This is a genomic window from Pseudoalteromonas sp. SR45-6 (genome assembly GCF_014163545.1).
Lineage (GTDB): Bacteria > Pseudomonadota > Gammaproteobacteria > Enterobacterales > Alteromonadaceae > Pseudoalteromonas > Pseudoalteromonas rhizosphaerae.
Genome location: NZ_JACJDM010000008.1, coordinates 1 through 57,671, shown reverse-complemented (window position 1 = coordinate 57,671; position 57,671 = coordinate 1). Strand labels below are relative to the sequence as shown.

Here is a 57,671-nt window from a genome sequence, read left to right as displayed (position 1 = left end):
GGTTGAAAACACACCAAGCAATGTACCTTCAATTAGTGGAATATGCTTTTTGGCCGTTTCTTCATTCACATCACCGCGCACTAATAATTGCACTTTTATTTGCACAATACGGTCACGACTTGCACCTGGTACGTTAAAAATAAAAGGTCGAGGCATCGCAACATATAAAGCACTGCCAACCTTTGCACCACTGCCACTTACCTCTGCAGTTTCAGTTGCAGGTGCAACCGATTCGTCTGCAAGTGTTTCAGGAGCAGCGTCTGAGCCTGACATCAAGAAAAAGCCAGCGGCACCACCAATTACCAATACCGCAGCAATAATAATTATAATCAGCTTTTTTTTACTTTTACTGCCATCTTCAATTTCTAAATTTGCTTCTTCAGCCATGCCGCTTTCCTTTATGCCTTGATAATAGCGATATTACGAGTGTCACCGCGCACCATCAAGTTATTTATTTTTATAGTCTTATACCTCATATAATAGCAGGTGTTAGGCATAGTAATCTATTGATGATGAAGATTGTTGCCCAGAGCCGCGAATTGGTTGCTGAGTTAATGCAGTTTCCTCTTCATTTTGTTGCTGATTTGCCTGTTGACCACGACCATTTTGTTGTCCGTCACCACCAGTATCACTTTGACTATTCCCCTGCTGGATACTGCTTTCACCCAGTTCAATTCCCTGCTGCGCTAACATTTCCCGTAATCTCGGCATTGATTGCTCAAGGGCTTCTTTGGCTTGCTGATTTTGCACCACAAAGTTAATGTGAGCTTGTTCTGCATCGCTACGAATACGAATTTGCATACTGCCCATTTCTGGCGGATCAAGACGTATTTCAGCTTCTTTATTATTAATGCTTAACAATGCACTCACTCGTTCTTGCAGTAACTTGGCAGCATCACTTTTCATGATATTCAACGCTTGTAACGCAGTTGGATCAATATTTATTTGTCTTGTCTGTGATGTAGGACTCGCTTGCTGAGCATGCATTACTTGCATATCAGCCAAAGCTTGTTGATAACTTTGCTCACTCCCTTCTACAGCCGTGGCTGTTGTAACTGCAGTGGTTAATCCGGTGAGCTGGCCAAACAATTGATTTACACGTGCCAATGTGTTGTCGCGCACAGGGCTTTGCTCTGCTTTAATATTTTCAGCAAATTGCTCGCTTTTTAGAACATTATCTTGTACTGCCAGTTTCACTTCTTGCTCTTTGCTTGCAGCCTTTATAAGTGCATCTTGTGGCGCAGATACTTTATTTGTATCTGATTTAGCGGTGCTGCTATTGGTAGTTGTAGTGCTTGCTAAATTATCTGCCATTGACTGAACCGTCAATTGAGCTTTTGACTCAGTCCTTTTTTCAGTACTCTCTGGCTGGGCTAATTCAGTAATCGCCTTATTGATCTGAGTTAATAAAGCCCCTTTGGGCTGCTCATTGCTCACAAAATTTCGTAATTGCTGGCTTAATGCCTGTTTTTGCATAGGGCTTAACAGCGAAATATCTTTACTTAGTTGAGTTAGCTCTGCGGTGTTAATTGTCGCAACTGCAGTGGTAGGTTTTGCAGCTTCTTTACTATTAAGCGCTACAAATTCAGCCAGCATTTTTTTTAAGTCAGTTATGTTAGCCGGTGATGGATCTTGCTGACGAATGACATCAACCTGAGTTTGCAGCTGTTTTTGCTGCTCCGGTGTTAAGCTCGCCAACAGTGGATTTTCATTTTTTTGCACAGTTGTCGTTGAGTTAAGTAATACCTTGCTGATTTGCTCTAATACAGCACTATTATTACGCTTTGACTGTTCAGCTGCTTTTTCTGATACATCAGTTTGAGAGCTTGAAGCAACACCTTTAACCGCTTCAGCGTCCATTGCTACTTCAGTGGCACTTTTGATTGCTTGTTTAGCGTTAGCAGTAACGTTAGTAACTGCTGCATCTGCACTTAGTGCTGCGCTCTGTTGAGGTTTTCCTTGCTGAGCAAGCATAGCGTCGGAACCTTTAGCTAATACTTCACTGTCTTGTGGTTTACCTTGGCTTGTATTTCCAGCAGCAATTATTTGAGCTGCGTCATTGTCAACTTGCCCGCTTTTTAACGTAGTTGTAGTCGCAACTGCTTGTTGGATTGTTGGCTGCATTGCCATCGCTTTATTTTGCGATGTCTCTTTTGCGACTTGAATATCATCAATAATAGGAGTAACTGCATCATCAGGCGGAGTGTTCCCCTTTAGCTGAAGTTGTTTATCAATTGCCTCTGCCAGCACCTTTTTTTCTGTAAGTAACGATGGTTTTAGCTGTTTATCGACTAATTGTGCAATCGGATCATCAGTAGCAGGAGTCTCTGTATCAATAATAGGCGTAACATCATCAATTGGACGGGCTCCAGTGACTTTAACAAGCGTAGGGTCTATTTTTTCCTCGCTGTATTTCCCCAACTTTGAAAGTAATGAGGAATTTTCGACAGTTGGCGTATTATTTACCCGAGTGTCCATGTTATTAGCCGCCGTTATTTGCGCAAGCATTGCATCACCAGACATCGCATTTTCATCACTGTTGTCAGCAGACATTTCTTGTGCTTTTTCAGCAACAATTACGGCTTCAGCTGAACGAGGCTCAGCACCCGTTGAATTAACCTTTATAGATGTTTCCGCAGCATTATTGGCACTTTGTAATTGGCTAAAAAAGTCACTATCAGTGCTTTCTTTATCTGCTGCACCAGCAGCTTTGGCACTGTCTTTTTTATTTAACTGAACATCCTGCTCAGTTGAGATAAACACTGAAAGATCACTAATAGCCATAATTCACCTAGATTAAAAGTGGCAATTTGCCGCCGCAGTTTGCCAGAATAAATACTTATTACATTAAACTAGCAAATAATATGCCTAAGCTGATTTGAATTAATAAATAACCCTATTTTGGGCAATAGGCTATAAAACGCGACGTCTTTGGTAAAATTGATTTGCGGAAAATTCATCAAGCATTTTTTGTTCATTTTTTTGTGCGATCACATTCGCTTTAAGTTGCTGTTTTTCTATTAACTTAGCAACCGCTTTAGCCTTAATCTGCTGTTTCAGCCATAAACTTTGGCGTTGTGAGACAACTTGTTTAGCAGTACTGACTGTATTCGCTTGTTGACGAATGGCTTCTTCGATTTTGGCAATGAAAGCATGATATTGACTAAACCCGGCACTACTTAAACCGGACTTTCCTTTTACATGTAATTGCTGAGTATATTCTAAGCGGAAGTTATTCAAGCCTTGCAATTTTTGTTGATTGCCTTGCAAGTTTTGCTGCGCTTGTAAATAATTTATCCGTAAAGCTTCTTCTTTATCATTTTCTATTTTCAGCAATAAACTGAGCTTATTTGTTGCCATTATGCTTGTCCTAATAATTGCGCAAGCCCTTGTAGGCCATCGTCATAGCTGATCACATCCTTCATGCCTTGTTGTAAAAATGCATTCACTCTTGGCATCATATTAATGGCCTGATCAAGCATTTGGTCGGTGCCTTTTTGATAAGCACCTAAAGTAATCATATCTTTATTTTGCTGGAACATTGAATACACTTGTTTTAACACTCGCGCTTGTTGCATATGTGCTTCTGAGACAACTTGTGGCATCACCCGTGAAATCGATTTTTCTATATCAATAGCAGGATAATGACCACTGTCAGCGAGCTCTCTGGATAACACGATATGACCGTCTAAAATGGCTCGCGCCGCATCAGCAATCGGATCTTGCATATCATCCCCTTCACTCAGTACAGTAAAAAACGCTGTGATAGAGCCTTGCCCTTCGCCGCCATTACCAGCACGTTCCACCAGCGCGGGTAGCTTTGCAAATACTGAAGGCGGATAACCTTTAGTCGCCGGTGGTTCACCAACCGCAAGCGCTATTTCGCGCTGCGCCATGGCATAACGCGTTACAGAATCCAGTAGCAATAAAACATTTAAACCTTGATCGCGAAAGTACTCCGCGATAGTTACCGCACTTTCACAACCTTTTAATCGCATTAATGGCGATGCATCGGCGGGCGCGGCAACTACGACAGAACGTTTACGCCCTTCCACACCGAGTATTTCTTCGATAAATTCTTTTACTTCGCGGCCACGCTCCCCCACTAAACCAACAACTATTACATCAGCTTCTGAGCCTCGGGTCATCATACCCAGTAATACCGACTTACCCACCCCGGAGCCTGCAAATAGCCCCATGCGCTGGCCTTGGCCAACAGTTATCACTGAATTAATAGCGCGTACGCCAACATCCATCGGCTGCGTAATTGGTCGTCGAGATAATGGGTTAATGGAATTTTGTGCAAATTTTAAGTAATGCTCTGCTTTAATAGCTCCAAGCCCATCCAACGGACGCCCTAAGCCATCAACAACACGACCAAGTAAACACATACCAACAGGCAGTCCGGTATCATTTACTTGTGGGATCACTCGAGCACCAGGTAGTACACCAGAAATATGGTCATTTGGCATCAAGTAAAGCGTCTGGTCATTAAAACCAACAATTTCAGCATCAACAAAACCATTCATGGTTTCAATTTTACATTGGCTGCCAACTGGCGCGCGTAATCCTTTCGCCTCTAATGTTAACCCTACAACACGGGTTAAAATTCCCGCAACAGCAGGCGTTGGACTATGAATATGTTTTTGATACTGTTGTAAGCGTTCACTTAATGGGCGTGGTTGAGAACTCATTGCAAACCAAAAATGGAGTTAGATACCACTACTATGCAAAAAACTATCCAACGTTTCTTTGACGCGGGTTTTTATAGTCATATCAATAGATGACTGAGGTGTTTTTACTTGGCAACCGCCGCGATCTAAAGTCGGCTCTGCAACTAACTGCCAATGGTTTTCAGCTAGTGCAGCTTCGCCATAACTATTTTTAACCAGTTCAATGTCTTCAGGGTGTAAATGAATACGCACACTTTGCTGCTCATTGGCTAACGCATCGATACACTGCTTTAAACTTTGCAAAATAATTTCAGGGGAGGTTTTAATTTCTTGATAAACTAACGCTTCGGTTAGCATTACAGTTAACTGTACAAGTTGCTTTTCGGCGTCATCATCGACTTTAGCTAATGGCGCTGACAAACTATCCAACAATGCTTTTAGACTCGTTAGCTGTTCTTCAATCAGTGGTTTTACTTCTTCTTGACCTTGTGTTTTACCAAGCTCAATGCCTTCTTTATAACCGGCTTCTTTTCCCTCACCTACGCCTTTTTCAAAACCATCAATATAACCCTGCTCGTGGCCTTGTTTTAAGCCTTCTTCGTAGGCATCTTGACGAATTCGTTCCAGCTCAGCCATCGTTAACGAAGGCAGCTCAGGCTCTTCGGGCTCTAGTGCTTGTTCACTTTCTTCAAGCTCTTTACGATATAAATCGGCCAGCGGTGTACCAAACGCCGTTGAACGACCATCGAATTTTCGAGTGTCTTGCGTAACATCTGGAATTGGCCAGTTTTCTAATAATTCATCAACTGCTTCACTGGCACGTAAAGGACGACCTTGATATTGAGTAGGTTTGCTCATGGTTTACAAGAACTCCTCACCACCACCACCACCAAGCATAATTTCACCTGAATCAGCGAGACGACGTGCCGTAGATAAGATCTCTTTTTGCGCGGCTTCAACTTCGCTGATCCGCACAGGTGCCATTGCTTCTAAATCATCAGCAAGCATCTCTGCAGCCCGTTTTGACATATTGCCGAGGATTTTCTCTTTCAATGCATCATCAGTACCTTTGATGGCTTTCATCAGTACATCTTGTTGGACTTCTCGCAAGATAGCTTGAATACCACGATCATCAACATCCATTAAGTTTTCAAATACGAACATTAAATCTTGGATTTGTTGCGACATCTCTTCGTCATGCTCACGGATAGAATCCATCAACTGACCTTCAATATTGGTATCGAGGTAGTTCATAATATCAGCCGCCGCTTTCAAACCGCCCATTTTCGCAGCTTGCGCACCAGCTTGTCCGGCAAATTGTTTTTCCATGATCTCGTTCAATTCTTGTAAAGCCGCAGGTTGTACTTCTTCAAGGTTGGCGATGCGCATGGTTAAATCTAAGCGCACTTTTTCAGGAAACTGCGCTAAAATTTCGGCCGATTGCTCAGGCTCCAAATAAGATAAAACAATCGTTTGAATTTGCGGATGCTCATTGCGAATAATATTGGCAACTTGCTTTGAGTCCATCCATTTCAATGAATCAAGGCCTTTGGCACCGGATCCCATAACAATTTGATCTATCAGGCTTGCCGCTTTATCTTCACCAAGTGCCGCAGTAAGCGCTTTTTTAATAAAATCTTCTGATTGAAAACCAATCGTACTAAAGCTTTGTATTTGTTCTATAAATAAATTGTGCACGGCACTGATTTTGGCTTGCGATAGATCATCTATCGCCGCCATTGCCATACCCACTTTTTGCACCTGTTTAGGTTCAAGGTGCTTTAATATTTGCGCTGCATCTTCTTCGGATAAGCTTAGCAATAAAATTGCGGCTTTATCTACACCGTCTAATTTATCAACATCAAACGCTGCTGGCAGTTGTTTTTGTTCTTGATCAGTCATCTTCAGTTAACCACGCTTTCACAACTTGTGAGGAGAGTTCTGGCTCATTTGCTACTAAGGCACGAACAGCTTTTAATAAGTCTTCATCGCCATGTAGGTCTGGTAACTGTAGTGTACCATCACTTGAGAAGCCAACCGAAGCAGAATCAAAATCTTTATTTAGCATATCTAGGGTGTTATCACCAATATCTACACCAGAACTAAGCGCATCATCATCATACTCTTCAAGGGTATCATCTGGGTAAATCAAGCGTTTCAACATAGGTTTAACCACCGCCATGATTAGCACTATAATAACCAATGCGCCAAGCACTAAACGCACAACTTTCATAAACCAGTTTTGTTCCCACAGTGGCACTTCAATAGCTAAGTCCATCGGTTCACGTACAAACGGTACTGTCACTACTTCTAATGCATCACCACGCTGTAAGTCAAAACCCACACCACCTTGCAGTAAGCGACGAATATTTGACAGTGCTTCAACTGAGCGAGGCTCCATAGTCGTTTCACCATTTTCACCCACTTTTGCCACATAATCGACTGCCACAGACACACTAATTCGACGAATAACACCACTTTGCTGACGTGTATGGGAAATAGTAGTATCAAGTTCATAGTTACGTGTCGCCTCTTTATGAGTGCGACTGGGTGATGAACCAGAGCCTGCACCACCTTGACCGGCAACTTCAGGAATATTCGAATCCACTGGGGGCTGATTTGTCAGCGCGCCAGGAATACCGATAGCTAACCCGCCGATGTTGTTTTCTTCAAAAGTGGTTTCGCTGCGTACCGCTGGTAAATCAGGGTTGTAGCGTTTTTGAGTTTCTTCAATCGCGCTAAAGTCCATACTTAAATCGACTTGTGCAGTGTAGTTACCCATGCCAATAACTGGCATTAAGATACCATCTATTTTATCTAGATATTCTTGTTCACGTTTACGTTCAATATCGTATTCTTTACGTGAGCGAGCAGCTAACGCACTTTGCGATCCTGAATTAAGTAATCGGCCATTTTGGTCTGTTACAGTTACTCGTGACGGCTCTAAACCTTGCACTGCTGAACCAATAATATCAACAATGGCGTCCACTTCTTCACTACCGAGCATACGACCACGTTTTAAAGTTAATACAACTGTTGCGGATGGTTTTTTCTCACGACGAGCAAAAACATTTTCTTTCGGGATTGCCAATAATACTTTAGCACGCGTGACATTTTGTAGTTCCTCGATCGTGCGCGCAAGTTGTTGTTCACGACCGTGCTTTAAACGTTCACGCTCTAAACGCTGACTAACACCAAAACCCATATCTTGCATGATAATATCAGTACCCGAGTTCGGCGCTTGCTCAATACCTTCGCGGGTCATTAACAATTTAATATTTTGATATTCATTTTCAGGAACAGAAACCACATTGCCATCAAGTTGATAGTCAATTTTTTGTGCATCTAAAAAATCGAGCGTTTGAATTAGCTCTTCCGTTGGCATTTTTCCAAGTGGACGCATATCTGGTTGACGTGCCCAAATAATCACAAAAATAGCGATCGCTAAACAAATCGCTAATGCAATAATTAAAGTGACCTGACGTAATACATCAACGCCGTTTAATGCACTTAAATAGCCTGACTTTTGTTCTTGTTGATCGTCATTATCAGTTTGGTCGATACCGCCGCCGGCCAAAGCAAGATCTGTTGATTGATTAGATTGCGCCACAATAATTCTCCACTACCTAGTTAAACAGGCATGTTCATGATTTCTTTATAGGCTTCTACAAGTTTGTTACGAACTTGTACAGTGGCTTCAAAGGCAACCGATGATTTTTGTGATGCGATCATCGCATCCGCTAATGACACATTTCGGTCGCCCATTTCAACCGCTACGACTTTTTGTTTTGCATCAGCTTGAAGGCCATTCACGGTATTGAGTGCATCACTTAACAAATCGCCAAATTGGGCGCTCGAAGTAGGCTGCGCCTGCGTCGGTAATTTGTTTACTTGATTACTACGACCAGCTTCGAGAGCCATAGATTGCATTTCTTGAAATAATGCGCTGTTTTGAATTTTCATAATTGTCTCTGACGATGCAGTTTACTAATAACTTAATAAAGCACAAAGCATGCCAACTAATAAATTAATTAATATCAATAGCTTGAGATGTGTTTTTGTTGTCAGAGTTTTGACAAGTTTACGCCCAGCAAGGCTGAGCGTAAATTAAATAGTGAAGGAAAACAAAAATTATAGAGGCTTAAGCAGGTAAGGTGATCCCCAAATCACGCATTTGTGCCAATTTATAACGTAATGTTCGTGGGCTGATCCCTAATGTTTCAGCTACATCTTTACGCTTGCCTTGACAACGATTTAGGGTCTCTAAAATAATTCTATGCTCTTTATCTTTAAGTTCATCTTTGTAACTTCCCGAATCCAAGCTTGGTAATTCTTCACGCAGCTGATTGCGTTCTGCTGTCGCTTTTATTGCTGGCGCTTGCAGATCATAATAAGCATCATTAGTTGGTGAACTTGTAACCGCCGAAGTAGTGTTTTCTGGTGCTGAATTAACCGGCACTAAACTTGCTGATAAAGCCGCAGTTAGAGGAGTCTGGGTTAAATTTTCAATAAAAATAGCACTTTCGTCAATCATATCACCGTGGCGTAATATCAACGCACGCTGGATCACATTATCCAGTTCACGCACATTACCTGGCCAAGTATGAGCTAATAATTTTTTCTCTGCCGGTTCGCTAAGTACAGCGATAGGCTCTTTGCTTTTATTGAGATGACGTTCAATTAAATGCTTTGCCAACACGACAATATCGCCTGGACGTTGACAAAGTGGACGCCACATCAACGGAAATACATTTAACCGATAATATAAATCTTCTCTAAACTGGTGCTTAGCCACAGCCTCTTTTAAATCACGGTTACTGGTAGCCAAAATACGCACATCTAGCTTAATAGTTTTGCGACCACCTAAACGTTCAACTTCGCGTTCTTGTAATACACGTAGTAACTTAGCCTGTAGGCCTAAATCCATCTCAGTGATTTCATCAAGTAAAATTGTGCCACCTTGTGCTTGCTCAAATTTACCCGGACAAGCTTGAATCGCACCAGTAAACGCGCCTTTCTCGTAGCCAAATAATGTAGCTTCGAGCATATTTTCAGGGATCGCAGCACAGTTTATTGCGACGAATGGCTGCTCTGCGCGATCTGATTTATCATGGATAAAGCGTGCGAGTACTTCTTTACCTGAGCCACTAGGACCAAGCACCATCACACTGGCATCCGATTTAGCAACCCGACTTGCAAGTTCTAATAGCTGAATGCTACTCGGATCAGCGACAATCGGCCCGTCAGTTTCTTTTTCCGGCTCAGGTAGATAGCGGCTTACCATATTAAGTAGCACTTCGGGCGCAAACGGTTTGGCCATATAGTCAATTGCCCCTAACCGCATAGCCTCAACAGCATCATCAATAGTCGCATACGCTGTCATCATTAAAACCGGTAGATCAGGGTAATTAAGATTAATGCTGCGCAGTAAATCAAGACCACTCATCGCGCCCATTTGCACATCGCTCACGACCAGCGAAAAGCTGTCTTTTTTAAGTAGCACCATAGCTTGCTCAGCACTGTCAGCCGCAACGCAATCTATTCCAGACATTTCAAGCGTATCAATCAAGGCTTCACGAAGCCCTGCATCATCTTCAACCACTAAAATCGTGTTGTTCATATTGCCTCCGCCGATGTTGACTTTGTACAAATAGGTAACAGTAAACTAAAGCAGGCTCCGCCTTGAGCATTGTTCGTTACTGCAACTCGTCCTTGGTGTGCATTTGCGACTGAACTAACTACCGCTAAGCCTAAACCTGTGCCTTGGCTTCGGGTAGTAAAAAATGGTTCAAATAATTTATCAAGTAAGCTTAAATCGACCCCAGGGCCATTATCACTTACAGTAATACACACTAGCTCGGGGTCACTCGCATCCCGCTGCGCACTTAATTGAACGAGTGCATTACTGCCAATGACTTGAATACTATTGTGAATAAGGTTTTGAATGGCACTGGCAAGCGCAGTTTTATTGCCCATTATCTCGATATCAGGCTCAGGTAAACTGACCTGAAGTTCACTATTATTAAGTGCGACCATAGCATCAGCGCCAGTTTTCACTTCAGTTAATAATTGCTGCATGGAAACATGTTCAACAACTTGCTGATCGCCACTTTTTGCGAACAACAACATATCGTTTACTTGGGTTTCGAGATCTTTTAAACGCGACATTAACTTAGTATGAAAATTGCCTCGCGAGCTTTCGGGTAACCGCTTTGAACCTAAATTAGCGGCATACAAAATCGCAGCAGACAGTGGTGTTCGCACTTGATGTGCCAAAGATGCCACCATTTTACCCAATGCACTTAAACGCTGCATATGTGCAACGCGTGTTTGTAGACGACGCGTTTCGGTTAAGTCAGTCATTAAGATTAATTGCCCTGGCTCTGGCGCTAATGCCGTTATTTCTAACTTAATTAAGCGTCCATCTTTTAGCGATACTTCATGGCCATCATCTTGTTGGGGCCGAAACGAGCGCTGGATCACACTGAACCACTTTTCACCTTCGAGTGGCTCCCCTAGCATGTCTGTTGCAATTTGATTAGCTTTAGCGATCAAACCGCGACCATCAAGCACCACAACACCCGCAGGCATTGTATCTACTAAATGACTTAACCAACTGGCTTGCTGGCGTAATTCACTTAACTCACCAATGTACTCTTCTTGCAGTAAACATGGGTTATACTGGGTCGCTGTGATAAATTGTGGTTTTAAGACATTAGCTAAGGCCATAATGCATTCTCGTTTACAGGATCTAACTAGCTAAATGCACAAATTGTACCAACAATTATATTGATTAATTTCATTTGCTTAGCGTATAAATAACGCGACAAAAAAATGACAAACTAAAATAAGCAAAGCAAGGAGACACTATGAATTCAACAAATTTATGTCGCTGCCCTTGGCTCGATACCAGTAAAGATGACTATGTTGCCTATCACGATGATGAATGGGGGATCCCAGTATATGATGACCAAACACTTTTTGAATTTATTACTCTGGAATCAGCACAAGCAGGATTAAGTTGGTATACGATTTTAAAGAAACGTGATGGCTATCGTCGTGCATTTTTGGATTTTGATGTAGAAAAAGTCGCACAAATGAACGAGCACGATGTTGAACGATTAATGCTTGATGAAACAATTATACGTAATCGTTTAAAAATTGTAGCAACTATAAATAACGCCAAACGTTTTATTGAAATTCAGCAAGAATTTGGCAGCTTCAGTAACTATCAATGGCAGTTTGTAGGTGGTAAGCCGTTAGTGAATGAGTTAGATAAACTTAGTGACTACCCTGCAATCACAGAGGCCTCAACTGCATTTGCAAAAGATTTAAAAAAACGGGGATTTAAGTTTTTAGGTCCAACCACAGTGTACGCCCATATGCAGGCCTGTGGTATGGTGAATGATCACAGTAATGATTGTTTTCGTAAAGCTGAGATTATTGAAAAATACTAGGTGAAAGGTGCTAGGTGCTAGAAAATCTTCTCTTTGCGCAATTAATCTTGTAGGCGCGGGTTTATCCCGCGCAATTAAAATGTATTCACAAAGAGGTTAAGAGTGCGCTGCGCTTATGAGGTAAAAAAAAGTATCAGATTTTAGGGTATTCGAAGCTCATTGCTCGAAGCCCGTGGCATTTTTTCTTCTCATTTACCCTCATTGTTTTCTCTTTGTGCAAAAAGTTTTTAGTGATTTATTCACTACAGCCCCCCCCGAATTAAAGATGGTGAGCGCGTCAGCAAGCTTAACGCCTATGGGTAATGACGAAGCCCATTCTAAAGGTGTAATTACCATCGTACTTGGTTAATTTCTGCCTAAAACCTGCTACCTGACACCTAAAACCTGCTCTTAGCTGTTAATCTCGTGATAGGTTATATTTTTTCATTTTTTCAACTAAGGTTGTGCGGCGTACACCCAAGATCTCCGCAGCACGCGCTACGACATAATCATAACGCTCTAAGGCCTGAGTGATCAGGCTAATTTCCAGCTCAGCTAAATAATCTTTTAGCTCAATCCCTTCGTCGGGTAAAAGGTCTGCTGATGGCTGAATTGCTTCAACTTCTGGCTCATCGTCGTAATCACTAAAACCAGTACTGAAAATATCATTGAAAGCATCACGCTCCATAAGCTCTTCGGGATATTGTGGTTCATAAGCATCAACTTCAATATAACGATATTTTGCTGGTAGATCGGGAATATCAACCACTTTATCTGGCAACATGATCACCATACGCTCAACTAAGTTCGCTAACTCGCGAATATTCCCCGGCCATGTGTGCTCTTTTAAACTATCAATTGCCCGCTCAGTAAACTTAGCGGTAGTACCACTTTGCTCATTAATACGGCGCATTAACTCTTTTAATAATAATGGAATATCATCAGCACGTTCTGCAAGAGATGGGTTTTCGATAGGAAAAACATTGAGTCGATAGTATAAATCTTCGCGGAAACTTCCTTGCTCTATCATTTGTTCAAGATCACGATGCGTAGCAGCAATCACCCGTACATCGGCTTGAATTGGTTTTGTACCACCAACCCGCTCATAGCTGCGCTCTTGTAACACTCGCAATAACTTTACTTGCATTTGCAGCGGCATATCGCCAATTTCATCTAAAAACAGCGTCCCCCCTTGAGCAAGTTCAAAGCGGCCCTTGCGCGCTGAAATAGCACCGGTGAACGCGCCTTTTTCATGACCAAACAACTCACTTTCTAACAGCTCCGCAGGTATAGCCCCACAGTTAACGGGTACAAATGGCCCTGTATTACGTTTTGATAGTAAATGAACATTACGAGCAACCACTTCTTTACCAGTACCTGATTCGCCTAAAATTAATACGTTGGCGTCCGTTTTAGCAACTTGTTCAATTAAAAAGCGTACATCTTTAACCGCTTCAGTTTCACCAACTAAGCCATCAAAGGTTTTGTGCGGTTTTGCGTGTTTATGCTCATTTGGCAACATCCGTTGATACTGTTGGCAATCATGCAGTAATTGAGTCGTTACATCATGGTTAAAAGGTTCACAGATAAGGCCAACTACATTGGCAATGCTCAACAGTGGTTTAAGGGTTTCACCAATTAATAGAAATGGTATTGTTGGATGGCGCTTGATCACGCTTTCATGATCTAAGCTTTGCAATGCACCGAGGATCACCATACATGATTGCTTTTGGTATTTTTCACATTCTTGTTCAAGGCTTGCATCGTCAAGCAGTTGCACTGCCTCACCAATAAAGGTAAGCGCAGCATGTAAACCAATCGCACGATTATTATTATTGTCTAAAATCAAGATCATTATTTAGCGAACCACAGTTACTACAAGCTATTAATAATTTAAATTGTAAGCGAGTTTGACAGGGATGCAAGCACAAAGCGGCAGTTTTTTGACATAGATGCCAAAAAACAGACACTAAGCTAATTGCAAGTAATACTTAAGAATTACTGTTTTATCATAGCCGTTATAATAACCCTAAAATAGATTCAGCCGATTGGTTAGCTTGGCCACGCAGTGCTATTGACGCTTGAGCTAAAATATCATTTGATACCTGCTGTGAAACCGCCTGAGCATAATCGGTATCTTGAATTCGACTTTGGCTCGCGGCAATATTTTCTTGCTGAGTACCCAGGCCTTTAATAGTGCTAGCCAATGTATTTTGAAAAGCACCAAGTTCAGCACGCTGGGCGTTAATTTCGTCCGCCGCTTGGTCACTAATATCAATTGCAGCTTGTGCACCTGCTTGAGTAGAAATATCAATTGTTGATATTACTGATGCAAAACTACCATCCGAAGGAGTAACCGTTTGATTTGCATTCGCATCTGGACCAACTTGAAACGACACCGACTGACCATCAAACAAAGGTTTACCTGCAAAATTGGCATTTTCAAACGTCTCTGTAATCTGACTTTGTAATTGCACCACTTCTTCTTGCAAAGCAGCACGGTCATTATCATTTAATGCGCCATTACCTGCTTGAATAGATAATTCACGAATACGCGAGACAGCATCGTTGACACCCGACAAGTTTGACTCGGTCGCTTGCGAATAAGAAATACCATCATAGGCATTATTCACCGCTTGGCTGTAACCGTCTTGCTGGGAGGTTAACCGATCTATAATTTGCAATGCCGCGGCATCATCTGCCGCAGAGTTGACTTTTTTACCCGTAGCAAGTTGCTCTGCAAGCTTGTTACTGGTTTGCTGTGTTTGGTTTAAAAAACTAGTTGCTGGTGATTGAATTTTCATAACAGGCTCCGACACGCTGATTGGTTAAATTATAGCTTAATTTGCCAAATTTTGCACTTTGTACCATTGTTTAATTAAATTAACTTGGCATCGTGCTTGCTAACCTACTCTGTTAATAGGTAAAGTACTGAGCAGTGTATTAAATTTCACTTTTTGCGTATTTAATTTTTTACTATAACTACGCCAATGATAAATAACTTGGGTAAAACTATGTTCGATAACAAAACAATTTTAATTACCGGTGGTACCGGATCATTCGGTAAAAAATACGTAAAAACGTTACTTGAGCGATACAAGCCAAAAAAAATAATTATTTTCTCTCGTGATGAGTTAAAACAATTTGAAATGCAGCAAGACTTTGATCAACCATGTATGCGTTACTTTATCGGTGATGTACGCGACAAAGACCGCTTACGCCGTGCAATGCGTGGAGTAAATTACGTTATTCATGCTGCAGCTCTTAAACAGGTCCCTGCCGCAGAATATAACCCGATGGAATGCATCAAAACTAACATTAATGGTGCTGAAAATGTCATTGATGCTGCCTTAGACAATAATGTTGAAAAAGTCATTGCGCTTTCTACTGATAAAGCAGCCAATCCAATTAATTTATATGGTGCGACAAAATTAGCATCCGATAAATTGTTTGTTGCCGCTAATAATATTGCCGGTGGTAATCGCACCACATTTTCAGTTGTTCGCTACGGTAATGTAGTCTGCTCGCGCGGTTCAGTAGTGCCTATTTTCCAAAAGTTTATTGATCAAGGCCGCGACCATATCCCTATCACCCATGAAGAAATGACCCGCTTTTGGATCAGCCTTCAGCAAGGTGTTGATTTCGTTTTAACTAACTTTGAGAGGATGTTAGGGGGAGAAATTTTTGTTCCCAAGATCCCATCAATTCGTATTACTGATTTAGCAACAGCAATGGCACCAAACCTGCCACAAAAAAATATCGGTATTCGCCCGGGCGAAAAATTACATGAGGTGATGTGCCCTTCTGATTTGTGTTTTGATACCTACGAATTTGATGATCATTTTGTGATTGCACCTGGCATTAAATTTAGTAGTCGCAGCAATAATTTTGATACAAATGCATTAAATGAGTGCGGTAGGAAAGTTGAGATCGGATTTGAATATAGTTCTTTAAGTAACCCCCACTTCTTAACGATAGAAGAAATAGCAGCTTTTAATATTCAGGCACTTTTATGATCCCATATGGAAAGCAATCTATTGACCAAGCAGATATTGATGCGGTACTCAATGTCTTACAATCTGACTGGCTCACGCAAGGTCCTAAAGTACCCGCATTTGAAGCTGGCATTGCTAGTTACTGTAAAGTAAAGCATGGCATTGCAGTAAATAGTGCAACATCGGCGTTACATATCGCATGCCTAGCATTAGGCGTTGGAGAAAACGATATAGTCTGGACATCTCCTATTTCTTTTGTAGCATCAAGTAATTGCGCACTTTATTGTGGTGCTAAGATTGACTTTGTTGATATTGACTTAGATACCGGCAACATGTCGATTAAGGAACTTGAGCAGAAGCTGATCCTAGCAGAAAAAAATAACTGCTTACCTAAAGTTGTAATACCGGTACACTTGGCGGGTCAATCATGTAATATGCAAGCCATTCATCAGCTCGCTACTAAATATGATTTTAAAATTATCGAAGATGCCTCTCACGCCATTGGTGCTAAATATTTAGATAAGCCTGTTGGTAATTGTGAGTTTTCAGATATTTGCGTATTCAGCTTTCATCCTGTGAAAATCATCACGTCAGCTGAAGGCGGTATGGCGGTTACAAATGATGATAATTTAGCAAAGCGTTTAAAAAGATTAAGAAGCCATGGGATCACATCAGATGAAAGTGAAATGACCGATGCAAGCCATGGGCCTTGGTACTATCAGCAAATCGAGCTTGGCTTTAATTATCGAATGACTGATTTACACGCAGCGTTAGGGCTTAGCCAACTAAGTAAAGTTGACGAATTTATTAAGCAGCGACATCACCTTGCTAAAATATATGATACACATCTTAATTTAAATTTGGTTCGTCCATTGCAACAAATTGATACCTGTTATTCCGCTTATCACTTGTACATAATTCAACTTAATAATAGCGATGCAACTCGTCATAAAAACGCTGTAACTCAGCTTCGAGCAGTAGGGATCATTGGCCACGTTCATTATATTCCAATACATTTACAGCCATACTATCAAGCTCTAGGCTTTAAGGCTGGTGATTTCCCTAATGCTGAAAAATATTATCAAGGTGCTATCACCCTTCCTCTTCATCCATCGTTGAAAGAGCAAGAAGTGCATTTTATACTGAACACTCTACAGCAAATCTTAAATTAAAGTTTTCAACCTTTTTGACGATATAAACATATTATTTAATGAACCTTGAGGCAACTATGTTACAAACTCACCCGACTTTCAAACTTGCTTTTATTGGCGGGGGTAACACGTCAGCTGTTGGCTATGTACACTTTTGCGCAGCTCACATGGATCATAAATTTCAAGTTGTTGCCGGTGCCTTTTGTCGTAATCAAGAAAATAATCAAGCTACAGGTATTCATTGGGGGATCCCAGCAGAATGTGTTTACGCAGATTGGAAAGAAATGGTCGAAGCTGAAAAGGGTCACATTGATGCTTTTGTAGTGCTCACTCCAACACCGCATCATTTAGAAGTTTTACAGTATTTATTCGAAAAAAAATTACCCGTAATCTGTGAAAAAGCGATGGTTTGTGGACCACGAGAAATTGCAATTCTTCGCCCTTATTATGATCCAAAGAAACAATTTTTAGCTGTTACTTTTAACTACAGTGGCTATGCAATGGTACGTGAGTTAAAGCATTTAATAAATTCAGGAAAGCTGGGAACAATTCAAAAAATTCATTTAGAAATGCCGCAAGAAGGCTTTCGCCGCCCCCCCGATATCGCGGGAAAAACATCACAACCGCAGGCGTGGCGTCTGCGAGATGCTGAAGTACCAACCATTTGCTTAGATTTAGGTGTTCACCTTCATCACCTAAGTAGCTTTTTATTGGGTGAGGAACCAACTCACACATTAGCCGAATTTAGTAACCACTCTCAATATGCTAATTTAGTCGATGACGTACAAATGCTAGTAAAGTATGCCAGTGGCGTCAAAGGCAGCATGTGGATGTCAAAAACGGCTATTGGTCATCGTAACGGTTTACAGATCAGAGTGTATGGAGATACCGGAAGTGCTAAATGGTTACAGCTCAACCCCGATGAGTTAGAACTAAATTTTAATGATGGTAGGCGAGAGATATTAGACCGAGCGGGTCAGTGCGACTACGCCCACCAATTTAGATATAACCGCATGAAACCAGGCCATCCCACTGGTTTTGTAGAAGCATTTGCAAACTTATACAGCGACATCGCTGAAGATTTACAATGTTTTCAACTAGGGCAAAAAAATAACCAACCATACGTATTTGGTTTAGAACACGCCGCAGATGGCTTAAAGTTATTTGCTGCTGCCAAACGTTCGACACAAACACTTGGCTGGGAAAGCGTGTAATACGCTTAATTACAACTCTCTAGATATGCCTGCTTGATACTCGGTTTATGGATTTTACCCATTTCGGTTTTTGGCAGTCTTTTCATCTCAAACAAAATTCGCGGTTGCTGATAGTCAGTAAGTTCTTTGAATAAATGCATTTGCAACTGCATTTTTGCATTCACTGGCGCAGTATCATTACAAACAAAAGATAATAAAATGACTTCTCCAAATTTATCATCACTTACTCCAAAAGCCGCACACTCAGCAATCCAAGGTAAGTAATTAGTTACCAACTCAATATCGCTCGGGTAAACATTGATCCCGCCCGATTTAATAACTTCTTTTGTTCGACCAACATAATAAAGATAATTATCATCATCCAAATAACCAAGGTCACCAGTAAAAAAATAACCATCACTGTCGTAACTCTGCGCAGTTTGCTCTGGTAAGTTATAATATTGTGCAAACGCAGTTGGTGAGCGACAAGCTATTTCACCGATATTACCATTAGACAAAGTATTACGTTCAGCATCACATATTTTTATTTTCAGATTTGGTAAAGGCTTACCTACACTATTGATCGGTACATTCGGCTCGGTTATATCAAAATCACTGATCACCCCCATTTCTGATGCCCCATAACATTCATGAAAACGGCAATTCAAGGCTAATAACAGTGACTTTTTGTCGTCGCTTTCAAGCGTTGCAGAAGATGATACAACACACTTCAAGCTTGTTAACTGCGCTTTTGCTAACTCTGGGATCAAGGCCTTTAGTTGACTTGAAACAGCAAATAAAAAACTAATTTTATGAGTATTGATTGCATCAAGCCAAGCATTAACTGAAAACTTGGGTAAAATAACTACACTTGCGCCCAACATTAGTGGCATCAGTAAAGAGCGCTGTGCAAGTGAATGATATAAAGGTGTTGAAACCAACACAACATCGCTTTTATCTAATTGGTAATACTGAGCCGTCGCATCAAATGCGCGAACAATTTTAGTCGCTTGAGTAAATACTATTGGCTTAGGTTGACCAGTAGAACCTGAAGTCATGGTAAGAATATAAGGTAAATTGATATTTTCTACTGGAAACTCATCATATTGCGCCGTGGATGCAGACATTACATTGACCAAATCAATCAAGTTATCACTATTGCCACCTATCGTAATTATATTGTCGGTAGCTAAAACATCATTATTAACAAGTTGTTCAGCCACACTTATCCATGCTATAGCATACTCGCAATCAGCTACTTGTAACGCTTTTGATAAAGCCTGTCCTTTAAGAGTTAGTGGTAATGGCGCAAGCGCAATACCCAGTTTAGCCGCAGCTAATAAACAATATGTAAACTCGAGGTTATTTGGACAAAATAACGCAACTTTATGTCCTTGCTTAATTCCTAACTGAGTCAGGCCAGCAGCTAAAGAATCAACCTTATTTATTAGTTGTTGGTAGTTAATTTGGGTCTGTTGATATATACACGCAATTTTCTCAGGTTGAGTAACCGTATGTGATTGAACAAGCTGGTATATATTTTTATTGTGCATTTGGGTCCCACATTACAAAATTAAACTGCTCATCGGCCAAAGGAAATAACTGTTGCGTTACTTTATATTCTTTTGAATGTATTGGTATTGCCACAAATCCCATATAGCTATTTAGCAAATTTACAAATTTGTTGTCTTTGTGGATCACCGCAAGCCAAATAGCATTGGGATGACTCGCTTTACAAAACTCAAGTTGCCATTGTAAGGCGATCATAGCTATGGGCAAGGAAAGATCTTGATTACAAGAAAACCAGCCGCCATATAAATACTTATCTTTATATAAATTATGCCAGATATACAAACTTTGAGATTGCCTACTGCCTTCTCGCTCTGTAATCACAAAGTTAAAACGTGATTGATTAAACCACCATAAATAATGTTCCAATGGCTTAATAGCATTCTGCACAGTCATTCTCACGCTATTGCTAGGTAAGTTTCTAGCCGATAAATAACTATTTATATGGGTATCATCAACTTGGCAAACAACCAAATTATCTGTTAATTCAGTCTTTACTTCGCAGTGCTGCTCAGCAATAGCAAAACAATTTGTTGATATCTTCTCACCGACAAGAGCTTTAGCTATTCGCCGTGCCCCCTCGCCATCAACCGATACTTTTCTTTTGGCTACCAGCAATTGTAATCTTGGTAATTGACTAAGAGCGATATCAATTAACTCTCCTAATCGCAAAAAATCATCAATAGAAACATCATTAATATGGAGGTAGTGACCTAACCACTCCAAGATATCAATATCATTAGTCTGGTTATCCTCAAGAGAAAAAGTAATCGCTGGTGTTTTAGTCGCAGCACATTCATAAAAAGAGGTGCCTAATGCACCCACAAAAAGTGAGGCTCTTTCATAATACTCTTTCAGGCAAGTTACATTCTCTAAAATATTAATATTTGGAAACTCTTGCCCAATAGCATACATAGTATCTTTATTCGTTGCATAGGGACCTACCACTATATCAAAAAGAACATTTGCTTGAATGGCTCTTGGTAATCCATCAAAGATTCTTTTTAGAATAAAAAGATCACCACCGCCACCTAATGAAAATAAAACTCGAACGGGAAGATCTGACTCCGAAGAGTGCTTTTCAACGGTACGATATGTGGGATCTAAAATACAATAATTCGGGCCTAAAAGACGAACGCAATCAGTCGGTACTAGCGATTCATAACGGCTCTTTGTATTCGGTCCTACCCATTTATAATCAATCAAAAAATCGCAAGTATGTTGTCGCTCGTTATCATCAATAACGGTTAAGGTAAAACCGGATTTCTTTATCAACTGCTCGTATTCATGCGGTAAAGTATAACTATCAACTATTAAATGCGATAAACTATTCTGATGCATATAATTAATTGTTAAAAGTGCGTCCTCTTCATAATTTTGCCAATGAACATCAGCCACTTTAAAATCTGCATACAGCGTTTGGCTAAACTGACATAAATCATCAAGAATTATGTGGACACCTAATTGATGCTGTTTTAATGCAGAAGCCAAATGTTTCATTCGCATTAAATGACCAATGCCATTGTCTTGCTTATTAGTGATACGAATTGCAAACATAATTATTGCTTTGCCATAACCATATCAACAAATCCACTCACATAATTCGTCTTTGGATCAAGCAATTCCTGAGGTTCAATTTTTATACCGAAAGTCAATTCAATCTGCATTACTAATGTCAGAATCTCAAATGAATCCAAAGCTATATCATCCTTGAATGAAAGCTCTAAAATATTATCAATATCAACAGCGCAACCTCTGTCTGTAAAAAACTGATATAAAAAGTTAATAAGTTGATTTTTCATTAATGAGAACCTTTTGGAATACAATACAAAACGGTGCTTAACCCTAAATGTTCATGTACTCGTAAATACATATCGTAATTAGGCTGCAATTGATCGATAAATTGAGGGAGTTCCCATAAATCTTTCGGTTTATGGTAAACACAAATAGCTAGCACAGGCTGTTGGGTTTGAATTAAACTTTTGGCACCTTCAAGAGCAGCTAATTCGGCCCCCTCTATGTCCATTTTTATATAGTTTATATCCATAGCTTGACAAGTTGAGTCTAAATCAACAACAGATACTGAAGAATCATTTATAACTTCACTTTGTATAATATTGCTGGAGCTTGTTTGCCCTTGATTAAAATTAAGTAAATCAACACATTTCCAAACCCCCGAAGGGAATGCTTGAAAAGAAATTTCAGGATTATTTTTCTTTAGCCTGTTTTGTGTATTTGTAAGTGTTTGATAATTATTTGTATCGGGTTCAAATGAGGAAATATGCTCAAGTGTTATAATATTTTTTTTATGAAGTTCTACAAACGCCTCTACTGTATCCCCAGTATAAGCACCACAATCGATAAAACGAATTGGTGATTGAAAATTGAAAGGTATATCATCTGGGAAGTACTCAATTTTTCTATCCGGTTCAGGGTAGTCATCAATAGAAAGGGATGCCCTAAAAGCACACAATTTATCTAATATATTTTTACTTTTATCATCCCCCAAACGCGCTCGTAACCACTTAATACTTGGTAAATTCAACATATCATGATGACTTGTGCGCATCCATAAATGCTCTAGCTGTGCATATTCCTTAAACACTTCTGGGAACTCTCGTGCAGCCTCAAAAAAGCCAAGAACATTATTATAACCGAGCTCTTGTAGGCGCTCTTTGATTTGCCCTCTATTAGAGTTAACTAACGGCGTTACAGCAACAATGACTGTCATATTACGATCAGCTGTATGCTCATCAAAAATAGGTAAATTATACTTCATCTGGCTAACTAAACGTTGATCGATCCACCCATTAACTTGTAGCTTTTGCTTTACTAAAATTCTATAAAAACATTCTCCAAAATGACCCGCTCCGTAAATTAGATAGTTCATTTAATCGCTCCAACGTGATGCCAAGTCAAAGGCATACCTTTTTTAATCGCTTTCGTTGCGAGTCTGCCCGTTATAAATCCTAAATCCTTTGGCATCAGCTCACCTACACCAGGCCTTAGATTGACCACATTCTCTTTGTTCAAAACTTCACCAGCAGCAATATCCCTCACTGCAAATAGGCAACGCCTTGCTTTACTGGGCTCACTAGGGAAATGTACACTGCCAATAGCCAACTCAACTTGCCTAACTCCTTGAACTAAATCTTCAAGTTCATCTGGTGTCATGGAAAAAAAGCTATCAGCCGTTTCATCTTCTTTACTCATCACAAAATGCTTTTCTATAATTGTCGCCCCCATAGCTACAGAGGCGACAGGTATATGGTTACCTAATGTGTGATCCGATAAGCCTATTGGTACTTTAAAAACATCTGCTAAATGAGGGATTGTTTTTAAATTAATGCTTTGCGGGGGAGCTGGGTAGCTACTTGTACATTTCAATATAGCTAAATCTGTTACTCCTGCTTGGTGAGCAACTTTCACAGCTTCGTCAATCTCAGCAAGCGTTGCTCCACCTGTTGACATAATCACCGGCTTTCCAGTCGCAGCAACTTTTCGAATGAGGTCATGATCGATCAACTCTGGCGAAGCTATTTTATATGCAGGTGAATCAAAAGATTCCAATAAATCGACTGCAGAATCATCAAATGGTGAAGAAAAAATAGTGATACCGATTTCATTCGCCAGCTGAATTAAAGGGGCGTGAAAATCCCATGGCATATATGCCCCTTCGTATAAATCATATAAATATTGTCCTTGCCATGGACCTGTTGCTTCAAAATGCGGTAATTTACAATCCATTGTTAAAGTATCTGCGCGGTAAGTTTGTAACTTTATCGCATCAGCTCCGGCCTCTTTTGCGGCTCTAACTAACGCTTTCGCCTGCTCTAAATTTTGACCATGGTTTGCTGACATTTCGGCAATAATATACACAGGATGACCTGGCCCAATTTTTCTACCATCGATGGTAATTTCAGAATTAAACGCCATTTGCGCCCCTTAAATTGCACTGTCAAAAAATCATTAAATCAAAGCAAATTTCATACCTAATTATCTACAATAGCTTACAATTTGATAAACTATATTGATCCAAAAGGATTTTAACTTTTAAGTTATGTGCAAGAGTGTAATGATTTGCTATATTTATCTCAATAATAATTACGATTACCAGTGACCATGTCTGATGTATTAATAATAATTCAAGCACGTATGACATCAACCAGATTGCCTGCCAAAGTGATGTTGCCGCTGTGTGGCAAACCAGTGTTACAAATTATGCTTGAACGCTTACCAAACTGGCACGATCAAATCATTGTCGCAACAACTAATGATGGCACTGAGCAGCCTATCTTGGATTTATGCACACAGCTGAATATTAAAACCTACCAAGGGGATACACAAGACGTACTAAGCCGCTATTATCTGGCTGCTAAACATTATAATGCTCAATCATCTACAACCATAGTTAGGCTAACGAGTGATTGTCCACTGATTGATGAAGAGCTATGTAACAAAGTGATTAATGAAAGAGTGACTCAAACCTATGACATGGTTAATTTAGGTCCTCATAGTGGTTACCCTAGAGGACTTGACTGCTGCGCATTTTCATTTGATTTACTAGAGAATACCCATCTAAAAGCAACATCACCGGACGATCGTGAGCATGTTACGTTAGGCATGGCAAAATTTAATACTATAACGACTCACACATTCAGTGCGTATGAAGATTATAGCCACTTTCGCCTAACACTTGATGAACCAGACGATTACAAAGCAATTACCGCTGTTTATGAGCATTTTTTGAATAAAGTAGATTTTTCCTATAATGATTTAATAAAAACATTAAAGGAAAACCCTCACATCACCGATATAAATAAACATGTAGAGCAAAAATCTACTTAAGTTAGGCATAATAATTGTATGTCATTGAACATTATATTTATGACTACCAAAGAATTAGAGAATATTAAATGAATCCAAAAACAATATTAGTTACCGGTGCAACTGGCTATAAAGGAACTGTACTGGTTCCAAAACTACTGGCTTTAGGCCATCGCGTAATCGCGTTTGACATCCAATGGTTTGGTAATTTTTTGCCCTCTCATGACAACCTCTCAGTCATTAAAGGTGACGTACGCGACACTGATACGATTAACTTAGACGGTGTGGATTCTATTATTCATCTTGCTTCTATCGCAAACGATCCCTGTGGTGATTTAAACCCTAAATTAACATGGGAAGTGAGTGCGTTAGCAACTATGCGCTTAGCCGATAAAGCAAAGCGCTGTGGAATAAAACAGTTTATTTATGCGTCATCGGGTAGCGTATACGGCGTTAAAGATGAAGAGCAAGTAACTGAGGACTTAACGCTTGAGCCTATTTCTGAATACAACAAAACGAAAATGGTTGCAGAGCGTGTACTTCTTAGTTATGCCGACGACATGGCGGTACAAATTGTACGCCCAGCAACTGTATGCGGTTTATCTAAACGAATGCGCTTAGATGTTTCTGTCAATATGCTGACAATGCAAGCTCTAAAAAATGGAAAAATCACAGTGTTTGGCGGCGATCAAGTCAGACCAAATATTCATATTGACGATATTACTGATCTCTATATTTATATGCTGGATAATCCAGAGAAAGTCTCTGGTGTCTTTAATGCAGGGTTTGAAAATATCTCAATTATGGATATAGCAAAAATGGTACAGGCTAAAATAGCATGTGAGATTGAGGTTACTCCTTCAAATGACCCTCGTTGTTACCGTATTAATTCAGATAAGTTACTATCTAGCGGTTTTACACCCAATAAAAATGTCGACACAGCCATTACCGAAATTATTACAGCTTACAAACAAGACTTACTTAAAGATGAAGACCATTTTTACAACCTTAAATGGATGCAAAGAGAAGTTTTATGACTAACAACCAATCTGCAACCACTATAGCCAAGGATTCAGTGAAAAAACTGACAACAAACTATGTGAACACCCTAACGGATGTATTAAAACAGTTAGATAGTGAACAAGTTAAGAGTCTTGTTGATACCTTACTTACTATGAAGGCAAATAACGGCACTTTATATTTATGTGGCAATGGCGGCTCAGCAGCAAATGCAATCCACCTTGCAAATGACTTTACATTTGGTATTAGCCCAGAAGGTAATGCATTAAAAGTTGAAGCATTACCAGCAAACAGCTCTGTTTTAACTTGCCTAGGCAATGACATTGGTTATGAAAATATTTTTGCACATCAGCTAAAAGTTAAAGCAAACAGCAATGATATTTTACTTGTTTTATCTGGTAGCGGTAACTCTGAAAATATAATTAGAGCGACTCAACAAGCACTCGACATTGGCATGAAAACAGTGGGCATTTTAGGATTTTCTGGCGGTAAAGTTAAGCCGATGCTTGACCAAGTTTTCCATTTCGAAGTCCAAGATATGCAGATATCAGAAGATACTCAAGTTATTGTCGGGCATATCTTAATGAAAGCTCTATACAATGCATTACGTGAGGCTAATTAATGACCACCATTGTCTACGGAATTACAGCCTCAACAGAAATGTTTATCCGATCAGAATATAATACTGACAATAATATTTTTGCTTGTACAAATGGTGGCGAATCATACAAAGGCACGCCTGCAAAATCATTAGAAGAATTATCAAAACTAGAAAAAAAACAAACGCTCCAAGTAGTAATTTGTTCTGAATTTGTCTTTGATATCTTACAATCTTTAAATAAAATTGGTATTACCACTAATCAATGTTCTTTTTTTAACCACATGAGCGGTAAGCTCATTCCTTGTATACAAATGCAATTTGCTATTGATACTAAATCAACGTTATATGCTTTTTATGATCTCTCTTATAATTTGCCCTGCTTTGATGTAACTACTTTTATCGTTTTAGCTGAAATAGAACGAAAAAAACAAAATAAAAAAAATATTCAATTTGTAATTATCCCTAGCCATAGTGACGATACTCCAGGATTAAATGTATATCACGATAACGTTGATGCTAAATGGCGTATCGAAAAGGTTATTAAACCCATGTTTAATTGTCTTGCCTCATGCATAGGTATTGATCAGCCGATTTCGCAAAGTAGCCTTGTATACTATAAAAGCTTGAACCCTAGCATATATCCAAATAACTACTTTCAAAACCCTAGACAAGCAGCTGGAGATTTTAAATTATTAAAATCTTATGCCGAGCAAAATATTAAATTAAGTAACTTAGCACCTCCACAACAAGCTTATACTATTGTTAATGACTTCATAAGACATAACGTGGGCAAAAAAAAGCTAATAACAATTACATTGAGAGAATATTGGGCAAATTCCGAGCACAGAAATAGCAATACAACGGCATGGCTTGATTTTGCATTATCACTAGACCTCAATGAATACTTTCCGCTAATTATTAGAGATACTTATAAAGTAAGTGAGCCCCTTGAAGAAAAATATCAATCGCTTACAACGTATCCCCTTGCAGCTGTAGATTTAAGTATCAGGCTCGCCTTATACCATGAAGCGTATATAAATATGGGTGTTGACAGTGGTCCTCTTTATCCGATTAGCTATCTTGAAGGGGCTCGCTCAATCATTTTTAGATGGTGTTCGAATGATATTCCAAATCTATCAGACAGAACAAATAACATGCACGGCTTTGAAGTTGGAAAAAATCATTACTTTAATGATAATGAATTTCAAATAAATGCATGGATGGATGATTCATTTGAAAATATTCAAACTCAATTTTCTCTTCTTGAGAATAAAATAAATAAGGCGGCAATCTAAACTATGAATGACTCATCAATTTTAGTTTTAGGAAGCAATTCATTTTCAGGGGCATCATTTTGTGCGCATATGCTAAAAAATGATCAGCAAATTGTTGCTGTTAGTCGCTCATCAGAACCTAATTCAGCATTACTACCATATAGTTGGCAAAAAAATGCAGATAAATTGCAATTTAGCCAACTGGATATAAATCATCATCTGCAAAAAATTATTGATATTGTTAAACAGAAAAAAATTAAAAAAATTTATAACTTTGCTGCACAAAGCATGGTTGGTCAAAGCTGGCAACATCCTGAACATTGGTTTATGACTAACACTGTTTCAACGATAAAGTTACACAATTCTCTCCGACAATTAGATTTCCTTGAAAAATATATCCATATATCAACACCCGAAGTGTATGGTAGTTGTAACGGATTAGTACCAGAGCATACTAATTACCAACCCAGTACACCTTATGCAGTCTCCCGTGCTGCAGCAGATATGAGTCTACATACATTCGCAGATGTTTATAACTTTCCAGTGGTATTTACACGAGCTGCCAATGTTTATGGCGAAGGCCAACAGCTTTATCGCATAATCCCTCGTACTATTTTATATGCCTTACTAGGCAAAAAATTGCAGCTGCATGGCGGAGGGCATTCAACACGATCATTTATACATATTGACGATGTATCTTCAGCGACACAACTTATTGGCGAAAAGGGTAAAAATGGTGATATTTACCATATTTCAACAGATAAAATGATCTCTATTCGAGTACTCGTTGAAACAATCTGCAATATGCTTAAGCTCCCATTTGAACAAGTGTGCCAATCGACTGAAGATCGATTAGGAAAAGATGCAGCATATTTATTAGACACAAAAAAAATTCGCTCCGAGCTAAATTGGCAAGATTCTATTTCATTAGAAAACGGCTTAGAACGAACAATTTATTGGATGAAGCAAAATTTAGATGTACTCGCCAAGCAAGAACATGACTATATTCACAAACCTTGAGGTAATCATGATAGGACAAGAAATAGATTTACTAAAAAATTACCCTAAGTCTAAGCGTGATCTTTCTGGTAGATTAGAAGCCAAAAGTGAAGCAGTTAGAGCTATAGCGCGCCAATTTGACGAGGAATTCTTTGATGGTGATAGAGAGCACGGCTATGGTGGTTTTAACTATCATTCACGGTTTTGGCAGCCAGTCGTGCCTGACTTTATTACGCACTTTGGCCTGCAAGAAAATAGCAGTTTATTAGACGTAGGCTGTGCAAAAGGATTTATGCTTTATGATATTTTACAACAGCTACCAACAATGATATTGAGTGGAATAGATATATCCCATTACGCATTAGACAATGCCAAACAGGAAGTAAAGCACTTATTACAACAAGGTTGCGCTACTAAATTACCTTTCGAAGACAATAGTTTTGATACTGTAATATCAATTAACACTATTCATAATTTAGATCTTAATAATTGTGCAAAAGCACTGCAAGAAATAGAGCGAGTTTCTAAAGCTAAAGCATTTATTACTGTTGATGCATATAGAAATGAACAAGAAAAAGAACGCATGGAAGCCTGGAATCTAACAGCCAAAACAATGATGCATGTTGATCAGTGGAAAGAGTTTTTCAAAGATACAGGCTACACTGGCGATTTTTATTGGTTTATACCCTAATGAAAAAACTTGATGCATATTTCGAATCATTAAGAATTCGAAAAATAGAAGAAATGATAGCCTTACGCTACCCTGAGCAAGAAATGAGATGCCCAACACATCTGTCAATAGGTCAAGAGCTAGTACCTGTTGTTGTTTCTAATTTTTTATCTAAAGATGATAAGGCTTTCAGTTCACATAGAGCACATGCCCACTATCTAGCCAAAGGCGGATCATTAAAGAAAATGATAGCTGAATTATATGGCAAGGCGACAGGCTGCACAGGTGGCAGAGGTGGCTCTATGCACTTAACAGACTTGGATTGCGGTTTTATAGCTAGCACTGCAATTGTGGGTAATAGTATACCACTGGCGGTTGGCAGTGCGCTAAGTCAAAAACTACAAAATAGCAATTTTTTGACCGTAAGTTATTTTGGTGACGGTGCAACGGAAGAAGGCGCTTTTTACGAGTCGTTAAATTTTGCAGCAGTTAAATCTCTTCCTATATTATTCATATGTGAGAATAACCGCTATTCAGTGTATAGCCCATTAGAAGTTCGCCAGCCGGTTAATAGAAGCATTACGGATTTATCGCAATCAATTGGAGTTGAAAGCTTTCACGCTGATGGAAATCTTTTAATACCACTAACCCATGCCGTTGAGAGTGCTATTGAATATATTAGAAAGAATAATGCCCCAGCACTCTTAGAGCTTGATACATATCGTCACAGAGAGCATTGCGGTCCTAATTTTGATGATGACTTAAACTACAGAGCCGCAGGTGAAGTCAAAACATGGCTTGAAAAAGATCCGTTAAAATTATTATTCGCGGAACTATCAGCAGATCAACATTTCGAGAAAACTCATAACGAAATGATTATCAAAATAAAAAATGAAATAGAAGATGCTTTTCTTTTTGCTGAAAATAGCCCTTTTCCAAATCCACAGTTAAACGAAGAGTTTCTTTATGCAAAATAAAACAACAACATTCGCTGAAGAAATAAACCAAGCACAGCACTGTGCCATGGCTGAAGACGATAGCATGATTTGTATGGGATTAGGTATTAATGATCCAAAAGCTATTTTTGGTACAACTACAGGCTTACAATCAAAGTTTGGCTCAGACCGTGTCTTTGATATGCCAACATCTGAAAATGCAATGACGGGTGTAGGGATTGGCGCAGCTATTACTGGCACACGTGTATTAATGACCCATCAACGAGTCGATTTTTTCTTGCTTGCCATGGACCAACTTGTAAATAATGCCGCTAAGTGGCACTACATGTTTAATGGGCAAATGACTGTACCTTTAACAATACGTTTAATCATAGGTAGGGGTTGGGGTCAAGGACCCACTCATCAACAAAGCTTGCAATCATGGTTTGCACATATCCCTGGACTTAAAGTTGTTACTCCAAGCTTAACTGATAATGTAGGACAGCTACTTTATCAAAGTATAATGGATAATAATCCAACTATTTTCCTTGAACATCGATGGCTGCATAACCAAAACATCGACAAAGAAACGTGCGTCGATTACAACTCAAACATGCAAACAACGAGAGTCATCAAAGAAGGTGAAGATGTCACTATCATCGCTAATAGCTATATGCTCCTAGAAGCCATACACTGCCACAACTTCCTAAAAAAACAAGGTGTTAACTGCGAGGTAATTGAGGTATCTGAACCGACAAATATTGATTGGCAAACTATTTATAACTCTGTCAATAAGACTCAAACCTGCATATGCACTGATATAGGACATAACTCATTTTCTGTCTCTAGTGAAATTTCAGCAAAAATATATGAAGCATGCTTTACTTCCTTAAAAAAACCAATAAAACGAATAGCACTCCCCTCTTACCCTGAACCTACGAGCTTTGGATTAACAAAAAAATACTACAAAACCAGAACTGAGATTACTAAAGCTGTATCTGAACTCCTTGATAGGGAAATATTTATGACCGAAGATGTAGAATTTCCTCACGATGTTCCTGGTAACTGGTTTAAAGGCCCGTTTTAATGAATCGAGTATTAATTACAGGAATAAATAGTGGTATTGGGCAAGCACTTGCTGAGCGCTTAAGCCAAAATACGATTATTCACGGTACTTATCGAGGGCGAAAATCAAACTTAGATTTTGCTGAACTAACAAAAGTTGATTTTAGCTCACAAAAAAACGTTGACGATTGGTGCCATAAAACGAACTTTTCAATATATGATAGTATAATTTTTGTTCATGGCACACTCGAGCCAATCGGTTCTCTATCAGATTGCTCTTATGACGATTGGGAAAATGCATATAGAATTAATTACTTATCTATAGTGCAAGTGTTAAGTTCAGCAGTTCTAAAAATGAAATCAAACTGCAAAATCCTGACTTTTGCTGGCGGAGGCGTCAATAGCGCCCCGACGAAGTTCAACTCTTATATAAATGCGAAAGTAGCATTAATAAAAATGACTGAAGTTTTAGCTGCTGAATATCCCGATTTAATCTTTCTAAATGTTGGTCCTGGCTGGGTAGATACACCTATTCACCAACAAACACTCCACGCAAAAGAAATAGTGCCGGAAGCATATAAGGAAACAGCCAGAAGATATGAGGAAAATGACTTTGTGTCTATGCAACTGGTCATCGACTCCTTAATTTTTCTTCTTGATAATGCAAATAGTAAGTTTAGTGGACGAAACTATAGCATTGCATCCAAAGAAATTTTTCATGAGGATTTTTTGGAGTCTCTTGAAAACCCAAATATCTACAAATTGCGTAGACTCAATAAAGAGCATACATAAATGAAACTAACGGATTATATTGCATCTTACCTTGCTCAATTAGATATCAAGCATGTATTTGTTCTGCAAGGCGGTGCTGCTTTACATTTAATTGACTCAATTGAAAAACACCCTTCGCTTTCAGCTATTGCAATGCAACATGAGCAATCATGTGCGATGGCTGCTGATAGTTATGCAAAAACACACCATGTACTAGGCGTGACTATAGCCACATCAGGCCCAGGCGCTACAAATTTATTAACAGGTATCGCAAGCTCCTACTTTGACTCTGTAGCTACTTTACATATAACTGGAAATGTAGCTTCATTTAGGCAATCGCATAAATTAGGGGTTCGCCAATATGGTTTCCAAGAAACCGATATTGTTTCTATGGCAAAGCCAATAACAAAGTACGCAATACAATTAAAAAGACCTAATGACATTATCACTGTATTACCTGAAGCTATAAAAGCAGCATTAAGTGGCCGGCCAGGGCCTGTGTTAATAGATATTCCTGATGACTTTCAGCGAGAGATATTAGATATAAAAAAAATACCATTTGAAGCTTTTAATCAATCAACTGTAAACCATAAAGTAATTCAAGAAAACATATTTAATAACTTCATAGTGTCATTAAAACAAGCGAAAAAACCTTTATTTATTCTTGGTGCTGGGTGCCATAACTCAGCAGAACGGTTAATTTCACTTGCAACAAAACTAAAAATCCCCTTTCTATCGACTTGGCCGCTCAAAGGGATTGCAAATCATGATGACGAGCTAAATCTAGGGAATTTTGGAACTCATTCTTTACGTGGGAATAATATCGTTTTACAAAATTGCGATTTTATCATTTCTATTGGGTGCAGACTAGATTCAAAAGCCACAGCAAAATTAGATACCTTTGCACGTGAAGCTAAAATCGCAATGGTGGATATTGACCATAACGAAATAGAGAAATTTGCCCAATTAGGCAAAGTAATCAACTATCAATTTCCTGTATCTGTACAAGTTTTTTTAGATGCTTTTTCACTGCATTGTGAAGATTTAATTGAAATATTTAAAAATAACGATGTGTGGCTAAATTATATTACGGATGTCACACAAGAGTTTAACTACATACCTGAATATAATTACGGTGGTGTAAACCCATATTTAGCTGTTGAGTTGTTTAGTGGTGCTTTCTGTGATGACCAAAATATATGTGTGGATACAGGTACTTGCTTACCTTTAACTCTTGTCTACGGTAAAGAGAAAAAAGGCCAGCAGTATATTTCTTCATATAATAATACCCCCATGGGCTATGCTTTACCTGCATCGATTGGTGTTGCCCTAGCAAAAGAAAAAGAAGTATTTTGTATAGTTGGCGATGGTGGTTTGCAAATGAATATCCAAGAACTTTCAACGTTAAATCACTTGAAACTTCCAGTCATTATTATTGTATTTAACAATAGTGGTCATTGTATGATAAAACAAACCCAAGATGATTGGCTAGACTCAAATTATTTTTCTGCTGATTGTAATAATGGCTTGCCTCACATAAATTTTTCTGAAGTTGCTAAAGCTTATGGGATCGACTCTGAAAAAGTTGAAAATAATGAGCAATTAAAATTATTAGTAGAACGTTTACACCTTCGCATGGATCAAGAAGGGCCAAAGCTTATCGAATTAGTAATTAACCCAAACTTTAGATATGAACCGATTATCAAGTATGGCAATCCATTAGAGAATATGAGCCCTGAACTTGCTTACATAAAACAAAAAAAAGCTATGCTTATACCCAGTTTGAAGGAAAATCTATAATGATAAACTTACACCAAGAGCTGGTTATGCTAGCTAGGAATACACAATCACACGTACAATCAAGCAGTGATTACCAGCTTCTTAACAAAAAACTATCAAAAGTAATTGCCAGCGCTTATAACACGACATCAACACCAACATTTTTATTAACGGATAATATTACATTTTCTCTTCCGTATTACGATATGGGCAATATTAATACGACTCATTTGTTTGGTATTGATGAGCTAATCATTTTAAGCTTTTACTTGAAAAATAAAAATAACTATAAGAATGTGTTAGATCTTGGCGCTAATATCGGTCTGCATTCAATAGTGCTGAGCTTATTAGATTATCAAGTTACATGTTTTGAAGCGGACCCTGAAACATTCCGCGTTTTAAAACAAAACCTAGAATTAAATAATTGTAAAAAGATTAAGCCAATAAATGAAGCCGCGGCAAGTTTTGATGGCAAAGCTGAATTTACACGAGTATGTGGAAACTTAACTGGAAGTCATTTGAGCGGCGCAAAAAGTAATCCCTATGGAGAGCTAGATAAATTTGAAGTTAAAGTTAATAACATAGGTAATATAGCTAAAGAATTTGACTTAATTAAAATTGATATTGAAGGTCAAGAAGCAGATGTATTAACTTCAATTTCTTCGGAGGACGCTTTAAAAATTGATTTTATGATGGAAATTAATGGCGAAAAAAATGCAAAAACTATTTTCGACTACAGTTTACAAGTCGGCTTAAATATTTTTCTTCAAAAAAATGATTGGAAAAAAGTGAACTCTCTTGCCGAATTACCCCTAAGTCATAGAGAAGGTAGTGTTTTCCTTTCTAGTAAAAATAAGATGCCTTGGTAAAATATGAATATTCCAACTTATTTTAAAGCAGGTGTATTAATAGATATAGAGCAGCCCCTTCAACTACTCGATTTAAAAATACCGTATTTGAAAGATAATCAAGTTCTGGTGAAAATGCATATGGCTGGCTTGTGTAGAAGCCAGCTGATGGAGAGTAAAGGCCTTAGAGGAGAAGACAAGTATTTGCCCCACTTAATGGGTCATGAAGGTGTAGGTGAAGTAATAGCAGTTGGCAATAGTGTTACCAAGGTTAAACAAGGAAATCGTGTCGTTCTTGGTTGGCTAAAAGGCAGTGGAATCGATTCCGGTGGGACACATATAATTAGCAAAGAGGGTCAAATTATCAATGCAGGTCCAGTTACGACTTTTTCAGAGTACTCTGTTATATCTGAGAATAGAGTAACCATTTGCCCTGAAGGTATTTCAAATGAGTTAGCTGTTTTACTCGGTTGCGCCCTCCCCACAGGAGCCGGTATGGTTCTTAACCAGATACAACCACACTCTAATAGTAATGTGATATTAATCGGACTAGGTGGTATAGGCATAAGTGCACTATTAATGCTTAAACATTTCAGACCAAAAAAAATCATAGTTGTAGATATTGAACAATCTAAATGTGACTTAGCACTACAACTAGGCGCCGATGAAGCTTATTTATATGAAGAAGCAAGCCTAGCTTTACTCAAAGAGCAACACCCTAACGGCTTTGATTATGCTATTGAGAGTGCTGGACTATGTGAAACCATAGAATTCGCTTTTAATAATATACATAACAGCGGTAAATGCTATTTTGCCTCACATCCAAAAACTGGCGATTTTATAAAGTTAGATCCTCATCAACTAATTTGTGGAAAGCAAATTTTTGGAACTTGGGGAGGTAATTGTAATCCAGACAAAGATTTAAAATCGATTGCAGATATTATTCAAAAACTTGAAATATCTATTAATTCTTTGATAAGCCATCGCTATTCTTTGAATCAAATCAATGAAGCAATATCGGCGCTCGAACGAAGAGAAATTACCAGAGCCATCATTACTTTTGAGAATATTGAAGTATGAATAAGCAAGTCCTTGTTCAAGGAAATTTTGACATTTTACACCCTGGCCACATTCGCTTACTTCGTTTTGCAAAAGAGTGTGGTGATAAACTAATTGTTGCTGTTAACAGCGACAAATCTATGGGGTTAAAGAGTCGGGTAAACGAACAACATCGCCTAGAGATGGTTCAATCCCTCGAATGTGTGAATGAAGCATTTTTATCAGATTTAACTCCAGCAGAAACCGTAAAGAGCCTCAAGCCTCATATTGTCGTGAAAGGTAAAGAGTTTGAAAGTAGGCACAATCCTGAGCATGCTCTTGTTGAAATGTACGGAGGAAAGCTTATTTTTGGCTCTGGTGAGTTCGAATCTAATTCCGAACAATATATTACAAGAACAATAAGCCATGGTCATAACTTTGATTATAAAAAATGCCAAAGTTATGCAACAAGGCATCAGTTTAATTATCAATCAATCAACACGGTATTTTCTCAATTTAGTGAAAACCGTGTTGCTGTAATTGGCGAAATAATCGTCGATGAATATATCCAAGGTACTGCGGTAGGCTTATCTCAGGAGGATCCTACCATAGTGATGACACCAGATAGAACGGATACATTTTTAGGCGGAGCAGCAATTACAGCAGGTCATATAAAAGGGCTAGGAGCTAATCAAGTTACGCTTTTCTCGGTACTTGGCAAAGATGATAAAGCTGATTACGTAAAAAATCATATTAACGCATACAATATTGATACTATACTTTTCGATGATGGCAGTCGCCCAACACCATTAAAATCACGATATAGAGCTGGCAATAAAACACTTCTAAGGGTCAATCAAGTTCGACAGCATAAAATTTCTAAAGAAATTCAAACAGATTTATACATGCAACTTGAAAGTAGTATTAACAACTTCGATTTACTGGTATTTTCTGATTTTAATTATGGATTATTACCTCAAACTCTGGTCGATAAAGTCATTGCTTTATGCAAAGAAAACAATGTACGTGTTGTCGCAGACAGCCAAACATCTTCTCAAGTTGGTGACATTGCCCGTTATAAAGATATGATGCTAATAACACCAACAGAAAAAGAAGTACGCGTAGCATTGAATAATATTGATGATGGTCTACCTATATTGGCCCAAAAACTTTGCGAAAAAGCAAATCCAACGTCTTTAGTTATTACCCTCGCAGGAGAAGGTATTTTTATCCATCTACCAGATCAAAACGGCCAATGGGAAAATGATATGCTTCCTGCGATTAACCGTAATGCGGTTGATCCTGCGGGAGCTGGTGATTGCTTCTTAGCTGCCAGTAGCCTGGCATTGTGCTCAGGTGCGACACCTTGGCAAGCTTTTTATATTGCAAGTATTGCAGCCGCTTGCCAAGTAGATACTCTCGGAAATCAGCCACTGTCCTTCAACACGCTACAGCAACGAGTACTGGAGTCATTCAAAAATATATGAAAGCAATATTGCTTGCAGCAGGGTTAGGCACTCGGTTAAAACCTTTGACTAATACAATTCCAAAATGTTTAGTGCCTATTAAAGGCAAGCCTTTATTGGCTTATTGGCTAGAAAAGCTCGATAAACTTGGTGTCAGCGACATACTCATTAATGTGCACTATTTCGCTGAACAAGTAGAAGAGTTTGTGTCAAAGTCCGAATACCGTAATAAAATAACAATCGTTAGAGAGAAAAAGTTACTCGGTACAGGCGGCACTTTGATTAGTAATAAAGAGTTTTGGCATTGTAGTCCCACAATGGTCATTCATGCTGATAACTATTGCGAAGATACCCTTACTAATTTTGTAGAAGCCCATTCAAAAAGGCCCAAAAAGTGTGATGCTACGCTTTTACTTTTTGAATCTGCTTCTCCCTCCTCATGTGGTATTGTTGAACTTGATTCAGACGCTTCAATCCAAAGGTTTCATGAAAAAGTATCCAATCCACCAAGTAACCTAGCAAGCGGGGCATTGTTTTTATTCTCCGCAGGAGTGTATGAAAAATACTTTTCACACTTTAAACAGGAAAGCTTCTATGAAATTAGCCACGACATGGTGCCTTTATTATTGGGCAGTCTTTATAGCTATAAAACCCATCTGAGATATATAGATATAGGCACTCCACAAGCTTATAATAAACTTCAAACTGAATTGCTGGCTATCAACAAACCTGCTTAATATTAAGATAAATAAAAACTAGGATATAAAGTGAAGTTATCTGAAAAACTTAAAAACAGCATTGCAAGCCATGCAAAACTTCCTGCAATTTTTGTTGATAATCAATACATTACTTATAAACAGCTTGCAAGTTACGCTAATAATATTAACACGAGCGAAATAAGTGAAGCTGAGCAAGTTGGAATTTTAAGTTACCGAGATACTCACTATTATAGCGCCGTACTTGCCTGCGCTTTAGATTCACGAACATTTATACCACTTGGGGTAAAACTGCCAATAGCTAGATTGGCTTCTATCATAAAGCAAGGCAACTTAAAGTATGTTTTATACAGTAAAAAATATTTGTCGATCAGCCAAGCATTAATAAAAGCACTCCCAGATAGAGTATTTGTATGTTTGGACGATATAGTCAATAAAAGCATTGTATCAACTAAATCACTACAAGCTCGCAGCCTATCCAATATCGCTTATGTTTTATTTACTTCAGGTTCTACAGGCTCACCAAAAGGTGTGCCTATTAGCATTGCGAATCTTAAGTCTTATCTTGATACTATGTGTGAGTCTTTACCCCTCAGTAATACAGATAAGGTAAGCCAAGTATTTGATCCAACGTTTGATCTAAGCATGCATGATATATTTGTTACTTGGCTGCAAGGTGCTTGTCTTTATGTAGTGCCTGAAACCGCTATATTTGCGCCAGGTAAATTCATTAAACAACACGGGCTTACAGTGTGGTTTAGTGTCCCTTCTACTGTATCAATTATGGCTAAACTAGGAATGCTTAAAAATGATGCCTATCCTAGCCTTCGTGTGAGTCAGTTTTGTGGTGAGCCCTTACCTAGAACACTCGCTCTGCAATGGCAAAAAGCAGCACCAAACAGCAAGGTTATTAATTTATACGGACCAACTGAGGCTACAATAGCATGCAGTAGATATGTATTTGATTGTAATGATGATAGTGATAGTAGCTATATTCCCCTGGGTAAAGCACTTAAAAACATGAGCTTTGATTTAGATGCACAAGGTGAGCTTTTGATTTCGGGGCCTCAAGTATTTTCTGGGTATTTAAATGACAATATTAAAACTCAGCAATGTTTAATTAAAACAAATAACATTACCCATTATCGAAGTGGTGATCTCGTAAAGCGTGATGCTCAAGGAGTATTTCACTATATTAGCCGTGTAGATGACCAAGTTAAAATCCAGGGATACCGCGTTGAGCTATCCGAAGTAAATACACTAGCACAAAATTTTTTATCAAACCCTTTGGTACAGGCTATAGCAACGCCAATACAACAACCTCAAAGTTTGACTTTATTTATTTGTAATCCAGCCGATAAAGAAAGTGAGCAAACACTGATTGATTACTTAAAGCAACAGCTGCCACTTTATATGGTGCCCAAAAAGATTATATGGATCGATTCCATGCCACTAAATAGTAATGGTAAAATTGATAAGAGCGCCCTACATACCATGACGGAGAAATAATGAGCTTAACAAATTCGATTGAACAAGCTATCAATAATAAATTAATAGAAAAGCATGGTGAGCAAATACTCGTATCATTGAATAAACAGGATAGTTTAATAAGTTCAGGTCTTTTAGATTCACTTGATTTTATTAGTATGTTGATGGAAATAGAAAACAGCTTAAATCTTGATATTGATTTTGAAGAAGCAGACCCTGTGCAATTTACATCTTACAGTGGCCTAATAAAGCTACTTAGTGAGTCTACTAATGCCTAACAAAGTGAACTGGCAAGAAATATATAATACGGAATATGTAAATGCTCCTGAGTGTTGGAAAACATGCGGTGGTTACTGCTGTAAAAATTTTTACGGAGAGCATTTTAATATCCTAGACAAAAGCGGTGTATCTTTACCTCTTCTTGAAAATGAGTATGAGTACTATAAATCAATTGGTGGTATTAAAAACATTACTACACCAGCAAAAAAGCGCACATTTACGCTTTCAAACGGTAAAAGCTTCAGTATCTACTTGCTCTCTTGTCAGTGTGGTGGTTTATGTGAACCTCATGGACACAGACCCTTAGTTTGCAGAATATATCCCTATTTCCCTATAGTAGATGCGTTTGGTACTGTTATTGACTTTGAGTATTCCGCTTTAATGGATCTTTTTTACCGTGATCCTGATAATAACCATAAATGTACGCTGGTTAGAGAGCAAGCCATAAAGTTGAAACGTGAACTTACAGTTTCTATGAAACCACTATTACGTGACCCTGAAGTAGTTTTTATCTTTAGGTGTTTGAAGGAGCTTGTAGACCGCCTCAAAGAAAAAATGGGGGGCTTTATTGATACCTTAGATGAATCACAGAAAAAAAAGTTTATTGCTAAATATGAATGGATGATTCTGTCAGGCAAGCCGTGGAAAGATCCCGCTTTTTCAAAAAGAATTGACACTATCTACGACGAAGTGAAAGCAGCTTTCGGCAATGAGGACTTTTTGTGAGAAGTATCAGCCAAGAACAAATTATTGCAACATTACATTCAGTTGGTATCAACATGAATGATAGTGTGTTTATACACTCTTCATTATTTACACTTGGCGCTATAGAAAATCACTCAGTAAAAGAAGTGCCTGAGGCGTTTCTAAACAGCTTTAAAACTGCAATTGGTGATAACGGTAATATATTTATGCCAGCCTTTAATTATCAATTCCCACGCAGTCGCAAAGAAGATTTGCGCTCACAAGAATGTGTCTTAGGGTATTGGCCTGAGTGGTTTCGACAACAACCAAATGTAGTACGCTCAGGGCACCCTATGTTCTCAATCTGCGGTTTAGGGCCTGATGTGGCAAAAATCTGTTTACCCAAAAAACCTGAATATTATGCCTTTGCAGAAAACTCAACGTTTAGTAGGTTAATAGAACAAGATACAGTGCTTGTACTGCAAGGCATTGGCCTTAGAGTCGCCACGGTGATTGTTCAAATAGAAGCAATGTTAGGATTAAAATACCGGTTTAATAAACCTTTTACCGGTGTGACAACGCTCACAAATGGAGAAGAGGCTAACGGTACTTTTTACCACTTTTGCTTTCCTATAAATAATGCCTACAGGGAAGACTATTCCAAGTTAGAAGCTGCATTATTAAACTCAGGGATTATGAAACAAGCCCAACTTGGAAGATCATTTATCTATACAATAAAGATGAAAGCACTTTATCATTTTGTAAAAGACTTTGTTGCTGATAACCAATTTGCATTGCTTAACTGTAACCCATCTGAACTATATCGTTTTGATAATGGAAAAGAAGTCTCTTATTCTGTCGATAAATAATTGTTTATATCGTTATATGCGGCAACAAGTACATCAGCTTGTCGCCATTGTTTACCGCCTGATCTGCCTGAAATAATTATATTATCGACACTGTTTTTTAATGTATCAAAATTAGCTTGATTATTTTTTTCAAATTCTAAAGTTGGCACAGGAAAAGTGCCATGTATGACCTGTTTAATATGACTGATACATGTAGCATCTTGGCCGACAACTTGCATTTTCTTTAATGTATTCACAATTTCATCCACGTCATACTGCTCCACCTCTTCTGGCCTGCATAATATTTCTGCCGACAAGTTCGCATGCTGACTTTTAGTGCTGAGGTTAGGGTATAACGTCAACCTAAATATATCCGTTTGATGATCCCACACCCATAGATAATGCGATTTTTGATCAAGTAAAGGCAAGTCAAAATTCAAATGAAATACAATAGCAGTTCTCAGTTCTGGCTTGTTATAAACTAAAGGTAAGCCTAATGCTTTTAAGGCAATAAACGGAGGAGCACTCCAAAATAACAACTGACACTCAAGGATTTCTGCTTTATTAGTAAGCTTTACTCCCGTGATCTGCCGTCCATTAGTCTCTATCTTCTCTATTGATGAAGAAAGTACAACCTCAACTCCAGCGCTTTTAACTTTAGTTACTAAATACTCAACCCAAGACTCAATGCCTTTATTTTCTAATGGATAAAAGTAATTTGGAGTTTTTGAGTTGTCTTTGGTTTGTCTTTCATGAAAATGCGCTTGCGTTTGATATCCAATTTTAGCATCAAAAGTAGGAATATTTTTCAGTGCATTTGCAACATCGGGCTCAAAAGCAAGAATGCGAGTAAAGCCAAATAGTCCTGCTGCGACCGTTAATGTATTTAAATCTGTATGTTTACCATAGAGCTTATACAGAATTGGTTTAATAATATGCTGGGTAAACGTCTTGCCTAATGTTTCTTCGCAATAAGGGAGTATAAGCGAACTGCCACTAGAAGAGGTTGCTTGAATAAGCTCAGCACAACCTTGATAATACTCTTCGCTTGGCAGTTTGTGACTATCTGGAAACGGAGAGTTTAAATCCCATTCACCGGCGAAGTAATTACCTGATTGCAGTTTTTCTATTACGTGCCAATAGTAATCACGATTTTCTAGCTCGCCAAATAACAGAGTATCAAGCGCTTCTATGCCCGTTGCGTTCGGTATATGTGATCCCATATCATAATATGCACCTAACTCATCTTTTATAGAACAAAATAATCCCCCAACACGCTCACTTTGCTCAATTATTGTAACTTTTTTAAAAGACTGTTTGAGTAGTAATGCCGCCATTAAACCACATACCCCACCACCAACAACGATAGCTGAATTTCGCATAATAATTCTCCAGAAACTAGTAAGTAGTAGCTATATGATAACCACTCATGATTACGTAATTTGAGCAATAGGTGATTTATATGCAACGATACTTCTTTGTGCAGAAGTGATCTTATCATTCTGATCATAAGAAACATCATACGATTGCTGCGTTATTGCAAATTTACTGAATAGTTCGCAAACATCTGCTTTAGAAGCAAAAAATAGGCCATCAATGTCAGTGAAATAATCCGGCGAAAATTGTCGCGCAAACCCATCATGCTGATATCCTGAGTTTATAAATGCAGGATGAGTATCAGCATACATAATAGAAAATATACAACCGCCTGGTTTTAACACTCGGTAAGATTCACTAAGGGCAACTAAAATATCTGAGCGAGGAACACAGTTTAAAGCGCTTCTGTCTATCACTAAGTCGAACGAATTATCTTGCCAAGGTAACTGAGTAAAATGACCATTAACTAAATCAGCTTTAAGTTGTAACCTTGTTAGACGCTCTTGAGCAAAATCTAAAGCAACTGAAGATATATCAATACCAGCAACATCAACTCCCTCTTCAGCCATAAAAACGATATTATTTCCAGCACCACAGCCTAACTCTAATGCGCTTAAACTTGAATTAGTGTGCCTTAATCGCATCACCAATGATACGATTGCATCATAAGGGTATTTATTTAATTGCCTGCCCTGCTGATAAATATTCTGCCAATTACCCATTTCACTTCATGACCAAGAGTGTTTGTTGCTCTAGCTTGTCAATTGCAGACGCCATATCTAAAACACTGCATCCATATTTATCCGCAATATCAATAGAGTCGTGCTCTCCATCACTATAATTTAATAACATCTTAATGTGATTAAGCTCATCGAGTTGGCTTACACGCTCTTTACTAAAAAAACTTAACGTTGGATACAACCCTTTACTACCTAAGTTAGGTTCACCAAAAGGTAGTGTATTCTCAAAAGTCGCAGCTTGTTCAAACGCCAAAAATATTTTCTCTAATTTATCAATACTATCAAGCAGTGGTTTTATTCCCATAAACGCTTTAGTATCAAGGGAAGTATGATACTGGTGGTAGCCAGAATGAAAACTACGGCTGACACAGCACACTGGCAATTGAAAGCCGGGAGAATTATATTGCCTTTCATCAGAACCACTTAAAGGACTAAATTGTATGTTTTCATGGTTATAATCATGTTGATTTAGATGATATAAAAGTTTATCTAGCATACCATTATCATTCCGACTATGTTTAAAAACTAATTTTTCAGGTTCTCCACCCATACAATTAATAACCAGTCCAGAAACCATGTTTGCAGTAAAATGCTCCCCCATTAAATGAAGCAATCCTAAACTACCTATTGTTTCAGGGTGTAATGCAAAACGGTAGGAGTAACGACGTTTTGGCCATTTTTTAATACGATTAAATAAGCCTAAAAGAACTAAAGGGCCGCTCAGCTCATTATTCGCCATTGATGGATGACATAGATATGAACTTAGTAATACTTCTTGTTTTGATTCACCATTTAAAACTGATTGGGCGATATCCAACGAACCATCTACAAACTGACTCCTAATTACAGCTTTGTATGTTCCCTCTTTAAGTTGTTCACGTATTTCATGAGCGATACAAAAACCCCAACGCTTTTTATAGTAGCTAGTAACATAAGGGATTGCCGTTGGCTGCTCAGGTAGGCTATATAAGTGCTTTTGAAGCTCTTCAAGGCTAAGCTCTATTTCTACAGATTCTGAGTAATTAACGACCTCAATATTCAATCGCTGCATATCAGCAATTTTCTCTCCATCAGGCCCTAATAAATAAGCATCTTCACAATGCCACTCCTTAGGTACAGTCCAATCAAATATTTTTTCACCAGAAGCAATAGAAGAAATATTAAGCGGCATATACCGCGAGAGAATACTATAACTTTGTCGTAAGCCTGGACCTGTTATAGAACGAAGAATAGGGAAAAGCTCATCAAATAACTCACTGTAGAAAGCCTCTGATTCTTGGTAATCTGTCACTATTATTCCTTTCCTAAGTCACATTTTTCATCATAGTGGATTTTATAATCAGCCATTATCTCTTGGATATAACATTTCCATAACTTATTTAGCTGTTTATATTTTTCTAAACAAAATACTTCGTCTTCATATTGATACAAAAGCGTAATCATCGGGCAGTGATAATATAAGAGCGCGCCTTTTATTATATGAAATATATGCCCTAAGCTAGTATTTCTTAAAGAGTAAACATACCTAGCTTGACGCTGTAATTGCTTAGCAGCAATACTACGACTTGTAATATCTTCATCAATAATTGAGAGTAGATGCTCGCAAATATCCTGAAGTCTATCCACTGCAATCAATCTATCTTCTACATCATCAACAGGTAATACTGTAAAATAATTATTCTTGATATTGCTGATAACCAACTCTTTATCAATCTCTTTTTCAATATCAATTAAATTATCTGCTGCAGTAGGAATAGCACCTTGAAGTTTTGCACCGTTTCCTACATTTATGCAGTTATTCACTTTGTAAAGACTTAGAAGCTTTTCTAACTGCGCATGAGCCACAAGAAAGAGATCATTTGAAACAACATGGCCACCCAAATTACCTTCAATCAATCGACCATTGAACTCTAAACTACCGTACCCCTCTGAATCATCATCATTATTTACTTTGTAAATACTATCTTTACTGTGATGTGAGCCTGATGGCTGTTTACCGTTATCAATACCAAAAAGATAGATATTTCTAAATCCCATATGAAGTAAAAACGAAAGGGCTGCATTTGCAACAACAGGATTACAGTAAGGGATCAATGGTAAAATTTGGGACAAATGAACTTGAGATATAACGTCCATTAAACATGTTCCCGCCTCATTACCTTTTCCCGCTATTCCTGCCCATTTATAACGTTTATTCGTATCAGGATATAAAGTATTAAGGCCCAGCAAGTTCACTTTTTTGTATTCATCAGCAGGGAAAATATCACCAAAAATTTTATAGTTCGAATATGGACGTTCAACTAACACATGAAAGTCAACTGGGATACCCTTCTTATATAATGACGCTATGGCGGTTCCCGCAGCGATTACGATCCCTTTTTGATGGTTATTTTTTAAAAATACTTCAGCTTCATCCAGCGATGGACCATTACCAACAATAAATATAGGTGTATCAAAGTCTATTTCCTGGGTCGTCTTCGTTAGTAACGCAGCTTTATTTCGAATATGATGGATACTATGAGCAAGCCCAGTTATTGCATCGTTGTAAAACCCATGACCAAACTGAAAACGGAAGTAATCTTCACTCCACTGCTTAATCAAAACATTTAGTTCTGTACCGGGTGTATGCTGATAGCAAAAACTGCGCACTAAGGAAAATGCACCAATGTCTTCGGCTATTTTTTCAAGGTCAATTATAAATGATTTATGATCAACACCTAAATGAAAAAACAAGCACCCTCCATTGGAATCAATTTTTTTTATAATTTCAAACCAATCAGTGCAAAATAAACTCGCAAAAAATTGTTCAAAATCTGGTTCAACTAAAAATATATAGTCAAATTGAGTATCTTCCAAAAGAAGCGGAACATGATAACCTAACCCGATACCAAAAATAACTGCGGAAGGAAATGAAGATGGTAAGTTACGAACTACAGGTTTACTTTCGGCTCTGACTTTTTTCATAAAGCGAGTTAACTTTACCATATATCGAGAGTGAATACGGGTATCGTCATCATCTTCAGGATAACCAGTGTAGTCAGTTAAACTAAATACGGGCCTTTCTCTTTGTGCCTGTATTTGTTTTTCAGTTTGAGTAATGGGGTCTTGTGAATAAAGTAAAGTATTTCCACCACTTGGTATAAAATTACCATGCCCGGACTCTGTAACATGTAAGCAAAAGTCATCTTTGGTTTTAAAGTTTTTTATTGCTATTGCTATATCAGGGAAAAACTCAGAAAAACACTCAAAATTCTTTTCAAATCGCTCATTTGCTTCTGTAGCAAAAATCGCCTCTCTTTCTTGATGTTTTATAGTTTTTTCAAGTTTTTCTGAGATGTGCTCAAGCTCGTTATTAATATCTATATTCTTTATCATGTCGGTTACCTACTTGATATTTTTATACACATTTATTTTTTTTTGCGTATTAATATGAATACCAAGTTCTTTTGCAGCCTGCTGTTTTTTGAGGCTTATTTCTAATACCGTAGTATTCAATTTGATTGAAAAATCCGATAAAAATAACACATCGTTTTCGCTGAGGTTCTCAGGTGAGGTAAAGAGTGCTTTCAATGTTCTATCAATTAATAGTAACTTGCTTTGAGCTGACTCTATATCACCTTCAGCTAAATATTGATTAATTACAGACAAATCGGGGGCTAACTGAGACAATAAACTAGCCGACATTAGCATCTATACCATTTTCACTAAGTGTTTTTTCTCGAACGTCATGAGGAATAGCATCCCAAGCAGACTTTATTTCTTTTAATAAATTAGATACTTCTTCAACAATTGCAGGATCATTTTTTATTGTTGCATCAACTAAGCGATCTATCATATAAGAATAAAGTGCATATAAATTATCAGTCACTTCACCACCAACTTTAAAATCTAAACAGCCCCTTAAGGCTTCAATAATAGCAGTCGCTTTAGATAAATGTTCGGCCTTCGCTTCCATATGTTTTCTTTCAATAGCAACTTTAGACATCACCATTTTTTCAATCGCACCCGCCATTAACATTTGAATTATTTCATAGCGATCAGCACCGGCAACACGGGTCTTGAGTGCTTCTTTCTGATAATTTTTTACTTTGGCGTTATACATATTAAAACCCTTTTAAATCAAAATTAATTTATGATTTGTTTCTTGTAAATCCAGGTAAGCTCGCAAGCTGCGCTCCTAAGTACTGTTGTGTTGATTGCATTTGCGCCAGTAACACATCTAAACCCGCATATTGCTTTCTAAGCCTACTTTCTAATTCGGTCATTCTAAATTCATGCTTTAGTACATCATCTTCTAAATCAGTGACCTGTGTATTTAAATTATCTTCTCTTTGCTTTAAAATGCCTTTTGAACTTACGTAATTATCTAAAAAAGATTCGAACTGTTTAGCAACACCATTTTCACCAGCAAAAGCCTTTCCGATATCATCAAAATTTTCATCCATTGCTGTATTTAAACTGCGGACTAAAGTTGATTTTTCTAGATAACCTTTCTTATCAACACCCAAGCCAATATCAAAAATACTTGTGAAAGGCCCTGCATCCGTTAAATTTGTAGAAAGCATATTGACCATTTGTGAGCTCAAAGTACGAATGGTTGCATCGCTATTTAAAGGTTTTCCGACTCTCGATTGCAGACCTAACTGCCCTATAGCATTGTTATAATTAGCAATAAATTCATCAATTAATGTTGTAACGCTCTCACGGTCATAGCTAACAGCCAACTTTGCCGTCTCTCCATCAACGCTTTGTCGTTTAGCGGTGATCGTCATATCTTGTACAGCATCTTTAAACGTATTGGTGTCATTGGTAATCTCAATACCATCAACTTTAATTACTGCACTTTTTGCTTTATTTTCATCTGCTATACCAATACCACCGCTACCAGAAGCTCCACCATTAGCATCAGTAGATACATTGTCTAGCTCAGCATTATCATTGGTGATTACCAAGTCATTATTAGCGCCACTTACACTTGAAGTAAGAACCAACTTTGACTCTGTACCAGTATTTATTATATTTGCTGTTACACCAAAATTATCATCCGAGTCATTAATTGCGTCACGCAAATCAGCTAATGTCGCACCTGCATCGAGAGTTAGATCAAAGCTTTTTTCTCCAGCAGCAAATGACAAGGTGCCTCCAGAAGCAGTAACCACATCATCCGTTGCCGTAAACAAACCAGCATTTGATGTCGCGCGACTGCCTTGAGCAAGTGCTAAAACTTCAATTTTAAAATTACCAGGCGTAATATCTTTTGTCGGTGTAACAGCAATTAAATCGCCGTCGTCACTAGTAGGTTGGCTAATATTGGCTATGCGTTTATTAAAATTATCAGGATCTGCTAGCTTTTTTATTGTGTCTTGTAGCTTGGATAACGCAGACTTGATCTCTCCGATTGAAGATAATTCAACTTCTAACGACTTGTCCTTTTTTGCAAAGGCATTCATTTTTGGAACATTTTCGGCATCAACAGATGCTTTAATGATACTTTCGAGATCCAGCCCAGATCCAATACCTGCGGATGTTATAAGTGGCATACTTCTCTCCTACTATCTGTTCCAAAAAATATTATACAGTTTGATTTAGTAACAAACCTTTGTTAGTTAGTTTATCGGCAAATTCATCTAAAGCTTTAGCAACTTCTCTAAACTCTTCAGTTGGAATTTCACGAATAACTTCTTCGCTTGTTTTATCAAACACTTTAATTATTGGTGGATCACCCTGCTCATCAAATTCAAATTTTAAATTTGTTGCCGTCACAGGAATATATTTATTTAATTTCTCTAAGTTTTCTTTCACTTCGTCGATCAGTGCTTTTCTTTCACTTTCAGAATCAAGTTGCTGACTATTATCAACAAGTGCGGGCTCTCTACCAGCAATTTTTGTACCAGCTTTTTCAACAGTTGCTTTTTTACTTGCTTCGTTTAACTCATTTTTATTTGTAAAAGATGAATTAGCGGTGAAGTTTTCACTCGATTTAATTATTCCACCTAAGTCAGCCATAATAGCTCTCCTTCAAAATACAAACAAAGTATAAGTCATTATCGAGACAATATCTCAATAATGACCTAATTAACCGTCTAGCCTAGTAACGATAATGCTACTTGTGGACGCTGGTTTGCTTGACTCAAAATAGATTGGCTTGCTTGTTGTAATATTTGAGATTTAGTCAAATTAGCTGTTTCGGCAGCGAAATCAGTATCTTTAATACGTGACTTAGCAGCACTCAAGTTTTCTGAAATGTTAGATTGGTTACGAATAGTTGATTGAAAACGATTTTGCACAGCACCGAGTTCGGCACGCTTTTTATCAACTACTGCAATCATTGCATCCATACCAGCCATTACCGCTTGTGCGTTAGCTTGAGAAGATACACTAATACCACTTGCTGTAAATACAGTTGCAAAGTCGGTATTATCAGCTGAAGCACCAACCTGTGAACTAATTGTTCCCGCAGTAGCACTTAAGCTTGCACCTGTCACAGCACTTGCTACACCTGCAATACCTGACATAGTAAAGCCATTATTACCCGCAACCGAGTTTGCAGTGCCACCAACAGAAGCCATACTAAAGCTAATATTCTGTACAGCATCAGCACCAACTTGGAAGTTAGCTGAGAATGAACCATCTAGGAGATTTTGACCACCAAATGTTGTATCTGCAGCAACACGATTCACTTCTTCTGATAATGAACGAATTTCTTCTTGTACTGCTAAACGATCTTCATCTGTATTTGAACCGTTTGAAGCTTGTTGAGCAAGAGTACGAATACGCTGGAACATTGACGTAGTCTCATCAAGTGCGCCTTCAGCAGTCTGCGCAAGTGAGATCCCATCATTAGCATTTCGGTTACCTTGATTCAAACCATTTATTTGACTAGTTAAACGGTTAGATATTTGCATGCCTGCAGCATCATCTTTTGCACTATTAATGCGAAAACCTGATGATAGACGTTGAAAGGATGTATCGAGCTGGTTACCAGATTTCATCAACTGGCGTTGTGCGTTCAATGAACTCACATTAGTATTTACATATAAAGCCATAATAGCCTCCGCTTTATCATTTTAAATAGAATAACAACGGGATACCCCTACCCTGTTATTACTCCAGACTGAGAGTCCTAGATTTTTAGTTCTCTAAGTCAGTTATCGTCAGATAAAACGGAAACTTTAGCTTTATTTATAAATTTTTAACAACGTTATACTATTCTAACCCTGTAACAAGCTTAATGCAGCCTGAGGCCTTTGATTTGCTTGGCCTAATATTGTTTGGCTCGCTTGTTGTAAAATTTGGTTTTTAGTTAAGTTAGCTGTCTCCATTGCAAAATCAGCATCTTTAATTCTTGATTTAGCAGAGGCTAAATTTTCAGAAATATTAGCTTGATTTCGTATTGTCGACTGAAAACGGTTTTGTACCGCACCTAATTCAGCGCGTTTTTTATCAACCACCGCTATTAGAGAATCCATACCCGCAAACACAGCCTGTGCATTTACTTGTGATGACACACTAATACCTGCAGCTGTAAATACAGAAGAAAAATCTAATGTTGTTGATGCCGTTGCGCCATCAACTGAGCTTACATTAGCTGCGAGCGTTGAAAGTGCTTTACCACCCACGGCTGAAGCAACACCGGCAACACCTGATATAGTAAAACCACCATTAGCAGCAAGAGAATTAGCTGTATCGCCAACAGACTGCATACTAAAACCAATAGTCTGTACAGCATCAGCACCAACCTGAAAGCTTGCAGAATAAGAGCCATCCAATAAATTTTGACCACCGAATGTAGTGTCCGTGGCAATTCGGTTAACCTCATCAGATAACTGTCTAATCTCTTCTTGGATAGCGAGCCTATCTTCATCTGTATTAGAGCCATTTGCTGATTGCTGAGCAAGTGTTCGGATACGTTGAAATGTAGAAGTAATTTCATCAAGCGCACCTTCAGCTGTTTGTGCCAGCGAGATACCGTCATTCGCATTACGGTTGCCTTGGTTTAAACCCAAGATTTGCGATTGCAAACGATCCGATATTTGTAAACCAGCAGCATCATCCGCCGCGCTGTTAATACGCAGACCAGATGATAAACGTTTAAAGGAAGTATCTAAGTCGTTGCCAGTTCTTTCAAGCTGTCTTTGCGCATTAAGCGCGCTGACATTCGTATTTACAAATAAAGCCATAATAAACTCTCTTCTTATCTGTCAAATTAAAGCCACTCTTTAATTTAATGAGTGGAATTTTGACAAAGTGACCTGTTACTACAGTCAAGTTAAGTTGACTGGGGGCAATAAACTGCCACTTTGCAGATTAATTTAAATCGTAATAAGTATTCAGCAATCTTTAGGCCAACTTTATAGATAGAGTTGCATTGAATTATAAAAAACGAGAAAAGGGCCTATAAGGCCCTTTGAAGATAAGTTTGAGAGTGGGTATGCCTAACACTTACTATTGGCATAGTTTGTGCTTTAACAATTATGTTCTTACAAATGTTAGAACAATACAGGATTTTTAAGCGCCTCCGCTTTATCAATCCGTTTCAGCGCCTTTGTTAATACCCCATTAAACAAAGGCGCTACATTCTTAGTCAATTAATTGACTATTTCCAACCAATTATCCTAGAAGACTTAATGCAGCCTGTGGACGTTGATTAGCCTGACTAAGAATTGTTTGGCTAGCCTGTTGTAGAATCTGCATTTTTGTTAAGTTTGCAGTTTCTTGCGCAAAGTCTGTATCTTTAATACGTGATTTTGCAGCACTTAGGTTTTCTGAAATATTTGACTGGTTACGAATCGTTGATTGAAAACGATTTTGTACCGCACCCAGCTCAGCGCGTTTTTTATCAACAACCGCGATTAATGAATCCATGCCGGCCATTACCGCTTGCGCATTCGCTTGTGAAGATACGCTTATGCCGCTTGCTGTAAATACCGCAGCAAAACCTGTAGCATCAGCTGATGAACCTACTTGCGAACTAATTGTTCCAGCTGTAGCACTTAAACTTGCGCCTGTTACCGCACTGGCAACCCCTGCAATACCTGACATGGTAAAACCGTTATTACCAGCGATTGAGTTAGCCGTACCGCCAACTGACGCCATACTAAAGCTGATATTCTGTACAGCATCTGCGCCAACTTGGAAATTCGCGGAGAAAGAACCGTCTAAAAGGTTTTGACCACCAAACGTTGTATCTGCTGCAACACGATTTACTTCTTCAGATAATGAACGAATCTCTTCTTGCACCGCTAAACGGTCTTCATCAGTATTTGAACCATTTGCTGCTTGCTGTGATAATGTTCTGATACGTTGGAACATTGATGTTACTTCATCTAATGCACCCTCAGCTGTTTGTGCTAATGAAATACCATCGTTTGCGTTACGGTTACCTTGGTTCAAACCGTTAATTTGTGATGTTAAACGGTCAGAAATTTGTAGACCTGCCGCATCATCTTTCGCACTGTTAATACGAAAACCTGATGATAAACGTTGGAATGATGTATCCAGTGCATTACCAGAATTATTTAATTGTCTTTGTGCGTTTAACGCGCTAACATTTGTATTTACATATAAAGCCATGATATCTCTCCAGAAGTAAACTTATCATTTACTCTCAAACTTACTAGATTAAGCAGTGGTTGTTATTTACAACGCTTTGCTTGGTTAATTAAGTTATCGGTCTAGCAAAAAAATCCTTTAGCTTTTTTTTTTATTTTTTTTCCATTATTTTTTAAGCTCATGTAATTTAATGAATTTTATAGTGACTAAATTAATAAAGCTCATTAAAAAACTAAAAGGATTATTGTGCAGGTCTTTTTCTTCAGGAAATTATTAAGCTGTTAAATAGTAAGGAGATGATCTTAAAAGGCTGTAAAAATACGAGAGTAAGGCAATATATTGCCTTACTCTTGATGTTCTTATAACTTACTTATAAGTAATCGAACAGTGATAATTTAGCTAAGCGGCCAAAAGTTGCCTGCGACGCTTGCAGTGCAGTTTCTTGCTTCGTGAGTTCAGTAATAGCCTCAGCCATATCAAGTTCAATTAAATCTGCACGGGAGGATTTATTATTTACATCTAGATCACTATTAGATTGCGTGATTTTCTCAGCTGTATTTAACCGCCCACCTAAACCAGCCTGTGTTAAAGAGACCTGATTTTTACTGTTATCGATTTGGACCATGGCCGATGCCAATACTTGGTCATAATCTTCTTGACTAATTGTTGGGTCAGTTAACCCAGCAATTAAATCGCTTAATGTGTTTAAAATATTTTCTTTTTTCGGCGCTTCTAAAGTAAAGTCTACCTGCCCGTTTGCAACTGGGCTAATATCAATTTCCATCCCAGCAAATTTAATTTTTGATCCCTCAAAGCTGCCAGAGCTGATCACACTTCCACCTTGTTCAACCTGATATGTATTAGGTGTACCTGGGGTTGTTATAATATTAAACGTATTTGCTCCGGCCGCGGCTGCGGGATCAGCGTTATAATTTGCTTTATGAAAAGCATCAAACTGAGCTTGCTCGCGTACATACACTTTTGCGCTAGTGATCCCTCCTGAAACAACGCCGTCATTAGAGGCAACATTCAACCGGGCATTGACCTTTTCAAACGTATCAACCCCATTATCACTGGATTTAATTTCAACTCCTTCCGCTACTTTAATTTTATGCTGGCCTTGGTCGCCACCATAAACATATTTGCCAGTTGAAGAATCAAGCGAATAGGTTTGGGTGTTATCTTGATAGCCTGAAAATATATACTTACCATCTTCAGTTTTAGCATTCATTAAATCAAGCACACTACTTTGTATAGATTTAATCTCTTCAGCAATACCTTCACGATCGATATCGGTATAAACACCATTACCTGCTTGAATTGCCAATGTATAGGCTTTTTCAAGTGAGCCTTTAATATTTTCAAGCACACTGTCTTGAGTCTTTAATCGACTCGTTAGCATGGTAATGTTTTTACTGTATTGCTCATTCGCTTGTATACGATCGGTATACAGTAACGCCCGTGCTGTTGCCGATGGATCATCTGAAGCTGTAAGCACTCGCTTTTGGGTATTAACTTGCTCTTGTGCTTTATTGACATTTTGCTGATTATTCAAAATCGAATTAACACTGTTTTGATACATCAAATTATTAGATAAACGCATAATTACCTCGCAGCATTAAGTAAAGTGTCAAATATAGAACGGGCTGTTGAAAGCACTTGTGCAGACGCCGCATAAGATTGTTGAAACCGCAATAAATTGGCAGCCTCTTCATCAAGGTTAACTCCCGAGAGTGATTCATACCAGGCTTCAGACTGTTGAGCTAATGCCTCAAAAGCAGCACCATTGGTCTTCGCTTGATTGGTAACAACACCAATATCAGTAACTAACCCTGCATAGGCTTGATTAAATGTTTTATGATTATCAGCCGATGCGGTTGTGGTAACATTTTGCCGCACTAACTCACCACTTTGTAGCCCAGCCAACAGTAAGCCATTGCGATTATCATCAAAGCCACCTTCGTTAAACTCCAGTGTAAAACTATCACCTACCGCTGTGGTGCCTTCAATATCAAAATCAAAACCGTAACTATCATAAGGAGGGCCAGCTTGCTCTAGTAGATTTTTAGCAGGTGGAGTAATCGTAAAAGTCGAGCTGCCGTTATTGTCTGTAATTGTATATTCATTAGCATTAGCGGTTTTCACTATCGTGATATCACCATTTGCTAGATCCGGAGGCGTCGTGGCTGTAAAGCCACCCGAAGTCACACTAGTAACAGTCCCTGCTGATATATTGCCATTACCTGTATTGTTTATATTATCTGCCGTACGAATTGGAGAAGCCAGCGCTAGCGCTTCTGGTCTATCGGTAGCCAGTGTTAAACTCGATGCAGCCTCGGCATTCAGTTTAACTGCAAATTTATCGCCAACATTACCAGTCCCTGTAACGTTTAATTGTAAACCAAAAGATTCCCCACCGGTCATAGTCGATGAATCAATAACGCCAGCAACTATATTGGCGGTTGAGGGAGAGCCTAATGGTTCACCTTTATTATCGACCGGTTGTATTTCTACCGTTGTGCCACTGGTATAAGTAACAATAAAGTCACTGGCAGGAATTTCACTGCCTTTACCTGGTTCTAAGGTAGCCGTTATGCTTGAATTGCCTGTATTGGCTTGATAAGCGTGACCGCCAATCGTTGGGATTGTAAAAATATCACCACCGAGCTCGCCATTACCGTCCATTCCTAAACGGTTTTGTTGATTAAAAGCATCAGCAATCGCAAGCCCCATTTGGCCAAGTTGGTTTTGTGCTGGCACTAAAATGTCATCACGAAATGCTAATAATCCGCCAATTTTACCTTTAAGCTTAGTCACATCAACATCAAGCGGCACAGCTTTGCCGCCATCTATGTCTAAATGTAATTCTTTAAAATTAGGATCAGGATCGCCCGCCATCGAAAATAAATTAAATGCGCCATCTTGCATTACTAATGATTCGCCGGTGCCCATAAATACGAGCTTTTCACCGTTGGGGCCATCAAGTGTCTCTACATCAATTAATTCCGATAACTTACGAATAGCAAGGTCTCTTTCGTTGTACGTGGTGCTTGAGTTTGCCTCGTTACGCGTACCATTTACGGTAGCTATTTGCTTATTCAAGCTGCTAATATTTTGAATTAATGTATTCGCTTCATCAGAAAATATTTCTAACTGATCATTCACGATATTTTTTTGATTAAATACAATGCCTGATAAGCGATCCATTTGATCAATCAAATTTTTTGCATCCGTCATTACGAGCGATCGTGCAACTGAGGATGATGGCTGATTTAAACTTTCCTGCACATTATTGAATAACGAATTCATACTAGTCGATAGACTATTGGATTCTTGAGAAAACAAACTATCAACCCGGCCAGCCTCAGTCACAAATTGGTCGAAAAAGGTTTTATTTGAGGTATCACGATTGAGTTGCTTTTGTGCAAACTCATTTAATAAACGATAGGTTTCTCCACGACCGACTTGGTTATCAATCATGGTCATATGCTCTGTACGCTCGCGTACATAACCTACCGTATTAACATTGGTAATGTTCTTACTGGTGGTTTGCAGTAACTCAGAGCTAGCTCGAACTCCTGAGCTTGCAATGTCAAATAAGTTAAACGACATGTTAATTTACTCCTTGGCGAACCAATGATGTCGCCAATGTCTTAAGCTCTGTGTGGTTTAGCACTTGCTTAATTTTGTCAGCGTAATTGGGGTCAGTGGCATAACCAGCTTTTTGTAATGAATCTAAAAAGGCAGCCGGTTTTGCGGTATTTTGTAGCGCTTCTTGGTAACGTGGGTTTGCTGTCAAAAACTGCACAAAGTCATTCACACTCTCTTTAATAGAATCATATGCACGAAAACTAGCTTGTTTTTTAACTGGTGTGCCTTGCTCAAATTCAAGCGTCATTTTGTTGGCTTTCTCACCTTGCCAGCTTTTATCTGATTTAATATTGAATAAATTAAAGCTGCTATTACCATCACTTTTATTAATAATATGCTTACCCCAACCAGTCTCAAGAGCTGCTTGTGCAACCATCACAGCGGGGTTCAAACCAATTTTCTCAGCAGCTGTTTTGGCATGTTCCCAAACACTACTGATAAAATCTTCTGCATTTTCAAACTGAGGTTTTTGCGCTGTTGATGAGCTGCTATTGACAGCCTGAGTGTCAGCCGCGTTATCAGCATTCTTGCTGGTTGCACGTTGATCACTGGTAAAATCATCGACGGTGCGCAGCACTGAACTAGGGGTAAATTTTTTCCCGTCAGGAGAGAGTTGTTGCACTATGAGATCGGCTAAGCCCAATGAACCTTTTGAAGATAAATCAACCGATAACTGTTGATCATGCATTTCTTCAAAAAACTTTACTCCACTGGAGTTAAAAGGGCTGTCTTCGTCTTCAAACGCTTCGTTTGCTTTACGCATACTTTTTAAAAGCATTTGCGTAAAAATAGATTCAAATTGTGCCGCTGCTTTTTTTAGCGCTTCTTTTGATGCTTCAGGCGAGGCACCACTTTTTAAGGCATCTTGACGTAATGTATTGAGATTGCCTAAATCAAAGAAGTTTTGTTTATCGAGATGATTAGTATCCATCAGCAATTTGACACAGTGATTAATAATAGTATTAACAATGCAATAATTAAGCCAATGCGAGTTTGCGAGTTGCGAGTTGCGAGTTTGCGAGTTTG

The 57,671-nt window shown here is 38.5% G+C and carries 53 protein-coding genes (1 of these 53 running past the window's edge); 22 read left to right on the top strand and 31 right to left on the bottom strand.

The window, feature by feature from the left end; translation table 11 throughout:
* The 10 genes from fliL to H5158_RS05845 form a co-directional block, all read right to left on the bottom strand.
* Positions 1-387 carry the 5' portion of a flagellar basal body-associated protein FliL gene (gene fliL, locus H5158_RS05890; protein WP_149981489.1) on the bottom strand. Its footprint begins 144 nt before the window's first position, so only the first 387 of its 531 coding nucleotides appear in the window; it begins with the start codon at positions 385-387; its stop codon lies beyond the left edge, outside the window.
* Positions 388-489: 102 nt separating this feature from the next.
* Positions 490-2,784, bottom strand: a complete 2,295-nt coding sequence (locus H5158_RS05885; RefSeq protein WP_182739665.1) for a flagellar hook-length control protein FliK — start codon at positions 2,782-2,784, stop codon at positions 490-492.
* 129 nt (positions 2,785-2,913) lie between these two features.
* A complete protein-coding gene (fliJ, locus tag H5158_RS05880; RefSeq protein WP_149981493.1) occupies positions 2,914-3,360 on the bottom strand; it encodes a flagellar export protein FliJ in 447 nt (148 codons plus the stop codon).
* Positions 3,360-4,694: a flagellar protein export ATPase FliI gene (fliI, locus tag H5158_RS05875; protein ID WP_149981495.1), complete on the bottom strand. Its 1,335-nt coding sequence runs from the start codon at positions 4,692-4,694 to the stop codon at positions 3,360-3,362. Before fliI ends, fliJ begins: the two co-directional genes overlap by 1 nt.
* An 18-nt stretch (positions 4,695-4,712) precedes the next feature.
* Positions 4,713-5,531, bottom strand: coding sequence for a flagellar assembly protein FliH (fliH, locus tag H5158_RS05870; protein ID WP_182739664.1), 819 nt, complete (start codon positions 5,529-5,531; stop codon positions 4,713-4,715).
* A 3-nt stretch (positions 5,532-5,534) separates the two neighbouring features.
* Complete coding sequence (gene fliG / locus H5158_RS05865) at positions 5,535-6,575, bottom strand: flagellar motor switch protein FliG (RefSeq protein WP_145239407.1); 1,041 nt, start codon at positions 6,573-6,575, stop codon at positions 5,535-5,537.
* Positions 6,568-8,283, bottom strand: coding sequence for a flagellar basal-body MS-ring/collar protein FliF (gene fliF, locus H5158_RS05860; protein WP_182718183.1), 1,716 nt, complete (start codon positions 8,281-8,283; stop codon positions 6,568-6,570). The genes fliG and fliF overlap by 8 nt, the downstream gene beginning before the upstream one ends.
* A gap of 20 nt (positions 8,284-8,303) precedes the next feature.
* Positions 8,304-8,636 (bottom strand): flagellar hook-basal body complex protein FliE, encoded by a 333-nt coding sequence (gene fliE / locus H5158_RS05855; protein ID WP_145239413.1) that lies wholly within the window; start codon positions 8,634-8,636, stop codon positions 8,304-8,306.
* A gap of 178 nt (positions 8,637-8,814) precedes the next feature.
* Complete coding sequence (locus H5158_RS05850; protein ID WP_182718184.1) at positions 8,815-10,293, bottom strand: sigma-54 dependent transcriptional regulator; 1,479 nt, start codon at positions 10,291-10,293, stop codon at positions 8,815-8,817.
* The gene (locus tag H5158_RS05845; protein ID WP_182739663.1) at positions 10,290-11,402 is read right to left on the bottom strand and encodes a PAS domain-containing sensor histidine kinase; all 1,113 of its coding nucleotides are present in this window, start codon (positions 11,400-11,402) and stop codon (positions 10,290-10,292) included. Before H5158_RS05845 ends, H5158_RS05850 begins: the two co-directional genes overlap by 4 nt.
* A gap of 140 nt (positions 11,403-11,542) precedes the next feature.
* Between H5158_RS05845 and H5158_RS05840 the strand changes: the two genes are divergently transcribed.
* Entirely contained in the window at positions 11,543-12,130 is a 588-nt protein-coding gene (locus tag H5158_RS05840) for a DNA-3-methyladenine glycosylase I (RefSeq protein WP_145239421.1), read from the top strand.
* Positions 12,131-12,527: 397 nt separating this feature from the next.
* Here the strand turns inward: H5158_RS05840 and H5158_RS05835 are convergent, their stop codons facing one another.
* Together H5158_RS05835 and H5158_RS05830 are read right to left on the bottom strand one after the other, a co-directional pair.
* Complete coding sequence (locus tag H5158_RS05835) at positions 12,528-13,964, bottom strand: sigma-54 dependent transcriptional regulator (RefSeq protein WP_149981502.1); 1,437 nt, start codon at positions 13,962-13,964, stop codon at positions 12,528-12,530.
* Between the two features lie 163 nt (positions 13,965-14,127).
* Complete coding sequence (locus H5158_RS05830) at positions 14,128-14,913, bottom strand: flagellin (protein WP_149981504.1); 786 nt, start codon at positions 14,911-14,913, stop codon at positions 14,128-14,130.
* 210 nt (positions 14,914-15,123) lie between these two features.
* On the opposite strand from H5158_RS05830, the gene pseB reads away from it, so the two are divergent.
* Genes pseB through H5158_RS05815 form a run of 3 tightly spaced genes read left to right on the top strand, consistent with a single transcriptional unit; the run spans position 15,124 to position 18,469 of the window.
* Positions 15,124-16,125, top strand: coding sequence for a UDP-N-acetylglucosamine 4,6-dehydratase (inverting) (gene pseB / locus H5158_RS05825; RefSeq protein WP_149981506.1), 1,002 nt, complete (start codon positions 15,124-15,126; stop codon positions 16,123-16,125).
* A complete protein-coding gene (gene pseC, locus H5158_RS05820) occupies positions 16,122-17,276 on the top strand; it encodes a UDP-4-amino-4,6-dideoxy-N-acetyl-beta-L-altrosamine transaminase (RefSeq protein ID WP_182718186.1) in 1,155 nt (384 codons plus the stop codon). Before pseB ends, pseC begins: the two co-directional genes overlap by 4 nt.
* A 38-nt stretch (positions 17,277-17,314) precedes the next feature.
* Positions 17,315-18,469, top strand: coding sequence for a Gfo/Idh/MocA family oxidoreductase (locus tag H5158_RS05815; protein WP_310736696.1), 1,155 nt, complete (start codon positions 17,315-17,317; stop codon positions 18,467-18,469).
* A gap of 5 nt (positions 18,470-18,474) precedes the next feature.
* Here H5158_RS05815 and H5158_RS05810 read toward each other — a convergent pair whose 3' ends face one another.
* From H5158_RS05810 to pseI, 5 genes are read right to left on the bottom strand one after another with little or no spacing between them, the layout of a single operon-like run.
* Positions 18,475-20,001 (bottom strand): class I adenylate-forming enzyme family protein, encoded by a 1,527-nt coding sequence (locus H5158_RS05810; protein ID WP_182718188.1) that lies wholly within the window; start codon positions 19,999-20,001, stop codon positions 18,475-18,477.
* Positions 19,991-21,574 (bottom strand): hypothetical protein, encoded by a 1,584-nt coding sequence (locus H5158_RS05805; RefSeq protein WP_182718189.1) that lies wholly within the window; start codon positions 21,572-21,574, stop codon positions 19,991-19,993. Before H5158_RS05805 ends, H5158_RS05810 begins: the two co-directional genes overlap by 11 nt.
* Positions 21,575-21,576: 2 nt before the next feature.
* Complete coding sequence (locus H5158_RS05800) at positions 21,577-21,819, bottom strand: acyl carrier protein (protein WP_076923517.1); 243 nt, start codon at positions 21,817-21,819, stop codon at positions 21,577-21,579.
* Complete coding sequence (locus H5158_RS05795) at positions 21,819-22,907, bottom strand: FkbM family methyltransferase (protein ID WP_182718190.1); 1,089 nt, start codon at positions 22,905-22,907, stop codon at positions 21,819-21,821. The genes H5158_RS05800 and H5158_RS05795 overlap by 1 nt, the downstream gene beginning before the upstream one ends.
* Positions 22,904-23,953, bottom strand: coding sequence for a pseudaminic acid synthase (gene pseI, locus H5158_RS05790; RefSeq protein WP_182718191.1), 1,050 nt, complete (start codon positions 23,951-23,953; stop codon positions 22,904-22,906). Before pseI ends, H5158_RS05795 begins: the two co-directional genes overlap by 4 nt.
* A gap of 186 nt (positions 23,954-24,139) precedes the next feature.
* Here pseI and H5158_RS05785 point away from each other — a divergent pair, with 186 nt between their 5' ends.
* The 18 genes from H5158_RS05785 to H5158_RS05700 all read left to right on the top strand — a co-directional run bounded on the left by H5158_RS05785 (position 24,140) and on the right by H5158_RS05700 (position 41,346).
* Complete coding sequence (locus H5158_RS05785; RefSeq protein WP_076923520.1) at positions 24,140-24,865, top strand: cytidylyltransferase domain-containing protein; 726 nt, start codon at positions 24,140-24,142, stop codon at positions 24,863-24,865.
* A 68-nt stretch (positions 24,866-24,933) separates the two neighbouring features.
* The gene (locus H5158_RS05780) at positions 24,934-25,881 is read left to right on the top strand and encodes an NAD(P)-dependent oxidoreductase (protein WP_182718192.1); all 948 of its coding nucleotides are present in this window, start codon (positions 24,934-24,936) and stop codon (positions 25,879-25,881) included.
* Positions 25,878-26,486, top strand: coding sequence for an SIS domain-containing protein (locus H5158_RS05775; RefSeq protein WP_182718193.1), 609 nt, complete (start codon positions 25,878-25,880; stop codon positions 26,484-26,486). Before H5158_RS05780 ends, H5158_RS05775 begins: the two co-directional genes overlap by 4 nt.
* Positions 26,486-27,760 (top strand): hypothetical protein, encoded by a 1,275-nt coding sequence (locus H5158_RS05770; protein WP_182739662.1) that lies wholly within the window; start codon positions 26,486-26,488, stop codon positions 27,758-27,760. Before H5158_RS05775 ends, H5158_RS05770 begins: the two co-directional genes overlap by 1 nt.
* A 3-nt stretch (positions 27,761-27,763) precedes the next feature.
* Complete coding sequence (locus tag H5158_RS05765; protein WP_182739661.1) at positions 27,764-28,759, top strand: GDP-mannose 4,6-dehydratase; 996 nt, start codon at positions 27,764-27,766, stop codon at positions 28,757-28,759.
* Positions 28,737-29,429: a class I SAM-dependent methyltransferase gene (locus H5158_RS05760; RefSeq protein ID WP_259399423.1), complete on the top strand. Its 693-nt coding sequence runs from the start codon at positions 28,737-28,739 to the stop codon at positions 29,427-29,429. The genes H5158_RS05765 and H5158_RS05760 overlap by 23 nt, the downstream gene beginning before the upstream one ends.
* A complete protein-coding gene (locus H5158_RS05755) occupies positions 29,429-30,385 on the top strand; it encodes a thiamine pyrophosphate-dependent dehydrogenase E1 component subunit alpha (protein ID WP_169019240.1) in 957 nt (318 codons plus the stop codon). Before H5158_RS05760 ends, H5158_RS05755 begins: the two co-directional genes overlap by 1 nt.
* Positions 30,375-31,430: an alpha-ketoacid dehydrogenase subunit beta gene (locus H5158_RS05750; protein WP_076923526.1), complete on the top strand. Its 1,056-nt coding sequence runs from the start codon at positions 30,375-30,377 to the stop codon at positions 31,428-31,430. The genes H5158_RS05755 and H5158_RS05750 overlap by 11 nt, the downstream gene beginning before the upstream one ends.
* A complete protein-coding gene (locus H5158_RS05745) occupies positions 31,430-32,200 on the top strand; it encodes an SDR family oxidoreductase (protein WP_145239465.1) in 771 nt (256 codons plus the stop codon). The genes H5158_RS05750 and H5158_RS05745 overlap by 1 nt, the downstream gene beginning before the upstream one ends.
* Positions 32,201-33,979 (top strand): thiamine pyrophosphate-binding protein, encoded by a 1,779-nt coding sequence (locus tag H5158_RS05740; protein WP_076923528.1) that lies wholly within the window; start codon positions 32,201-32,203, stop codon positions 33,977-33,979.
* On the top strand, positions 33,979-34,827 hold the full coding sequence (locus H5158_RS05735; RefSeq protein WP_145239468.1) for an FkbM family methyltransferase: 849 nt from the start codon (positions 33,979-33,981) through the stop codon (positions 34,825-34,827). Before H5158_RS05740 ends, H5158_RS05735 begins: the two co-directional genes overlap by 1 nt.
* 3 nt (positions 34,828-34,830) lie before the next feature.
* Complete coding sequence (locus H5158_RS05730) at positions 34,831-35,886, top strand: alcohol dehydrogenase catalytic domain-containing protein (RefSeq protein ID WP_182718196.1); 1,056 nt, start codon at positions 34,831-34,833, stop codon at positions 35,884-35,886.
* The gene (locus H5158_RS05725) at positions 35,883-37,331 is read left to right on the top strand and encodes a PfkB family carbohydrate kinase (RefSeq protein ID WP_182718197.1); all 1,449 of its coding nucleotides are present in this window, start codon (positions 35,883-35,885) and stop codon (positions 37,329-37,331) included. The genes H5158_RS05730 and H5158_RS05725 overlap by 4 nt, the downstream gene beginning before the upstream one ends.
* Positions 37,328-38,047 carry a nucleotidyltransferase family protein gene (locus H5158_RS05720; protein ID WP_145239477.1) on the top strand — a complete coding sequence of 240 codons (720 nt, stop codon included), beginning with the start codon at positions 37,328-37,330 and terminating at the stop codon, positions 38,045-38,047. Before H5158_RS05725 ends, H5158_RS05720 begins: the two co-directional genes overlap by 4 nt.
* 30 nt (positions 38,048-38,077) lie before the next feature.
* Complete coding sequence (locus tag H5158_RS05715; RefSeq protein ID WP_182739660.1) at positions 38,078-39,535, top strand: AMP-binding protein; 1,458 nt, start codon at positions 38,078-38,080, stop codon at positions 39,533-39,535.
* On the top strand, positions 39,535-39,792 hold the full coding sequence (locus H5158_RS05710; RefSeq protein ID WP_182718199.1) for a hypothetical protein: 258 nt from the start codon (positions 39,535-39,537) through the stop codon (positions 39,790-39,792). The genes H5158_RS05715 and H5158_RS05710 overlap by 1 nt, the downstream gene beginning before the upstream one ends.
* Positions 39,785-40,519: a hypothetical protein gene (locus H5158_RS05705; RefSeq protein ID WP_058559738.1), complete on the top strand. Its 735-nt coding sequence runs from the start codon at positions 39,785-39,787 to the stop codon at positions 40,517-40,519. The genes H5158_RS05710 and H5158_RS05705 overlap by 8 nt, the downstream gene beginning before the upstream one ends.
* Complete coding sequence (locus H5158_RS05700) at positions 40,516-41,346, top strand: AAC(3) family N-acetyltransferase (protein ID WP_182718201.1); 831 nt, start codon at positions 40,516-40,518, stop codon at positions 41,344-41,346. Before H5158_RS05705 ends, H5158_RS05700 begins: the two co-directional genes overlap by 4 nt.
* Here the strand turns inward: H5158_RS05700 and H5158_RS05695 are convergent.
* The 14 genes from H5158_RS05695 to flgJ all read right to left on the bottom strand — a co-directional run bounded on the left by H5158_RS05695 (position 41,328) and on the right by flgJ (position 57,576).
* Entirely contained in the window at positions 41,328-42,707 is a 1,380-nt protein-coding gene (locus H5158_RS05695) for an FAD-dependent oxidoreductase (RefSeq protein ID WP_182739659.1), read from the bottom strand. The genes H5158_RS05700 and H5158_RS05695 overlap by 19 nt on opposite strands.
* A gap of 51 nt (positions 42,708-42,758) precedes the next feature.
* On the bottom strand, positions 42,759-43,424 hold the full coding sequence (locus H5158_RS05690; protein ID WP_182739658.1) for a class I SAM-dependent methyltransferase: 666 nt from the start codon (positions 43,422-43,424) through the stop codon (positions 42,759-42,761).
* 1 nt (position 43,425) lies between these two features.
* The gene (locus H5158_RS05685) at positions 43,426-44,733 is read right to left on the bottom strand and encodes a DUF4910 domain-containing protein (protein WP_182739657.1); all 1,308 of its coding nucleotides are present in this window, start codon (positions 44,731-44,733) and stop codon (positions 43,426-43,428) included.
* Positions 44,734-44,735: 2 nt separating this feature from the next.
* Positions 44,736-46,817: a 6-hydroxymethylpterin diphosphokinase MptE-like protein gene (locus H5158_RS05680; protein WP_182739656.1), complete on the bottom strand. Its 2,082-nt coding sequence runs from the start codon at positions 46,815-46,817 to the stop codon at positions 44,736-44,738.
* A gap of 9 nt (positions 46,818-46,826) precedes the next feature.
* Positions 46,827-47,126 carry a hypothetical protein gene (locus tag H5158_RS05675; protein WP_182718206.1) on the bottom strand — a complete coding sequence of 100 codons (300 nt, stop codon included), beginning with the start codon at positions 47,124-47,126 and terminating at the stop codon, positions 46,827-46,829.
* Positions 47,116-47,544, bottom strand: coding sequence for a flagellar export chaperone FliS (fliS, locus tag H5158_RS05670; protein WP_149981556.1), 429 nt, complete (start codon positions 47,542-47,544; stop codon positions 47,116-47,118). Before fliS ends, H5158_RS05675 begins: the two co-directional genes overlap by 11 nt.
* A 28-nt stretch (positions 47,545-47,572) precedes the next feature.
* Positions 47,573-48,982 carry a flagellar filament capping protein FliD gene (gene fliD, locus H5158_RS05665; protein WP_182739655.1) on the bottom strand — a complete coding sequence of 470 codons (1,410 nt, stop codon included), beginning with the start codon at positions 48,980-48,982 and terminating at the stop codon, positions 47,573-47,575.
* A 31-nt stretch (positions 48,983-49,013) separates the two neighbouring features.
* Positions 49,014-49,448, bottom strand: a complete 435-nt coding sequence (locus tag H5158_RS05660; RefSeq protein ID WP_149981560.1) for a flagellar protein FlaG — start codon at positions 49,446-49,448, stop codon at positions 49,014-49,016.
* A 77-nt stretch (positions 49,449-49,525) separates the two neighbouring features.
* Complete coding sequence (locus H5158_RS05655; protein WP_149981562.1) at positions 49,526-50,488, bottom strand: flagellin; 963 nt, start codon at positions 50,486-50,488, stop codon at positions 49,526-49,528.
* A gap of 165 nt (positions 50,489-50,653) precedes the next feature.
* Positions 50,654-51,622 (bottom strand): flagellin, encoded by a 969-nt coding sequence (locus H5158_RS05650; RefSeq protein WP_182718208.1) that lies wholly within the window; start codon positions 51,620-51,622, stop codon positions 50,654-50,656.
* Positions 51,623-52,052: 430 nt separating this feature from the next.
* Positions 52,053-53,015: a flagellin gene (locus H5158_RS05645; protein WP_149981565.1), complete on the bottom strand. Its 963-nt coding sequence runs from the start codon at positions 53,013-53,015 to the stop codon at positions 52,053-52,055.
* A 349-nt stretch (positions 53,016-53,364) separates the two neighbouring features.
* Complete coding sequence (flgL, locus tag H5158_RS05640; RefSeq protein WP_149981567.1) at positions 53,365-54,597, bottom strand: flagellar hook-associated protein FlgL; 1,233 nt, start codon at positions 54,595-54,597, stop codon at positions 53,365-53,367.
* Positions 54,598-54,599: 2 nt separating this feature from the next.
* A complete protein-coding gene (locus H5158_RS05635) occupies positions 54,600-56,606 on the bottom strand; it encodes a FlgK family flagellar hook-associated protein (RefSeq protein WP_182739654.1) in 2,007 nt (668 codons plus the stop codon).
* Between the two features lies 1 nt (position 56,607).
* Positions 56,608-57,576 (bottom strand): flagellar assembly peptidoglycan hydrolase FlgJ, encoded by a 969-nt coding sequence (gene flgJ, locus H5158_RS05630; RefSeq protein ID WP_182739653.1) that lies wholly within the window; start codon positions 57,574-57,576, stop codon positions 56,608-56,610.
* Positions 57,577-57,671 lie beyond the last annotated feature (95 nt).

Coding starts and splice junctions, on each gene's coding strand:
- H5158_RS05800 (WP_076923517.1), bottom strand. CDS start 21,819: ATGAAAAATCAACTTATTAACTTTTTATATCAGTTTTTTACAGACAGA.
- pseI (WP_182718191.1), bottom strand. CDS start 23,953: ATGGCGTTTAATTCTGAAATTACCATCGATGGTAGAAAAATTGGGCCA.
- H5158_RS05690 (WP_182739658.1), bottom strand. CDS start 43,424: ATGGGTAATTGGCAGAATATTTATCAGCAGGGCAGGCAATTAAATAAA.
- pseB (WP_149981506.1), top strand. CDS start 15,124: ATGTTCGATAACAAAACAATTTTAATTACCGGTGGTACCGGATCATTC.
- fliD (WP_182739655.1), bottom strand. CDS start 48,982: ATGCCACTTATAACATCCGCAGGTATTGGATCTGGGCTGGATCTCGAA.
- H5158_RS05835 (WP_149981502.1), bottom strand. CDS start 13,964: ATGATCTTGATTTTAGACAATAATAATAATCGTGCGATTGGTTTACAT.
- H5158_RS05725 (WP_182718197.1), top strand. CDS start 35,883: ATGAATAAGCAAGTCCTTGTTCAAGGAAATTTTGACATTTTACACCCT.
- H5158_RS05695 (WP_182739659.1), bottom strand. CDS start 42,707: ATGCGAAATTCAGCTATCGTTGTTGGTGGTGGGGTATGTGGTTTAATG.
- fliE (WP_145239413.1), bottom strand. CDS start 8,636: ATGAAAATTCAAAACAGCGCATTATTTCAAGAAATGCAATCTATGGCT.
- H5158_RS05785 (WP_076923520.1), top strand. CDS start 24,140: ATGTCTGATGTATTAATAATAATTCAAGCACGTATGACATCAACCAGA.
- H5158_RS05645 (WP_149981565.1), bottom strand. CDS start 53,015: ATGGCTTTATATGTAAATACAAATGTTAGCGCGTTAAACGCACAAAGA.
- fliI (WP_149981495.1), bottom strand. CDS start 4,694: ATGAGTTCTCAACCACGCCCATTAAGTGAACGCTTACAACAGTATCAA.
- H5158_RS05650 (WP_182718208.1), bottom strand. CDS start 51,622: ATGGCTTTATTTGTAAATACGAATGTCAGCGCGCTTAATGCGCAAAGA.
- flgL (WP_149981567.1), bottom strand. CDS start 54,597: ATGCGTTTATCTAATAATTTGATGTATCAAAACAGTGTTAATTCGATT.
- fliH (WP_182739664.1), bottom strand. CDS start 5,531: ATGAGCAAACCTACTCAATATCAAGGTCGTCCTTTACGTGCCAGTGAA.
- H5158_RS05745 (WP_145239465.1), top strand. CDS start 31,430: ATGAATCGAGTATTAATTACAGGAATAAATAGTGGTATTGGGCAAGCA.
- flgJ (WP_182739653.1), bottom strand. CDS start 57,576: ATGGATACTAATCATCTCGATAAACAAAACTTCTTTGATTTAGGCAAT.
- H5158_RS05675 (WP_182718206.1), bottom strand. CDS start 47,126: ATGTCGGCTAGTTTATTGTCTCAGTTAGCCCCCGATTTGTCTGTAATT.
- fliG (WP_145239407.1), bottom strand. CDS start 6,575: ATGACTGATCAAGAACAAAAACAACTGCCAGCAGCGTTTGATGTTGAT.
- H5158_RS05750 (WP_076923526.1), top strand. CDS start 30,375: ATGCAAAATAAAACAACAACATTCGCTGAAGAAATAAACCAAGCACAG.
- H5158_RS05740 (WP_076923528.1), top strand. CDS start 32,201: ATGAAACTAACGGATTATATTGCATCTTACCTTGCTCAATTAGATATC.
- H5158_RS05795 (WP_182718190.1), bottom strand. CDS start 22,907: ATGAACTATCTAATTTACGGAGCGGGTCATTTTGGAGAATGTTTTTAT.
- fliJ (WP_149981493.1), bottom strand. CDS start 3,360: ATGGCAACAAATAAGCTCAGTTTATTGCTGAAAATAGAAAATGATAAA.
- H5158_RS05780 (WP_182718192.1), top strand. CDS start 24,934: ATGAATCCAAAAACAATATTAGTTACCGGTGCAACTGGCTATAAAGGA.
- H5158_RS05850 (WP_182718184.1), bottom strand. CDS start 10,293: ATGAACAACACGATTTTAGTGGTTGAAGATGATGCAGGGCTTCGTGAA.
- H5158_RS05760 (WP_259399423.1), top strand. CDS start 28,737: ATGACTATATTCACAAACCTTGAGGTAATCATGATAGGACAAGAAATA.
- H5158_RS05815 (WP_310736696.1), top strand. CDS start 17,315: ATGAACCTTGAGGCAACTATGTTACAAACTCACCCGACTTTCAAACTT.
- H5158_RS05635 (WP_182739654.1), bottom strand. CDS start 56,606: ATGTCGTTTAACTTATTTGACATTGCAAGCTCAGGAGTTCGAGCTAGC.
- H5158_RS05755 (WP_169019240.1), top strand. CDS start 29,429: ATGAAAAAACTTGATGCATATTTCGAATCATTAAGAATTCGAAAAATA.
- H5158_RS05840 (WP_145239421.1), top strand. CDS start 11,543: ATGAATTCAACAAATTTATGTCGCTGCCCTTGGCTCGATACCAGTAAA.
- H5158_RS05805 (WP_182718189.1), bottom strand. CDS start 21,574: ATGTTTGCAATTCGTATCACTAATAAGCAAGACAATGGCATTGGTCAT.
- H5158_RS05770 (WP_182739662.1), top strand. CDS start 26,486: ATGACCACCATTGTCTACGGAATTACAGCCTCAACAGAAATGTTTATC.
- pseC (WP_182718186.1), top strand. CDS start 16,122: ATGATCCCATATGGAAAGCAATCTATTGACCAAGCAGATATTGATGCG.
- H5158_RS05775 (WP_182718193.1), top strand. CDS start 25,878: ATGACTAACAACCAATCTGCAACCACTATAGCCAAGGATTCAGTGAAA.
- H5158_RS05710 (WP_182718199.1), top strand. CDS start 39,535: ATGAGCTTAACAAATTCGATTGAACAAGCTATCAATAATAAATTAATA.
- H5158_RS05845 (WP_182739663.1), bottom strand. CDS start 11,402: ATGGCCTTAGCTAATGTCTTAAAACCACAATTTATCACAGCGACCCAG.
- H5158_RS05705 (WP_058559738.1), top strand. CDS start 39,785: ATGCCTAACAAAGTGAACTGGCAAGAAATATATAATACGGAATATGTA.
- fliS (WP_149981556.1), bottom strand. CDS start 47,544: ATGTATAACGCCAAAGTAAAAAATTATCAGAAAGAAGCACTCAAGACC.
- H5158_RS05680 (WP_182739656.1), bottom strand. CDS start 46,817: ATGATAAAGAATATAGATATTAATAACGAGCTTGAGCACATCTCAGAA.
- H5158_RS05730 (WP_182718196.1), top strand. CDS start 34,831: ATGAATATTCCAACTTATTTTAAAGCAGGTGTATTAATAGATATAGAG.
- H5158_RS05660 (WP_149981560.1), bottom strand. CDS start 49,448: ATGGCTGACTTAGGTGGAATAATTAAATCGAGTGAAAACTTCACCGCT.
- H5158_RS05655 (WP_149981562.1), bottom strand. CDS start 50,488: ATGGCTTTATATGTAAATACTAATGTGAGTTCATTGAACGCACAACGC.
- H5158_RS05885 (WP_182739665.1), bottom strand. CDS start 2,784: ATGGCTATTAGTGATCTTTCAGTGTTTATCTCAACTGAGCAGGATGTT.
- H5158_RS05735 (WP_145239468.1), top strand. CDS start 33,979: ATGATAAACTTACACCAAGAGCTGGTTATGCTAGCTAGGAATACACAA.
- H5158_RS05720 (WP_145239477.1), top strand. CDS start 37,328: ATGAAAGCAATATTGCTTGCAGCAGGGTTAGGCACTCGGTTAAAACCT.
- H5158_RS05810 (WP_182718188.1), bottom strand. CDS start 20,001: ATGCACAATAAAAATATATACCAGCTTGTTCAATCACATACGGTTACT.
- H5158_RS05765 (WP_182739661.1), top strand. CDS start 27,764: ATGAATGACTCATCAATTTTAGTTTTAGGAAGCAATTCATTTTCAGGG.
- H5158_RS05830 (WP_149981504.1), bottom strand. CDS start 14,913: ATGAAAATTCAATCACCAGCAACTAGTTTTTTAAACCAAACACAGCAA.